Genomic DNA, 53,666 nt, shown 5'->3' on the forward strand with positions numbered 1-53,666 from the left:
CTCGATTTATTAATGCACTGTTATAAGAAGACCAATTGGTTGTACGATAGATTTTAGGTGTGGGCTTATTCATTTGAGAATTATATTGTGGAATAAGCCTTTAGAGATAGGTTTGTGCAACAAAGCCCACCAGTACTGAAAGCAGCAACGACAGAAGCTTTAGGTAAAGGTTTACCTTTAGTTGATTATTCTGAAGATCAAATGGCAGTCGAAATTGGATTAGGCAAACAATTGTCGCCAAATTTAGCAATTGCAGTCTCTGGTTTATGGGACTCAGGTGCAGGTGACCCCGCACCAACTTTAGGTCCTGTGAAGGGTTATTGGGGTGCTGGTTTGGCTGCTAAATACAATATTAGTCAAAAAATGGCTTTCAGCGTAGGTGGTCGCTATATGTGGTTTGGTGATGCGGAAGGTGAAACTTCGGATCGTCGTATTGTTGGCGAGTTTGAGGACAATACAGGCTATATCGTGGGGATGAAACTCTCTTATAAATCTAAATAATTATCTCGCTTATTACTTGCTTGAGGTTTTGCCTTCTCTCTGAAATGTTGGGAGAAGGTTTTTTTATAACAGTATTAAATTATTTGTCTAGTTGTTTGTACTATCATAGCGTTTACGGAGTTGACTTTATATTTTTCAGTATTTTGAACGAAGTAAATCTATATTAAACAATTCTTTAAAGTATTCGGTTTTTTACCATGAAGATGAAACATCGTGACTGTTTATTCAGATGTATTGCAGAGCAACATAGTGTTGAGCTTGTGCAACGGTTATCATAGAGTCAACAAAGCGTTGGAAGACATTATGAAAATCGTGGCAGATGAAAATCTCGCATTTACCGATTATTTTTTTGCCGAATTTGGTGAAGTTGAGCACAAAGCAGGGCGTACTTTAACGCATGCCGATGTTGTAGATGCCAAAGCACTGTTGGTGCGTTCCGTAACTCAAGTCAATCCAGCATTAATCAATAACACCACACTTCAATATGTGGGTAGTGCAACGATTGGTACAGACCACTTAGATATTAACGCTATTGAAAAGCAGAATATTCAATGGGCGAATGCTGCAGGTTGTAATGCACAGGCGGTGGCTGAATATGTGATTACGGCTTTGCTCCATCTCAAGCCAGCATTGCTGAATGCTGAAGAAAGTTTTACTTTAGGGATCATTGGTCTAGGAAATGTCGGTTCTCGCTTAGCTTATATGGCCAAACTATTGGGCTGGAATGTGATCGGTCATGATCCTTTTGTACAGCAAGATACGATTCAGCAGGTCAATTTAAATACCCTATTAAGCACTGCCGATGCAATTTCATTGCATGTACCTTTAACCAAAACAGGACCACATCCAACCTATCATTTATTCAACGCCGAAGCTTTCGCTGCGATGAAAGCGACAGCAATATTGATTAATTCTGCACGTGGGCCTGTGATTGAAGAGCAAGCTTTATTGGCCGACATCGAAAAAACGCAGCGCAAAGTGGTACTAGATGTCTTTGAGCATGAGCCTGTGATTTCTGAACAAGTGTTGAATGCTGTGAGTCTGGTGACACCACATATCGCAGGTTATAGCTTAGAAGGCAAAGCGCGTGGTACACAAATGATCTATGAGGCTTTCTGTAAAACTTTCCAATTTGAAGCAGATAAAAGCTTCGAGTCGCAGTTGCCTGTATGTGCTCAATATTTTGAAGGGCAAGATTTGAAATCTGCACTTCAACAGCATTTAAGGGAAATCTACCCGATTGCACGAGATGACCAAGCCTTACGTGCTTGCTTAAAAGAGGGAATGATTGACCAAAAAGCCTTTGATCATTTAAGAAAGACCTATCCATTACGCCGTGAATGGGCTGCACATGGAGGGCCGAAGGCATGAGTCAGGACGTGATCCATTATCAGCCAACCTGTGACTTAAAAGCCATGCGAGCGCGTGCGCAAATGTATAGCCAAATTCGTCAGTTTTTTGCTGAACGTGAAGTGCTTGAGGTTGAAACCCCGGTTTTATCTCAAGCTGGTGTGACCGATGTGCATTTGGCTTCGGTTCAAGCGCAGCGCCATGTACAAGGCAAACAACAAACGCATTATTTGCAGACCTCACCTGAGTTTGCCATGAAGCGTTTATTGGCCAGTGGTAGTGGGCCGATTTATCAAATCTGTAAAGTTTTCCGTGATGATGAACATGGTCGTAAACACAATAGTGAATTTACCATGCTGGAATGGTATAGACCGAATTTCAGTTTGAAGGATTTGATGTTTGAAGTGACAGATTTATTGAATGTCACATTAAAGCAGCGTTTTGGTGAGGTTCGCCCTACCATTTTGAGCTATAAGCATGCGTTTATGGATCGTTTGGATTTGAACCCACTGCAAGCCAGTTTGAAAGAGTTAAAAGACTGTTGTAATCGCGTAGGTTTAAATTTGGACTTGGGCGATGACCGACTTGGCTATATCGATTTGCTCTTTTCACATTTTGTAGAACCAAGTCTAGGTTTTGATACGCCCGTATTTCTAACCGATTTTCCACCAGAGCTAGCCTCGCTTGCCAAAACTAAAACGGATGAAGACGGTGAATTGGTTGCAGCACGTTTTGAGCTGTATATTGAAGGTTTGGAACTCGCCAATGCTTATGATGAGTTGATCGACGCAGAGGTGTTGCGTTCGCGTTTTGAAGCCGATAATGCTGAACGTGAAAAATTAGGCTTACATGTGATGCCAATTGATGAGTTTTTATTGACTGCTTTGCCTCAAATGACCGCATGTGCAGGTATTGCTTTAGGTGTGGATCGTTTGTTAATGATTGCAACAGAACACATGCAGTTGGAAAAGGTGATTACCTTTCCCGCATCCATTTCTTAAGTGAAATTAAATAAAGCGCCGATTGTGGCGCTTTATTTGAGTCGATCAAGGTTTAACTGTATTGAGCCTTCAGTTCTCCAATTGCGTGTATTCGACGTTCAATCAGCATTTCACCGATATCCGGGCCTTTAATATCCGCAGGTAGGTCTTGTGCTTTGATATTTCGCACAACATCCATCACCTTTAAAATATATGCCGACTGTGGGTATTCACGATCTTCAAGCCCTAAACGACCACGTGAGTCACATTCACAGGCCTGCACAAAGGCTTCAACCCGTTCTGGACGACGTAGTACATCTAAGCGTTGCAGTAAGCGCCATAAAGTGCCTGGTTTTAAGGTTAGAGCTTGATGACATTTCAAATGTTCTTTACAGACCGTAATTGCGAGCTGTTTCATCTGCGTTGGAACTTTTAGACGTTCACACACTTCTGTCACAGGTTTGACCCCACGTTCTTCATGCATGATATGACGCGGTAGCTCGTCCACAGGTGTCAAAGCTTTGCCTAAGTCATGCACTAAAACAGCAAAACGAACATCCAATGCGTAGTTGGCACGACATGCTTGCTGCAATGACATCATGGTATGAATACCGCAGTCAATTTCAGGGTGATACTCAGGGCGCTGTGGAATACCGTAAAGTGCCGCGATTTCTGGAAAAAGTACTTTTAAAGCACCACAGCGACGTAGCACTTCAAAGTATTCATCGGCATGATCTTCCATCAGAGCACGAGAGGTTTCTTTCCAAATGCGTTCAGGAGTTAGTGCCTCCAGTTCACCCGAGTCTGCGAGTTGCTGCATCAGTGCCAACGTTTCTTCGGCTACCGTAAATCCTAGGGTTTTATAACGTGCAGCAAATCGTGCAACACGGAGGACGCGTAGAGGGTCTTCTACGAAAGCATCAGAAACATGCCTTAAAACACGCAGCTCTAAGTCGCGCTGGCCACCATAGGGGTCATACAGTGTGCCTTCATCATCCATGGCGATGGCATTGATGGTGAGGTCGCGTCGAATTAAATCTTGTTCTAGGGTAACGGTACTGTCGGTATAAAACTCAAAGCCATGATAACCATGCCCTGACTTACGTTCGGTGCGTGCCAGCGCATATTCATCTTTGGTTTCAGGATGTAAAAAAACAGGAAAATCTTTACCTACAGGTTGGAAACCTTGGGCAAGCAGTTGTTCAGGCATTGCACCGACAACTACATAATCTTTTTCGTGATAGGGGTGACCCAGAAGCTGATCTCGGACCGCACCGCCTACTAAATAAACTTGCATGAAAAAACCTCTACTCTTACAGCCATCATGCTACAGAATAGAGGTTTTCTCAAGTCACAAGATGCGAGTACAACGACAAACAATTATTCGCCGTTTTTCTCCGCTTCTTGAATTTCAGCTACAGTTAGTGCAGTCATATTCACTAAACGACGTGTTGTGGTTGTCGGTGTCAAAATATGAACTGGCTTTGCTGCACCCAGTAGGATAGGGCCAATGGTGACATTATTACCTGACGTTGATTTCAACAGGTTAAATGAAATGTTGGCTGCATCCAAGTTCGGCATGATCAATAGGTTCGCAGAACCTTTGAAGCGTGAGTTTGAGTATGCAAAGCTACGAATGTTTTCATCCAATGCTGCATCCGCATGCATTTCACCTTCAACTTCAAGTTCTGGCGCGATTTGCGACAAAATCTCAAACACTTTACGCATTTTTTGTGCGCTTGGGTCGGTCTGGTCTGAACCGAAGCTTGAGTGAGATAGTAGCGCAACACGTGGTGTCATACCAAAACGACGCACTTCTTCAGCGGCTAAAATAGTCATTTCAGCCAGTTGTTCAGCCGTTGGATTACGGTTGATGTAAGTGTCAGCAATAAACAGGTTGCGGTCTTCAAGCATTAAAGCATTCAATGTAAAGAAAGAGTTGTGACCTTCTTTTTTACCAATGATGTTTTTAACGAAGTCTAAGTGGATATCGTAGCTTGAATACGTACCACATAGCATCCCGTCTGCTTTACCATGTTTCACTAACATCGACGCGATCAAGGTCGAACGACGACGTGCTTCACGTTGTGCATATTCAGGTGTTACACCTTTACGCTGCATAAGCGTGTAGTAGTCATCTGCAAACAATTCGTAGTCAGGATTTTTTTCTTGATCGACAATCGTGATGTTCACACCATGTTCAAGACGTAAGCCTAACTTTTTAATGTTCGCTTCAATAACCGCAGTTCGACCGACTAAAATTGGTTTTGCAAGATCTTCATCGACCGCAATTTGTACTGCACGAAGTACGCGTAGGTCTTCACCTTCAGCATAGGCAATACGTTTTGGGTCGGATTTTGCTTGAGCAAAAATAGGCTTCATCATAAATGCAGAGTTGTAGACAAACTCAGACAGACGCTGACGATAAGCAGAGAAGTCTTGAATTGGTCGATCAGCTACACCAGAGTCCATTGCTGCTTGTGCGACAGCAGGTGCAATTTCTAAAATCAGACGTTGATCGAGTGGACGTGGAATAAGGTAGTCACGACCAAAAGATGCTGATTTTTCACCATAAGATGCTGCATCTGCTTCAATGTGTGCCATACGCGCAATTGCATAGACACATGCGATTTTCATCTCTTCATTGATCGTTGTTGCACCTACATCAAGAGCACCACGGAAAATGTAAGGGAAGCAAAGTGCGTTGTTCACTTGGTTTGGATAGTCTGAACGACCTGTCGCCATGATCACGTCATCACGAACTTCATGTGCATGTTCAGGAAGAATTTCAGGATCTGGGTTAGCAAGTGCGAAGATAATCGGATCTTTCGCCATGACCTTAACCATTTCTTTGGTTAAGATACCCGCAGCAGATAAACCAAGGAACATGTCTGCGCCTGCAATCACGTCAGCCAGTTGAGTGCCTTCGATATCTTGCACATAACGTTTTTTAGACTCATCTAAGCCTTCACGTTTCGTGGTGAGCAGACCGCGAGAGTCAGCCACAACGATATTTTCTTTCTTCGCACCAATTGCACAAAGAAGATCTAAACAAGATAATGCTGCAGCACCTGCGCCTGAAGCAACAATCTTGATTTCATCAATTTTTTTGCCATTTAACTGCAAAGCGTTTAGCAAAGCAGAACCGACAATAATAGAAGTACCATGTTGGTCGTCGTGGAACACAGGAATGTTCATGCGTTCACGTAGTTTTTGCTCGATATAGAAACACTCTGGTGCCTTGATGTCCTCAAGGTTGATACCACCAAAAGTCGGTTCTAATGCAGCGACAATGTCCACGATTTTGTCAGGATCATTTTCTGCAATTTCGATGTCAAAAACGTCAACACCAGCGAATTTTTTAAACAGTACGCCTTTACCTTCCATAACAGGTTTAGACGCTAAAGGACCAATGTTACCAAGGCCAAGAACGGCTGTACCGTTACTGACCACAGCAACTAAGTTACCACGCGCTGTGTAAAGCGCCGCAGTAGACGGGTCGCGTTCAATCTCTAAACATGGTGCAGCAACACCTGGTGAATAAGCTAAAGCTAAGTCACGTTGGTTGACCAGCTGCTTGCTTGGTGTAACGCTGATTTTCCCTGGAGTTGGAAATTCGTGATAATACAAAGCTTGCTGTTTTAATGATTGATCGTCCATCTGAATCTCTTTGTAGCGTGGGTTAGCCAGCGGAGCTGGTGGTTTTTTAGTAGACAAGACCGAATATACCATTAGTTGCTGGTATATCCCAGTGATAGCTGGTGCTTTTTAAGGCAAACTTAGAGCTAAAACAGTCTGATTTATATTAAGTATGTATAAGAGGGCGTATCTAGATGATCTCTTAAGTATTGGGTAGCATCGAGCTGTGGAAGAGGTTTTGAAAATAAATAACCTTGCGCGATATCACATTCTAAGTTTTGCAGGTAACTCAGTTGTTGTTCGGTCTCAATTCCTTCCGCCACCACGGTCATACCCATGGCTTTCCCCATGGCAATCATGGCACTCACAATAGCTTCTTGTTTGCAGTGCCCAATTTTTGAAATGAAGCTTCGATCAATTTTTAAAGTATCGATTGGGAAGTCAGTGAGGTAAGACAGCGATGAATAACCTGTGCCAAAATCATCTAAAGAAATGTGAATGCCACGCGATTTGATGGTTTCAAGGAGGTTCTTCACCGCTTCTGAGTTTTCAACCAAAGTGGATTCTGTAATTTCTAATTCGAGACTACTACCACTGATTTTGTATCGATCAAGAGCCTCATCTAAGTCTTTTAAAAGCTGTCCACGTTGTAATTGTTGAGCAACCACATTGACCGAGACGCAGATATTATCAAAACCCAATTTATTCCATTCTTTGATTTGCTTTGCGGTTTGTAAAATTACAATGCGGCCAATGTCTGAAATTAAGCTGGTTTTTTCTGCCATCGGAATGAAGAGACCTGGCGGCACAATGCCTTTGCTTGGGTGGTTCCAACGTACCAACGCCTCAAAACCATAAATTTTCTGATCGTGAAAGTTGATTTTGGGTTGGTAGTAAACCACCAACTCATTGTTTTGTATCGCTAGTCTTAAATCGCGCTCTAAATAAATCCCTTCTTCTAATGCAACGGTATTACTCAGGCTGTAGAACTTGGTCGCATTTCCACCTAAACGTTTTGCTTCACTCAGTGCTTGTTCTGCACAGTTGTTTAAGTAGTCAAGTTGACGACCATGTTCAGGGTACTGCGAAATCCCCATTGAAAGCGTAATAATGTGCTCTTGACCAAAAATATCAAAAGGTAGACTAAAGGCTTTGTTAATGCGATCGATATGTTCCTGAACGGAGGGGCGAATATGAGAGACCTCATATACAATTGCAAAATCGTCACCATTTAAGTGAGCCACCATAAGGGCTTCAGCATTGGTTAAACGAAGGCGCTGGGCAACTTGGCGCAGCAGTTCATCGCCGCCATTATTGCTTAAGAATTCATTCAATGGACGGAAACGGTCAATATTGAGTCGAATAATCGCCAGTTGTTTAATGCTGTCTTGTTGAGAAACCAAATATTGATGAAGCTGATAGTTATAGTAAAAACGGTTGGGTAGGTCGGTCAGCGTATCGTAGTTTTCTAAATAGGATAAACGCTGTTCTTGCAGTTTGCGTTCGGTTAAATCGGACACGATACCAATATAATGTGTGACACGATCTTGCTCATCGGTAATAGCATTCAGATGCATCCAAATACACAGCTCTTTGCCTGATAGGAACTTTTCATTAAGTTCACCGTCGTATTCGCCTTTTTTTAGGAGCTGTCCAATGATTTGGTTATGTGTGCTGCGTTGATGCGACTTATAGTTCGCAACAATATCAAACAGATGTTTGCCATTAATTTGTGCAGCTTCAAAGCCAGCCAAACGTTCAAAGAACGGATTTACGTCGATATAACGCAGGTCTTCATCTAAGATGAAAATCCCTTGTTCAGCTTGTTCAAGTACGCTCGCTGCTAGTCGCAGACGTTCTTGGTTGCTTTTTTCATGTTGAATGTCACGTCGAATACCGACCATTTGTAACGGTTTTTGATTGATTGGATCGCGAGCAATGACACGCCCAGTGTCATGTACCCAGTACCATTTCCCGTTATTGTGTTGCACACGGTAAGTGGCTTCATAGCGGTCTGAATGACCCCGTAAATGACTTTTCATTGCAGATTTAAACGGGGCAATATCATTTGGATGAATTAGATACTGAAGCTGAAGTTGATGCTCTGTGGAATTTTTAAGTACTTTTTCTTGTTTGTGATTGGTCAGGGAAATGAGCCGATCTTTAATATTCCAATCCCAAGGACGAATACCTGAAATTTCATGGGCAAGCGATAGGTTTTCTTGCTTATTTTTTAAGTCTTTATTGATTTGATTTACATCAAAGGTTCGTTCACGTACTTTTTGCTCAAGCAATTGATTATTCAGTTGTAACTGTTGTTCAATTTCTTTGGATTTATTCACTTCGTTTTGTAGCTGTTTGCATAAATCATCGGTCCAAGAGACTTGTTTTTCAGCTTCTTTTTTGAGCTCTCGATTTTTAATTGAGAGACGAGATAAGTGCTGATTAATACGGTTGGTGGCATTGGCACAGAGCAAAATCACAATCAGAATAAAGTTCACAGCAAGGTGAAAAAGAGTGTGATTGGCATCGAAGTTGATAAATTGCGAGAGGACATAAGGGGTGATGGACGGAATAAAAACCAAACAAAAATAACTAATGCGCTGCGTTAAATAGGTAAGGCAAACGGTCTGTGTGACAATCACTAAAAGTGCAGACAAGAGTAGGGCATTTGTATAGTTAAAATTGCCAGATAGGCTGGGTAAATAGTAATAGATACAGACGACGCCTGCTGCAACCAAAAGACCAATACTTAAACAGATGCCTTGAATCCAGCGGTGTGCATGTTTGGCAGAGTGATTTTTCGGGTTGAAATACACGGTGTTCACGAGCCAAAAAATGCTGAGAATAAACTCAGAAACAAAAAACCACAGGTTAAAATAAAAAGAATCTTGAGAAAAATTATAGTGATATGCGCAGAAAATATAAAAATTTAGAATCAGTAAACTACTGATGAGGAAACGAAGATGGCTAATGGAATGCGATATTTGCGCAGTCTGCAAGTGCCGATCAAGATTTTCTGTAGAAATATCTGGCATGAATCGCGAAACCTTATTTTTTTTATGACCCAATGGCATTGTGTTGTGTCTTTTTTCAAATTTAAATACATTGTGTAAAACACAATCAATTTATATTTTGATATAAGTCAAGGGTAATATTGTTGTACATCATAATCAATATATTAACAGAACAAAAGGGTGACTCTGCTGTTTATGTGATTTAAATCACTAAATTGTAGTTGAGGATTGACAAAGCTACGACTGGTGCTGTCTCTGTACGCAATACACGCTCACCAATACACCAGTTAATAAAACCGTTCTCATTGGCTGTTGTAATTTCAGCCTCACTTAAACCACCTTCAGGCCCAATGAGTAGTGCAATGTTTGGTGTCGCATGTGCCAAAACATCGATTTTTTCTTTATTCGGGGCGAGTACAAGTCGAGTCGCAGGTAATTCGGATGCGAGCCATTTCTCTAAACTGAGTGGTGCAAGGATTTTTGGAACAATATTCATGCCGCATTGTTCACAAGCTGCGATGGCGATGCCTTGCCAGTGATCAATTTTCTTTTGATCGCGGTCATATTTCAAACGCATTTCACAGCGTTCAGACGTTAATAGTTGAATCTCCGAAACGCCTAATTCAACTGCCTTTTGAATGACATAGTCCATACGATCACCTTTACTCATGACTTGACCGAGTAAAGTTTTAAACGCAGGCGTACGATTGGTTGGGTTAAAAGCAGTGACCTGAACTAATGCTGACTTTTTAGCAACGTCACTTAAGGTCACTTCATATTCGCCGCCTTGTCCATTAAACAAAGTAGCCGTTTCACCGACTTGAGCACGCAAAACTTTTACCCAGTGGTGAAACACAGTTTCAGTCAGTTCGACAGTGTGATCAACATTGAGTTCTGCTTCCATAAAAAAACGAGGCATTCGGTTTTACTCTCAAATAGGGTGAATCTAGTTTAAATGCTTATGCTAAACCGAGGTCTAGTACAAGCTGACGGGTAGGATCAGTGGTGTTCATGGTGTAGAAGTGCAAACTCGGTGCGCCACCTGCAATCAGGCGTTCGCAAAGTTTCACAATCACTTCATGACCAAATGCTTTGATGCTGGCAGTGTCATCACCATAAGTTGCCAGTTGCTTACGAATCCAACGTGGAATCTCAGCGCCTGTACCATCTGCAAAGCGAATCAAGTTGCTGGCATTGGTAATTGGCATAATGCCTGGTGCTACAGGAATGTTCACGCCTTCTTTTTGAATGCGATCGACAAAGTAGAAGTAGGCATCTGGATTAAAGAAGAACTGAGTCAGTGCGGCATTCGCACCTGCATTGGCTTTGTCGCAAAAGCGTTGAATGTCTAGGTCAAAACTATCTGCTTGAGGGTGCATTTCTGGATAAGCGGCAACCTCAATTTTGAAATGATCGCCCGAATGTTCACGAATAAAGCGAACCAAATCCGTGGCATAAGGTAGTTCCCCTAGACCGACTTGACCTGAAGGTAAGTCACCACGCAGCGCCACAATACGGTCAATGCCTTGATCTTTATAAATGTCGAGTAATTCAGCAATACGTGCTTTGTCATCGCCAATACAAGATAAGTGCGGTGCAACAGGCGTACCTTTACCATTGAATTCAGCAATGGCAGCAAGGGTACGTTCACGGGTAGAACCACCAGCACCGTAAGTAATTGAGAAGAACTCTGGGTTTAATAACTGAAGTTCTTGGTGTACGACTTTAAGTTTTTCTGCACCAGCATCGGTTTTGGTTGGGAAAAACTCAAAAGAAATTGGAACTTTTTTGCTCATCATCAAATCCTTTTTTATAAATGCTATTTTTTGTGTTTGCTCTCATCCCATCCTTCTCCCAGAGGGAGAAGGGGATTCATTACATTGAATAGAGATAACAAGATTTCACTGCTAACATCATTCGGTAATGAAAGTCCCTCTCCTGAGCAGACTTTAAGCACTGCTTTAAAGTTCAGCGCAAGAGAGGTTTGCAACTTAGTATTTATAAGCGTCAGATTTGAACGGACCTTCAACAGCTACACCTAAGTAGTCTGCTTGTTCTTGAGTCAATTGAGTCAAGACACCACCAAAACCAGCAACCATTGCCGCAGCAACTTCTTCATCTAATTTCTTAGGAAGCAGTTCTACACGAATCGCTGCTTGTTTTTGATCTTCAGCGAGATCAGCAAATTTTTCAGCGAACAAGTGCATTTGACCTAGTACTTGGTTGGCAAAAGAACCATCCATAATACGTGATGGGTGACCCGTTGCATTACCTAGGTTAACTAAACGACCTTCAGAAAGAAGAATGAGGTAGTCGCTGTCATTTTCTGAACGATACACTTGGTGAACTTGTGGCTTCACTTCAACCCATTTGTAACCACGTAAGTAGTTGGTGTCGATTTCAGTGTCGAAGTGACCGATGTTACACACCACTGCACCTGCTTTTAATGAATCAAGCATTGCAGCGTCACATACGTGGTAGTTACCTGTTGTTGTTACGATTAGATCAGTATTTTGAAGAAGGTCAACATTGATGTCTTCTTTCTTGCCTGTTTGTACGCCATTTTTGTATGGAGATACAACTTCGTAACCGTCCATGCATGCTTGCATCGCACATATTGGGTCAACTTCAGTCACACGTACAATCATGCCTTCTTGACGAAGTGATTGTGCAGAACCTTTACCTACGTCACCGTAACCAATCACAAGTGCACGACGACCAGATAAAAGCATATCTGTACCGCGTTTGATGGCATCATTCAGTGAGTGGCGGCAACCATATTTGTTGTCATTTTTAGACTTAGTTACAGAGTCATTCACGTTGATTGCAGGAACTTTCAAAGTACCGTCACGAAGCATTTCATACAGACGTTGAACACCTGTCGTCGTTTCTTCAGTTACGCCGTGGATTTTTGCAATCACTTCAGGATATTTTTCATGAACAAGTAGGGTTAAATCACCGCCATCATCCAAAATCATGTTGGCATCCCAAGGGGTACCATTCACATTGATTTGTTGTTCTAAACACCACATGTATTCTTCTTCTGTTTCGCCTTTCCAAGCAAATACAGGAACACCAGAAGCTGCAATTGCAGCAGCAGCGTGGTCTTGAGTCGAGAAGATGTTGCATGAAGTCCAACGAACTTCTGCGCCTAATTCAACTAATGTTTCAATTAAAACAGCAGTTTGAATGGTCATGTGGATACAGCCAAGGATTTTCGCACCTGCAAGTGGTTTTGCAGCAGCATAACGCTTACGTAGGCCCATAAGTGCTGGCATTTCTGCTTCAGCAAGTTTGATTTCTTTACGGCCGTAATCAGCAAGTGAAATATCAGCAACTTTGTAATCTGTAAATGAAGCAGTAACCGCGTTCATTACGATCTCCTTAATTTAAAATAAAAATTGATCATTATGTTCGCGGATGCCGTTGTTGATTGGAACGAGTGTCTAACCGAATCGTCGAGCCTAGCGATTCCACATTTATGTACCTGTGAAAAAGTCGCAGCATCCCTCGACTAGCGAAGTATTGTACTTGGAAATTGATTCAGTTCCAACGATGTTTTGTTTATTATCAACACAATCATCTTTTTTGAATTGTGTTATGGCCTTGAATATCCCTGAATCCTTAATGAACCTTGAAGCTAATGGTGGTATTTATGCGGTATGGATGCTACTCCAGCATTTATATATCGATGCGGATATTGAACAGTTGATAGAGGTCTGCGGTTATGATGCAGAAAACGGAACGACAACCATTGGCTTGGCAGTCGGATTAAAGAAATTTGGCTTTGATGTTCAATTTTATACTGATGAAGACCCAGAGCTTCAAGCACAAGAAAAATTGAGTTATGCAGAAGCTGAGCAACTAAAGCTGCCAGTTTTAGCGGCCATCAATTACCAACAAATTCAACAGGCATTTGAGCAAAATAAATTTATCATTGTCTATTACGATACTTTAGAAGGCGTCGGAAACCATTCACTGGTTTATTCTATAGATGAGCAGGAAATCTGTTTCTTTGACAGTTTTGATGCGATGCCTGCATCTGTATTTGAGCAGCAACGTCAAGTCGAGGGCATCTGCCGACAAGTGATCGTGCTTGATCATTCAAACGCTCGCATGGAAACAGCACAATAAACATGAAAAGAAGATGTTAAATGAAAAAGATCCTCGGACTATGCGTGTTCATCTCTATGCAGATCAGCGCGAATGACAGCACGGGTTATGTGGCAACGGGCGGTGTGCAATATCTGAAAAATCCAAAAATCAGTATGCAAAGTGAAGATTTGTTTATCAGTAAAAACATCATTCGGGTGAATTACCAATTTAAAAATCTTACCGCTCAAGATATTACGGAAACTGTTTTATTTCCCTTGCCGCGTGTGGGCAGTTCGCGTGAAAGCGATTTTGCGCATACCGAACAATTGATTCAAAGCTTTAAAGTACAAGCCAATGCACAAAAGATTCAGCCAGAAACACATGTGCGTGCATTTTTACCTGCTTTAACAGCAACTGGAGACTTCAGTTCCAATGGTGACGTCGTCGATGTGACTGCAGGTTTGAAAAAATGTGGTTTTTCAGATCGAGATTTGATGCATCCGTGGTTATTGCAACAAGACTCTACGCTTAATCAGCGTTTGTATCGTTGTGAGGACAAAACGGTACAGCAGCTTTTAAAGCCCTATCAGGCGGATGATGAAATTTATTGGGAATCGCAAATTATTTATAGTTGGCAGTAGACGTTTAAGGCCAATGCGCTGACCTATGTACAACATGAGTACATGCCATTGGTCGGTGGTTCGGTCTCTTTATATCCTGAAGAGGATGAAAAAACCTATTGTATGGATCAAAACTTCAAAGCGGGTTTGAAAAAGGCCAAGTCGCAATATCCACCTTATCAAGCTTTGGGCTATATCTTAAAAACGGGTGCAAATTGGGCGAAACCTATTCAAAGTTTTAAACTGACCATTGAGCGTGACCCGAATGAGTTGGTTTCATTTTGTTGGAAGGGTCAGGTGAAAAAGATCAGTTCGACACAATTTCAAATGACAGAAAAGAATTTTGTGCCGAAGCAGGATTTAGATATTATTTTTGTGCATAAGTTTTAAGTAGTAAAAAGCCCATCAAAGGATGGGCTTTTGCTTATTCTTGCTCTGCGGCATCTGTCTTGTCGTGCCAGTATTTGGCTTTTGCTTCATCTGTATCGACACCTAGCGCATTTTCATAAATGAATGCCAAATCACGCATGGCTTGAGCCTCACCCAGTTCCGCTGCTTGTTGTACCAGTTCAATTGACTTAGCGACATCTTTTTCAACCACATCACCACGACGGTAAAAACCAGCTAACTCTAATATTGCAGTAGGGTGTTTCAGTTCAGCGGCTTGTTTTAACCAGTGATGTGCATGTCCAAAGTAGGTTTCAGCTTCGCTTGGATCTTCTTCTCGAAGTTCTTTGGCATAAAAAGCATAACCTTCACCCAGCCAATACATGGCTTCTACATGACCCAATGCTGCTGCTTTGAGCGCCCATTCTTCTGCAAGCGTAATGTCATCTTCATTTTCACTTTGCATATATAGTTCAGCGAGTTCAAATTGAGCGTCACTATTGCCTGTTGTTGCAAGGTTGACCAATTCAGCAGGAATTTTAGGAGATTTAGGCATACAAATAACCAAAGATTTAAACTGTGGATAGCCTAATGCTTTCAAGTGAAAAAGCCAATCCGAAGATTGGCTTTTAGGTTCAGATCAGGTGCAAAGTTAGGCTGAATATAAATAAGAGTAAAACTGAAACAGCGATATTCTTAATTTTTTGCTCAAAATAACTTAAGCAAAGTCCAACAAACAGTGCTGCGAAGCTAATCACGCCGATCCAATAACTGATTTCAGTGCTCCAATGTCCTTGCGTTAAGCAAATGAGCAAAGAAACAATTAACAGTAACCAACCCACAGTGGTTGCTAAGCGTGTTTGCTGAAGTGTCAGTTCTTTAGCAAAGATTTGCTTTTGGTGCTTAGACATACTGCTGGCAAGTGAAAAAAAACCTAAGGTCGCTAAAGTCCAAATGATCAGAAACCAAATCATGCTTCGGCCTCCTGAACAGCTACTTTCACTTTTTTGTTCGGCAAACCTTGATGTTTTTTAACTTTGTCATAAGCGAAATAGAAAATCACTGCCATTACCCACATGGCTAAATCAACCGATGCAATCATCCATTGGCCCTGCGCGATGCTGTTCCACAAAGCTTGACCGCCTGTCATCAAGTTGACCACTGGCAGCAGGACGAAAGCGAGTGTTGCCAATAAAAGTAAGTCTAACCATGCTTGGCGGTGGGTACGGAAAATGGCATAAATTAGCGTGAGTAACCATACGGTAAAGAAGCTACGAATTTCCCAGTTCAGGCGCATTTCTACATCTGCAGGAATGAAACGGTTGGCATAAAAATATGCCGCGCAGGCCAAAGGCAAACCAATAATGGCTGTAATATTTAAGACTTCAACCAGTCGGAAACCAAACGATTTATAGCCTTGTTTCTGCTGTTGGGGAGCACGTTTTAAACACCAAAGGATAAGACCCGTAGCCACCATGAGCGTACCTAAAATACCTGAGCAGAATAATAACCAACGCAGCGCTAAGTCGAGGCCACGCGCTTCGTGTAAGACGGTGACCACGTTATAGATGGCACTTGGAATCGATGGATTTTTGATTCGTATATTTTTATCCGTTTCGTCTTGACCCGTGACCCCATTGTAGTTGAGGGTTGCATACACATTGCGATGCGCGACACTTTCAGCACGTAAAGCACGCAATTCAATTTTGGCTTGGTCTGTATTGGGTGAAATAATGTTAATTGAAGCAATTGGATTGTCTTTCCACTGTTGTTGTACCGCTGCCATAATTGGGGCTAAGTCTGTCAGTGGAGCAGGGCGGAGTTCGGGTTTTGGATGTTCCTCACCACGACCTTCTGTATGTTCACCGCGTTGCTGTCCGCGTTCTCCACGAGCCGCTCTTTCGCCTTCGCGTGGCACATCTTCAGCCTTTTGGGGCTGCTCAATCATGCTGGCCTGTTGGTCACGTAAAAACTGTTGTCGATTTTCATACGCTTGGTTAATTCCCCAAGGCATGAACATAAACATGAGCAGTAGTAAGCCACTAAAGGTAATCATTAGATGAAAAGGCAGTGCAAAAACAGCGGTTGCATTGTGTGCATCCAGCCATGAGCGCTGACCTTTGCCTGAGCGAAAGGTAAAGAAATCTTTAAAGATTTTTTTATGGGCAATGATGCCGCTGACAATTGCGACCAACATGAACATGGTGGCAATCCCGACTAACCAACGCGTCCACAGGCGGGGTAAACCGTACAACTCAAAATGGAAACGATATAGGAATCCACCACCACGCGTATCCCGTGGTTCAATCACTTCACCAGTCGCACTGTCTAAGGTGATGCGTGTTCCACCACGACGTGCTTTCGGGTCTTCACCAACGGCACGAATAGTCACTTCAGTTGTGGTTTGGCGTGAGTTGGGTAGTTGAATATTCCAACTGCCTGCATCTGGGTGGTTTTTCTGTAAATAGTTGAGCGCGACCTGCATTTGTTGCACTTGAGACTGCGCAGGGATAGATTGATGTGTTTCGGGTTTCATCCAAGTAGAAATTTCATTTTGGAAAAAACTGAGGGTTCCAGTCACAAAAATTGCATACAGCAGCCACCCTAAAATGAGACTGGCCCATGTATGCAACCATGACATGGATTGGCGCGGTCCTTCCGCTTTTTGATCAACACGCATTGAAAAACTATCCTAAAAATTTGAGTAGGGCATACAGTGCAATACATGGCACAGCAATGCCGAGTGTTGCTTTTAAGGTTTTTTGAACCATAAAGACCCAAATAAAGGCAGCACAGTTAAGACAAAATGCAATGAGTGTGGCGCTCATGGCCGCATTCACAGGATTTGCAATAAAGACTTTAGCAATGGTTAATGCAGAGAGTGCAGCAAGGAGATAACCTCCGAGCAATGCAAGTGCAAATCGATACAACACCATCAGACGGTAGCTAAGTGGTGTGTCGACTTTCTTCTTTTTGGCAGGCTTCGGATGGACTTTTTCCGAATGAACCAAGGCATCAATTTGAGTGGTGCTATTCATGGAAGAGAGTTGGTGTATTAGTAAACAATATTGCAAATGATAACAATTATTATTTAAATAAAATAGATGGTAACTTTATTTATTTTTTCTGTAACGGTAAGTGAGTTTGGTGAACAGAAAAATTTGGATTGTAGTCGCTGCCTTTTTAAATAGATTTGATTCTTATTGTTATTTCTCTAAGGAATGGCTACACAGTGTTACCAAATCACGTTATACGCTGTTTTGATCTGCGTTAGTTTCATAGTCAATACTTGGGCGAATTTGGAGGAAAAGATGGCTGCTTTTATTAATGCCGAACAGGCAAAAATTATGTCCAACCAAGCGTATTTAGATATTGAAGTCTATAAATTACGTTTAGCTTCACTCATTGAGGAGAGTGCGAAACAGGGAAATACTGCGGTATTTACAGTTCTGCCAAAACATTTACCCCTAGAAGATATTCGTCATTTTTCAGCAGAACTGACCCAACTGGGATATCAAGTTCGTTTGGAAGTGGAAGAGTTCTATTATCGTTTAAACGTGTATTGGATTTAAAACTTCGCTTTGATGTCTGGTTTATATTGTGTGGATAAATAAAAGCCCGTAAACGGACTTTTATTTTTTAGGAGTTTCGAAAACCGATGAAAGGTTATAGTTGAATATCGGAAGCCTTAGTATTGTAAGGATTCTTTAAATCTAGTGTCTGTTCAAGCTCATGATCAAAAATATCGGTGAGCATACTATCGAAGCGTTGAGCATTGTAATGAATCAACTGATCTGCTTCTTCAGGGCTTATGAATCCTGTTTCAAGTGCATGTTGAATATGCGATTCAAAATCTAAGCCTTCAAATTGTCCTTTGGCTTCCGCTTTTTTAAACTTCGTCCATAGTGGATCAATTTTCAATGCAGCTTGGAAGGCATTTTCCATACGCCCAAAGACGTCATTGGGATCGGTATTGTAAAAAACATGCTGCTTCAGTTGTTCACGGAAAGGATTATTTTCCATGATCGCACGTCCTAATTGCGTTTTTAGCTGATCGCTTGGTTGCTGAGCAACACGACCAAAAGGGAAACAGATGAACTTGACTACACAAGCAGCGGCTCGCATAGGAAAGTTTGCGAATAGTCCATCAAATGCATCCTGAATTTGGACAAATGCTTTTTCTAAAGCCAGTTGAGCATGCTGTTGTTCAGCCTCACTACGTTGTCCTTTTTCATAAAACTTCAAAATAGCGGTTGCTATAAATAGATGGGCATGAATGTCAGCCAAACGTCCTGAAAGCATTTCTTTGCGTTTAATATCGCCTGCAAGTAAGCCTAAACACAGGTCTGCTGTTAAGGCAAAGTTTGAACTGAAACGGTTAATGGTTTTGTAAAAAGGGCGTGAGAAAGCATCTGTCTGTGCGGAAGCATCTGAAGGGCCACCGAATATGCCATAACTGAATGAACGGGCTGTTCGGTTAAAAGTATAAGCCAAATGTTTAAAAAGTAGCGTGTCGAAAGGCGCTAAAGCTGACTTTGTATCTTCTGCTTGAAGGAGTTGGAGTTCTTCATATAAATAAGGATGACAGCGCATTGAGCCTTGACCAAAGATCATTAAAGAACGGCTTAAAATATTGGCCCCTTCAACGGTAATTGAAATGGGGATGGCTTGATAATTCAATGCTAAAAAATTGCGCGGCCCCATTTGTACTGCCCGTCCGCCAACGACATCCATCCCATGATTGACAATTTTACGCATGGTTTCGGTGGCATAGTATTTGGCCATAGCTGTCATCACTGCGGGCTTGCCGCCTTCGTTTAAACCACAAGTGACCATATAGCGGAAAGCTTCGAGCATATATGTACCACTGGCAATATCACTGGTGGCTTCTTGCACGCCTTCAAAATGTCCTACAGAAATTTTAAATTGTTGGCGTACTTTGGCAAAAGCACCGACACTTAAATAAGCCATTTCAGCTGAAGCAGTGGAGAGCGCTGGCAGTGAAATCCCACGACCTACGGCTAAGCACTCCATCAGCATGCGCCAACCTTTACCTGCATTTTCCACCCCACCAATAATCCAATCGAGTGGGATAAAAACATCTTGTCCATCGACCGTGCCATTCATAAAGGGGGAACCAGGATTATGTCGCGCGCCGACTTGGACGCCGTCATGACTGGCCGGTAATAAGGCACAGGTGATGCCGTATTCAGTTTTGCTTGCATCGCCTAATAGTCCATCAGGGTCATAGAGTTTAAAAGCGAGACCAATCACAGTCGCAATAGGTGCCAGTGTAATCCAGCGTTTTGAAAAGTTCATACGTAAACCGAGTACTTCTTGGCCTTCAAACACACCATAGCAGACCACACCTGTATCAGGTATCGCACCAGCGTCTGAACCCGCCTCAGGACTGGTTAAACCAAAGCAGGGGATTTCTTCGCCTTTGGCTAGTCTTGGTAGGTAGCGTTGTTTTTGTTCCTCAGTTCCATAATGTAAAAGCAACTCACCTGGGCCTAGAGAGTTGGGCACCATACAACTGACGGCAGTGGTCAGTGAACGTGAAGAAATTTTGCTCATGATGCGGCTTTGGGCAAAGGAGCTAAAGGCACGACCTCCGTATTCTTTGGGAATAATTAAACCTAAAAAGCTTTGTTCTTTGATGTATTGCCATGCTTCAACAGGAAGATCTTTTAAGTGGTGATGAATTTCCCATTCATTGAGTAAACCACAAAGGTGTTCAACTTCATGATCTAAGAAGGATTGCTCTTCAGCAGACAGAGTTGGGTAGACATAACCATCAAATTTTTTCCAGTCAGGCGCACCCATAAATAATTCTTTTTCCCACCAACTGGTGCCTGCATCCAATGCTTCACGCTCGGTACTGCTCATACTCGGCATGGCTTTGGCTAAAGCTTTATAGGCAGGTTGAGTGATTAAAGACTTTCGTAATGGATCAATAACCACAATCAGGCTGAGAATAATTAAGGGCAGACCTAGAAGTAATGACCACGGACTGATAAAAATAGCAGCGAAGAGGGACGTAAAAATAATGATTGCAGTTGCCATTAAGCGACTGAGTTCAAAATAAAAAATAGCCCAGAGGATACAGATTAAAAACAGAATGGCGAAAATGAAACCCATTGAAACCTCCCGTTGTTTACACCGTGAGGTCAGTCATACGTTTTATAGAATTCCACGGAAAATAAGGCAAAAACGTAGACTAAAAAGGTGTAATAAAATGAATTTGATGTGATGTGTAGCATCACGATTATTTTAGACTTTGAATTAGATTAGGATGTTTATTGAACAATGACTGTGTTAGAAATGTATGAATACGTAATTGAAAAATATAAAGAACGAAGATCGTAATAAAAAAAGCCCTCATATGAGGGCTTTTAATTTTTGCGTTTTAACTGTTTAACGCCACAGTAAATTAAGCTTCAATCGTTTGAACAGCAATCTTTTTCGCAGGATCTGCTTTGCGACGTACTGCTGGTACAGGTTCACCATAGTATTGGCGGTCAGCGAAGTAGCTTGACCGAACCATCGGTGCTGCCCAAATATTTCTAAAACCCAACTTTTGACCGTGCGCAGTGTAGCGTTCAAATTCTTCTGGTGTAACGAAGCGGTCAATCGGCGCATGCTCTTTTGAAGGCTGTAAATACTGACCAATTGTTACATAGTCAACGCCGTGTGCATGCAAATCATCTAAAAGTGAAATGACTTCTTCTTCAGTTTCACCAATACCGACCATCAAACCACATTTGGTTGGAACGTCAGGGCAATATTCTTTAAACATTTTCAACAGATTTAAAGAGTGTTGGTAGTCTGAACCTGGACGCATCGCTTTGTATAAACGCGGCACAGTTTCAATGTTGTGGTTAAATACATCAGGTGGACACTCAGTCATAATGCGAAGCGCAATGTCCATACGACCACGGAAGTCAGGTACCAAAATCTCAAGTAAAGTATTCGGGCTTAATGCACGTGCTTCTTTAATACAGTCAACAAAGTGTTGTGCGCCACCGTCAAGTAAGTCATCACGGTCTACAGACGTAATCACGGCATATTTTAAACCTAAGTTTGAAATTGTTTCAGCCATGTGACGTGGTTCGTCTGCGTCAAGTGCATTTGGACGGCCATGTGCCACGTCGCAGAAAGGACAACGACGTGTACAAATGTCACCCATAATCATAAAGGTTGCAGTACCGCCACCAAAACATTCGGGGAGGTTTGGACACGCAGCTTCTTCACAAACGGTATGCAGTTTTTGTTCACGTAGGGTTGATTTAATGCGTTGCACTTCTTCGGGTGCTGCCATTTTCACGCGAATCCAATCCGGCTTGCGTGGCGTTTCAACCGTAGGAATAACTTTTACAGGTATACGCGCGACCTTTTCTGCGCCACGAAGTTTGATACCCTGCTCAGGTTTACGGTTTTCAGACATATTCAACTATTCCACTGTTTTTGACGGGGGAGATGCTAAAAATAGCAGTATTAGTATAGCGGAAATGCGAATTGATAGGGCGGAAATACTATTCATTTACTAAATGTGGTTATCACTTAATATATGTAAGCTAAATACAGCAAATTGCCTGCAATTACGTCATAATATGCCCAAGATAAGTAATAAGTTTTTGAAGAAGGAGCGTTGAATGCCACGTAAAAAAGAGGTCGTTGGTGGAACTTTCGTTAAATACGATGCGGTCGTTCTAGGTTCAGGCCCTGCGGGTGAAGGCGCGGCAATGAAACTTGCCAAATCTGGAAAGCGTGTTGCGATTGTAGATGTACGTGAGCAGCTCGGTGGTAACTGTACCCACGTGGGGACCATTCCAAGTAAAGCTTTACGTCAAACGGTATCGAGTATTATCCGTTATCGCCGTGACCCAATGTTTAAAAAAATGGGCGACTGGCGCCAGTTTACCATGAAGCAAGTGCTTCAAAATGCACATAAAGTGATTCAACAACAGGTTGATACACACTCACGTTTTTATGACCGCAATAAAATTGATATTTACCATGGTCGTGCTTACGTTCAAGACCAAAATACAGTTTTAGTATTTAGCCCTGAAGGTATTAAAGAAACGATCATGTGCAAACAAATCGTGATCGCAACGGGTAGCCGTCCATACCGTCCTGCGGCGCTTGATTTTAACCATCCACGTGTATTTGATTCGGACAAAATTTTAGACCTTGATTATTCGATTCAAAAAATCATCATTTATGGTGCAGGTGTAATTGGTTGCGAATATGCGTCTATTTTCATTGGACTAGATCATAAAGTTGACCTGATTAATACACAGCATAAATTGCTGAGTTATCTAGACGATGAAATTTCTGATGCTTTGTCTTATCACTTACGTCAACAAGGTGTCTTGATTCGCCATAATGAGCAGATTGATCATCTTGAAACCTATGATGATCACGTGGTGCTACATTTACAAAGCGGTAAGAAAATTAAAGCAGATGCTATTTTGTGGTGTAATGGTCGTTCTGGAAATACGGATGGCTTAGGCTTAGAAAATGTGGGTATTACACCAAACAGCCGTGGTCAAATTACAGTCAATGATCAATACCAAACCGAAGTGGAAAACATTTACGCTGCTGGTGATGTGATTGGTTGGCCTTCACTGGCTTCTGCTGCATATGACCAAGGTCGTTGTGCAGGTGCAAACATGAGCGGTGAAGTGGGTGTGGAACCTGTGGTTGATATTCCGACAGGAATTTATACCATTCCAGAAATTTCTTCGATTGGTAAAACTGAACAAGAGTTAACCGAAGAAAAAATTCCGTATGAAGTGGGTCAGGCTTCTTTCCGTCATTTGGCGCGTGCGCAAATTACAGGTGACACAGTGGGTGAATTGAAAATTTTATTCCACCGTGAAACTTTGGAAGTGCTGGGTGTTCATTGCTTCGGTAATAACGCATCGGAAATTATTCACATTGGTCAGGCGGTGATGAATAGTCCAAACAATACCATCAATTATTTCGTAGAAACGACGTTTAACTATCCGACGATGGCTGAAGCATATCGTGTAGCGACCTTAAATGGTATGAATCGTTTATTCTAATTTTTATAGTATTTTCAGAGGCCTGTAAGTTTAGACTTGCAGGTTTTTTTATACCTAAAATTGCTATTTTGTAAGTGTAGGCATATCTAAATGCCTAAAACTTTTTAACGATTTGTGCGGTGGTAGGTGAGTGTGACAAGTAAGGGGGGAGGGAGCAACTTTGCTTATGAGAGGCAAGTAATTTTGTGGGTGCCATGTTTCTTAGCGTAGAACATGGAAAGAATGATCCAGTGATACGGCGTAGCAGATATTTTTAGACATAAAAAAACCAACAAAGTTGGCTTTTTTGAATTAGGCTGCGACGTGAAATCAGTTACAGGATGAACTGATGTAAGAAGTAGGCAGAAATCATCATGCCTAACACAAAAAACATGCACGAATAAGCGTCAAGCTGATAACGCTTTTCTAATTGATGTTCAACATGCTGTATATTTTCTTCTTGCATAATTTTCATGGAAGTTTTTATTCCGATTTAATTATCGTTAAAATCCTATTGCATGTTTGTATTTTTAACATAAAAAATTGCTTAAATAAAGTACTAATTAAAAATAATCAGATCTCCACTATACATAATCACTTAAATATTCAAGTTTATGCTGAGTTAACCCAGAAGCCAGTAGCTACCAATAACTAACTATCTGAAAGTCATAGAACTTAAGATTTTATTATTCATCGTTAAAATAAGATAATTGAATTTAAAACTGTGGATAAAAGTTCTTTTAAATGAATTTAAAATGCCAAGAGATAATAAAATATGTGGATAAGTTTTATACAAATGAATTCAAATTAAAATAAATCGTACTGATATAAATAAAAAAGCCAACGCAACCTATACATCGATCTGGTATAGGCTGCGTTGGCTTATTTTTATAAATTATTGATTTAATGCATAAATATTGGCTTGAATCCAAATATTGCCGCGAATGTATTGTCCGATATTAAAGTTGGCGTACTCTGGATTTTTAGTGGCAATACGAATCAGTGTTGCAGCTTGGTTGTCTTCATGAATCAAGGCAACATCAAGCAGAGTGTAGTCTTGTTCCATAAATTGCATGTTGGTTTTGCCAACAATATTCCCTTGGAACCATGCTTCATCTTCCTGACCTATCTTTTCTCCATACAAATAAGCGACCATTTTTGAAAAATCGACAGTCACAGGTTCTTTGTCATCATCCGACTTTGGTTCCCATGCATCAATCTGTTCTTGCAAGTTTGCAGGAGCAATGCCATTGTTTGCTGCCAAAATATCGTTCAAGGCACGATGATGTTTAATCGATGCAGGGTCATCAACCACTAGTTGCTCGTGCTCTGCGACTGCTTCTAGTTCATATGCCCATGCATTGAGATGTGCAATATAGGTTTGGTCTTTTTGGTATTGAGCATGATTGACGCTATATAAGCTGTCATAAGCGTAGACGATGCTGTTATTGCCTAAGTTTAAACGTAAAACGGCTTGTGTGTTGGATTGACCGCGAATGATGCGTTCAACCACAGCAGACACTTTATAGGGGCTATTAAAACTTGGAAATGCAGTTTTAACGGCCTTGGGTTTATTGTCTTCAACCGCGATGACTTGAGTCAGTTGAACAGCCGCTTGACTTGGACCTTGAATGAGCCAACAACCCGTATCCATATCTTGTTCAGTCTGGCATAAACCCATCGGCATGATTGGTGCATTTAAAGCTAAACCTAACCATTTAGGGACATCTTGTGCAGGGTTATCTGTGAGTAAATTCCAATGCTCGACGTGGCTACCAAAGTTTTGGTCATCAATGGTGATTATTTCTGGACTATTTTGATTGTTCATATGCACGATTGAATGAGGTTATATATCCCTATTAAATCGAGGGTTATTTCTATATTTCAAGTCCTATATTTTATTTTTACTAGAAAATCATCAAAAAAGAGTAAAGCCTTACTTTATTTGATAGACAAAAGAACAAAGTATTTTCATCTGATACTTAAAAAGTATGAAGCGAGCTTTGTATAGGTGATTTTGAGCGGTTTTATCTATTATGCTCAAGCACTGAGTTTGTTAGACTAAGGCAGTTTCTTTTGTTTATGGATGTGCAGTGCTGCCATTTAAGCTCTGGGTCGATGCAGATGCATTGCCTAAAATTTTACGTGAAGTGATTTTACGTGCTTCAGATCGTTATCAACTTGAAGTGACCTTTGTGGCCAATCAAAATGTCGGGATTACGCCTTCCGTTCGTATTAATTCGATTCAAGTGATGAGTGGGGCGGATGCCGCGGATAAAGAAATCATCGAACGCATGAAAGAGAATGATATTGTGATGACACAAGACATTCCGCTGGCAGCACAGGTGATTGAAAAGGGTGGAATCGCAATTCACCCACGTGGTGAAATCTATACTACCGCTAATGTCAAAGCCCGCCTACATTTACGTGATTTTATGGATTCATTACGTGGAGCAGGTGTAAACACGGGTGGGCCACCACCTATTTCTGAGCGTGATAAACGCGAATTTTCTAGTTCTTTAGACCAAACCATTCAAAAGCAAAAACGCAAAACTGCCATTTAGCATCGAGCTGATTATGTCTTCTAAAGCCAATCTGATGGCAACCTATGGATTATTGGTTTTTATTTGGTCCACAACGCCTTTAGCGATTGTGTGGAGTGTGACCGATTTACATATGCTGTGGGCATTGGTATTACGTTTTTTCATTGCTTTGCCTTTGGCGATTTGTTTGTTATTGGTTTTAAAACGACAGTTCCCCACCGATAAAGTCGCTTGGCATAGTTATTTGGCTGGTTCTTTTAGCTTGATTGGTTCGCAGTTTTTTACCTATGTTGCCACCAATTATATTAGTTCAGGCATGATTGCATTGATGTTTGGCTTAGCACCGATTATGGCAGGGCTGATCGGACGTTTTTACTTTAAGAGCTATTTGAGTGCAATGCAGTGGTTTGGAATGTGTATTGCACTGCTAGGACTTGCGATAATTTGCCTTGCAGGTACAGCACAGCATGTCCATCCGTTTGGGATTGGACTGATGTTACTTAGTGTATTTTCTTATGCAGCCTCTATTTTCTGGGTGAAAAAAGTCAATGCGAATATTGAACCCGTTGCACAAGCGACAGGTTCAATTTTGGTGTCGACATTGGCGGCTATATGTATTGTGCCTTTTATTTGGCAGCATGCACCGCAGCAAATGCCCGATTTGAAAACTTGCTTGGCGCTGCTATATACGGTCGTCATGGCGTCATTGATTGCGATGTTCTGTTATTTTAAATTGGTACAGAAAATTCAACCTACGACTTTATCGCTGACTACCGTCATGACGCCGATGATTGCTCTATTTATAGGTGCGGTACTGAATCAGGAAAAACTTTCGATGATGGTGATGTTGGGTGCAGTGGTTTTACTGTCAGGTTTATTCGTTTACTTTTATAAAGATCTTCAGGCAAGTCGGAAACTTGCCCAAAAGTTAAAAAGCCAAAACTAGTCCAAGGTTCTAGCTTTAATGATCTTCGACCGTCAAAGAAATACAGTCGGCCAATTTGACACGATCTTGCGGGTGCAAGGTAATAAAGTATGCTCCCGTGCGGCACTTGCCATTTTCCTCTTCATTGCTGTACACCACTTGTGCAATCGCGGCAATATGGAAGAAGTTTTCAGGGTGGCTCAAGGTTAAGTGGATATAGGTACCATCTTGAATTTGTTTTTCGCTATAGAAACTCAAACCACTTTCAGAAAAATTCACATGTTCAGGCGTAGGTAACATGGTTTGTACAATTGTGTCGTACAAAGACCCCGTGATCAGGTTTAATTTCTGGTTAAATAGGGATAAGATTCGAGCAATTTGTTGATCTTTTTCAGATAATTGTTCTAATTCGTAGTTTAGTGCATGATCAAATTGATCTAATTCTGCGAGTAGTAGAAAATAGCGCGGTAAAACAAAATTAGGATCGTAAGGGTCATTCAGGGCAACATCATCAGAAATGATCTGATAGTTAATTCTCAAGGCCGCATCGATTCGTGACATCACACGACGTTCTGCTTGAACGTTTTGATGCTGTAAATTTTCCATAATTATGACCTCGGACTAGATGGTATGTTTAAACCAATCTCGCTGTATATAGGGTTGAGATATACTCGCGCACGGCGTAGCAACCACTTTATTTCTTTTATTGCACTGGTTTCGATGATCGGTCTGACACTGGGTGTGGCTGTACTTATTACAGTCTTATCTGTAATGAATGGTTTCGACCGAGAGCTGAAAACACGTGTACTTGGAATGATACCTCAAGCCACTGTTTCTTCAACACAAATTTTAACAGATTGGCCTGAACTTGCAAAAAAAATTGAGACAAAGGAACACGTCACAGGCGTAGCACCGTTTACTCAATTGCAGGGGATGCTTACGGCACAAGGCCAAGTGGCTGGAATTATGGTCACGGGGATCGAACCTCAATATGAAAAAAAGGTTTCGATTATCCAAGACCACATGGTTGAAGGTGGTATTGATAACTTAAAAAAAGGTGAGTTTGGTATTGTTTTAGGTAAACAAATGACCGATGCCTTAGGTTTAGGTTTAAATGATAGTGTGACTTTGGTTTTACCAGAGGCAACACCATCACCAGCGGGTGTGGTACCGCGTTTTAAACGTTTCAAAATTGTGGGCATTTTCAGCATTGGTGCTGAGGTTGATTCGATGATGGGCTACATTGCCTTGAATGATGCATCAACGTTGTTACGCCTACCTGATGGCGCGCAAGGCATTCGCTTGAAATTGGATGATATTTTTGCAGCACCTAAAGTGGCTGATGAAATTGTGATGGATCTGCCAAGCGGTTTTTATGCCTCGAATTGGACCTATACTCACGGCAATTTATTTAGTGCGATCCAAATGGAAAAAGCCATGGTGAGCTTATTGCTCTTCCTGATTGTCTTGGTGGCTGCATTTAATATTGTGTCATCCTTAGTGATGGTCGTGACCGATAAAAAATCGGATATTGCCATATTACGTACCCTTGGCGCCTCACCTGCAACCATTACCCGTATTTTTATGGTTCAGGGCACGATTATTGGTGTGATTGGTACGGTATCGGGTGCGATTCTCGGCATTGTTTTCGCTTCTGGAATTAGTGGTTTTGTGGGTTGGTTAAACAATGTGATGGGACTTCATCTGTTTGATGCCTACTTTATCAATTACTTACCATCGTATTTAAGATGGCAAGATGTATTAACCATTGTGTCACTGTCTTTAGTTTTAAGTTTCCTTGCAACAATTTATCCTGCAATGCGTGCCGCAAAAATCCAACCTGCGGAGGCATTACGTTATGAGTAAAATTGTTTTAGAAGCGCAAAATATTGAAAAGCACTTTACCGATGGTAAGTCGACTGTTGAGGTGATTAAAGGTCTCTCTCTACAAGTTAAAGCAGGCGAATTTGTCTCGATTGTGGGGTCGAGTGGTTCGGGTAAAAGTACGTTGTTGCATGTCTTGGGCGGTTTAGACCGTCCGAGTTCTGGGCAGGTTTTTTTGCAGGGTAGTCGTTTTGACAGTTTAAATGAAGCCGAGCGTGGTTATTTACGTAACCAACACTTAGGTTTTGTTTACCAGTTCCATCATCTGTTGCCTGAGTTTACGGCTTTGGAAAATGTGGCAATGCCACTGATGTTACGTCAAGGCACCAACTTTAAAGATGTACAAAAGCAAGCCGAATATTTACTTGAACGTGTAGGATTGACGCATCGTTTAACCCATAAACCGGGTGAGCTTTCGGGCGGGGAACGGCAACGTGTTGCATTAGCGCGTGCATTGGTGGCCAAGCCTGCGTTGATGATGGCAGATGAACCGACAGGCAACCTAGATCGTAAAACAGCAAGTAAAATTTTTGAGCTGCTGATGGATTTACGTCAGGAATTCAATATGGCGATGTTGATCGTGACGCATGATGAACAACTGGCTCAGTCCGCCGATTCGATTTTGCATATGCAAGATGGTCTTTGGGTCAATGACTAGGCTGAGTGCCGATAAAAATATGAGATAAAGCCACTATCTATTGAAGCCCACTTCGGTGGGCTTTATTATGGCGCCAATAAAAAAATAACTGATTAAAAGAATGAAGTTTTTATATGCTGCTGCTTGGATTGTAGGAATTGCACTGATGGGGCAGACCGTCCCCATCCTAAATCACCTTTTTTACCCAGCATTGATTTTGGTCACTGTACTTTTGCCGTTACAGCTTTTTCTCTTTAAGCACAAACACGTCCTTATTTTGCAGTTTTTATGTGGACTGATTTATTCAATGTTGTTTTTAACTGCAGGATATCATTATGCACAATCAGCTTTGCAACAGCGTCTAGCCTATAAAGAAACAAAAGTTGAAGATGCTGAAATTATTGTTTATATCGCAAAAGTTAACCAACTGGGTGCTGAGACCATTCAGCAAGAAATACAGGTCTTGAACCGACATGTGCAACCAGTGCAGTGGTTGGGTTTTCAAAAAAGGATCTCGGATGAGCAAGTGGTCTTGGAACTTGGGAAATACTACCGACTGATAGGGGAAATACGTCCTGCGCATAGTTATGCGGTGCAAGGTGTATTCGATGTTGAGCAGTGGTATCTGCAACGTAATCTCATGTCGGGTTTTAAACTCAAGCACATACACCCCTTGTCTGAGTCAGAAATTTCTGCATTAGGCTATACCCATTATTTAAGAAAACAGCAGGGTGTACTCAATAAAATTCAACTGGGTATAGAACAACAGCGCTTAAACATTCGTCATTTTATTTATAGCCAGCCTTTAAGCCATAAGGGCTTAATTCTAGCACTCCTGACTGGGGATGAAAGTTTTTTAGATAAGGAGACGACAGCACTTTTTCAACGCTTTGGCATTAGCCATTTATTAGCGATTTCTGGGCCACATGTGCTGATCTTTGCCGTGATGCTGTGTTGGCTGTTACAAAAGGTGCTGAATCGTTATTGGCCACAGATTTTTCTAAAAATCCCACGACCTTATGCATTGTTACTGCCATTTTGTTGCTGCGTATTGCTGTATTGTGCCTTTGTTGGTTTTGAAATTCCTGCACTTCGTACTTTACTCAGTTGTTTCTGTTTAAGTGTGTTGATTTGGCTCAGGCAGAAAATTTCAGCTTTGACGTTACTCTTATTGAGTGCATCACTCCTTTTACTGTTAGACCCTTTTTCAATTCTATCAGCTGCCTTTTGGCTGTCCTATGGTGCATGCTTTGTGCTTTTACGCATTTATCAAACGACTATTCGGCTGGATTTGAGTCGCCCGCAGTCTTGGCAGAAAAAACTCGTTTTTAGCTTAAAACTTTTGGTTGAGTCGCAGTGGAAAATATTTGTGGCTCTGATGCCTTTGGTGATTATTTTCTTCAAGCAAGTCTCATGGGTGAGTCCAATCAGTAACCTTGTCGCTATTCCACTGATCAGTTTACTGGTTGTACCACTGGAGGTTTTGGCAGCATTTACTTTTTATCTTTTTGAACCGCTGAGCAGCCTTTTGTTTCAGTTGGCAGATTGGGTGCTGGTATTTTTATTGGGCATACTCAATGGATTGGATGCGCTACTACCGATTAAGTTATACCCGATTGCGCTCAATACTTGGCAAGTCATTTTATTGATTGTGCTCTTAATCATTATTTTTATGCCCAAACCGAGTCTACCAAAATCATGGCTGGTGTTAGGTTTGATTCCTTTGTTGGGGTTTAGCAGCCAAAACCGTCCTTTTGAGTTGGTCGTATTGGATGTCGGTCAGGGACAAGCGGTGTATATGCAAGATGGGCAACAGCATGCCATGATTGATGTTGGTGGCTCCTATGATGAATCGAAGTTTAGCGTTGCTAAGCAGATTATTCAGCCATTTTTATCGAAGCAAGGCGTGAGCCAATTAGATCAGCTGATACTTACACATTTGGATCAAGATCATAGTGGAAGTTATGCCACATTAAAAAATGAGTTGTCGATCAATCAAGTTTACTCTAATCAGCAATTGGATGTGGCGACTACGTCAAACTTTAACTATTGCCAACAAGGTCAGATCTGGCAATGGTCTGAACAAGTGGAAATCAAAATTTTGTCACCGAAAGCCAATCAATTGGCACAAGTGCCATATCAGCAAAATGAGTTATCTTGTGTAGTCTATATACAAGTGAAGGGTGTACAGCCTTATCAGTATTTTTTGATTATGGGGGATGCAGGCTGGCAAACCGAGTTTCAATTATTACAGGATTATCCAGACTTAAAAGTTGATGTATTGGTCTTGGGTCATCATGGCAGTCGACATAGTTCAGCCTATGCGTTTTTAAAACATTATCAACCGAAATTAGCAATTGCCTCAGCAGGGTTCAATAACCGTTATGGACATCCAAGTACAGTAACGCAAACTCGTTTGAAAGCTTTAAATATCCCACTCTTAACAACAGTAGAGCAAGGCAGTATCGGTTTTATTGTGCAGCCTACAGGGATTATTGAACTGACGATACAACGTCAGACTCGACAGTGGTTGCAGTCGACTGATTCTGTTGTTCCAAACGCAATTGCTCTAAACGGGTCACAGCCTCATTAAAGGGAAGGTTATACAGTGCTCGAAGTTTAGGGTTGGCTTTAAAGCGCTTATAGGTCCAATGATAATGCTCAGGATAACGGTGGACCAAGTCCTCAATAGCTTGGTGAATGACGAAGGTGCCATCATTGGCTGTACCTTGATAAATACTTTCGCTCATTTCTTCAATGTACATATCAAAGCCATCGTCATTACGAATAGCATAGAGCAGTAAAGCCTTGGCTTTGGTTTTTTGAATCAGTTTGGCGCTCAGGTTACTTGAAGCCAAAGGAAAGCCAAAATAAGGAATCATTTCACCGCCTTGTTTTGGGGTATGATCGGGCAGAATTACGGTTGTTCCCCCTTGTTTGAGCGCCTTAAAAATTTGGCGTACCCCTGATTCATCGGTCGGCACAAGCTGAGCGCCTTCACGACTGCGCGCCTCACGAACAAATAAGTCAGCACCAGGATCTTTGACCGGTTTATACATAATAGTCATTTCAGTAAATTGGGCGACATAACTATTCATAATTTCCCAAGTCCCAAAATGAGGTACGATTAAGACTAAACCTTTCTGAGCGGCAAGCGCCTGATGTAGCAAATGTTCGCCATGTACTTTTTGGACGCGTTCAATATTTTTTTGGTTGCTTGAACCCCAGATACTAAAAAACTCAAAATAGGTGGTCAGTTCATTACGCACTGCTTGCTTCGCAATCATTTCACGTCGCTCATCACTCAGCTCAGGCAGTGCAATTTTTAAGTTGAGTCTGAGGGCGTCATTGTTTTTACTGATTTTTAAAAGATTGACTAAGCCTGCTAAACCTTTAGCAAAAAAACGTGCAAATTTAATAGGTTGTTTGCTTACAAAACGCAGTAAACGATAAGTCGAGTTTTGCTCTTGTGCTTTAGTCATTCTTTAGAGTCAATGGTGCATGTGGATAAAAACATAAAATATTATAGGCTAAAATAAACTGTTTCGACAGTTTTCTACAAATCAGTGTATATAATGAGGGCAATTTTATTCAAGTTTGGATTGTTATATGTCCGATTGGCCACCAAAACCAGAAAATGAAACGCCGAAACAACAGCCTGTACATGAACAACCGACAGGAAACGAATGGAAACTTTTAGAGAAAGCAGTTTTAGCTTCCGTCGAGGAACAACGTCGTGCACGTCGTTGGGGCATCTTTTTCAAATGTCTAACTTTCGCCTATCTTTTGTTTATTCTATTTGCCATGACCAAGAGCTGTTCGACTAGTGGTACGGATGCAACCGCATCTAAACACATAGCTGTAGTTGATATTGTTGGTACCATTGCCGCTGATGAGCAAAGCGTAAACAGTGATGACACGATTAAGTCATTAAAGAAAGCTTTTGAAAATAAACAAAGCCAAGCGGTGGTGCTCAATATTAATTCACCGGGCGGTTCTCCGGTTCAGTCGGATGAAATCTGGCAAGAAATTCAATATTTGAAAAAAGCGCATAGCGATAAAAAATTGTATGCGGTGATTGGTGATACAGGTGCATCAGGTGCTTACTATATCGCATCTGCTGCGGACGAAATCTTGGTGAATCCTTCGAGTTTAGTGGGTTCAATCGGTGTGATTATGCCGAACTATGGGGTGAATGGCCTCATGCAAAAACTAGGTGTTGAAGACCGCACTATGACCTCTGGTCAAAACAAAGCTTTATTATCAATGACACAACCCGTTAACCCTGCGCAGCGCGCACATGTTCAAGGTGTACTTGATAATGTACACGAGCATTTTATTAATGCTGTGAAACAAGGTCGTGGCAAAAAGTTAAAGTCGAACGATCCTGCACTTTTCTCAGGTCTTTTCTGGACAGGGGATCAGGCGGTCAAACTGGGTATTGCTGATCGTATTGGTAATTTACATACTTTAAAACGTGAACTAAATACCGATAAAGCGATGGATTATACGGTGGTACATAGCCCACTAGATGCTGTATTAGGCCGTTTAGGTGCATCTATGGGAGCTGGTTTTGCATCTTCACTTTCAAATCAAATGCAATCTGAACAGACCACGAAACTGCAATGAAACCTTTAATTCATTTTGCGCACGCCAATGGCGTGCCTTCTAAGGTCTATCAGAAATTATTTGATTTATTGTCAGATCAGTATGATGTGATCTATGTCCCTTTACTAGGACCAGATAAAAACTACCCGATTGATAACCATTGGAAAAGCTTAACTCAGCAAGTGATTGACAGTATTGTTCGTCAGGCACAGGGTCGTAAAGTGATTGGTTTAGGACATTCATTAGGATCAGTGCTGACGTTTCAGGCGGCGTTACAGCGTCCTGAGTTATTTCAACAAGTCATCATGATAGACCCGCCTTTGATCATGGGCAAAGCCTCGTTTGCATTACACTTTGCGAAAATGTTGAAGTTAAAAATGGTTGATACCATGTCACCAGCAGCGCTATCTTTACGGCGTCGTGACCATTGGGAAAGCCGTGAGCAAGCAGCTGAACTTTTACGTCCAAAAGGTTTTTATAAAGACTTTGATCCAGACTGCTTTCAAGCTTATATTGAATATGCTTTAACGGAAGATCGTGTCCGTGGCGGTGTTGAACTTACGATTGCAAAAATGGATGAAGTTCATATCTTCAGAACCAATCCTTCTTTATGGTGGCTACCTCAGTGCAAACCACAAGTGCCGATGCATTTAATGATTGCTAAAAAAGGTCCTTTTATTGGTCCAGGTTTTCCACAAATAGTGAAAAAGAAATTTGGCATTCCTTATCAAATCGTTGAGGGAAGCCATATGTTTCCTTTGGAGCGACCAGAAGAAACGGTTGCTCTGATTAAGGCGCTGATTCAAGAAAATGTTTAATAGTACTTTTTAGCAACCATAAAAAAACGCCTCCTTGGAGGCGTTTTCTATTTTCAAAATTTGCAAAACTGAATTGGCTCGTGCATCAAGGTGTCGCGGTAGAGAACGCCTTGGTCTGTATGCTGAATCGTTTGTGTACAAATCCACTCTACCACTTGCGGGTAGATGATATGCTCAAGCGTATGTACACGCTGGGCCAAACTATTCACACCATCATGTGAACCAACTTGCAGTACACCTTGTGCTAAAGCTTGACCTGCATCGAGTTCAGCCGTCACATAGTGCACGGTACAGCCATGCAGTTGATCGCCAGTATTCAAGACGCGCTGATGGGTATGCATACCTTTGTAATGCGGTAGAAGAGAAGGGTGAATGTTGATCATTTTCCCTTCCCAAGCACTGACAAATTTCTCACTTAAAATACGCATAAAGCCAGCAAGAACCACCAAGTCCACATCCCAATCGAGCAATTGTTGATGCATGACATCATCAAAAGCTTCACGATGAGGATACTGTTTGTGCTCAATGACCGCTGTCGCAATACCTGCATTTTCAGCACGCTGTAGCGCATAGGCTTCAGGTTTGTTGGAAATGACACCCACAATTTGCCCTGACAGATTGGCATCAATCAAGGCTTGAAGGTTTGATCCACTTCCCGAAACCAGAACAGCAATTTTAATCATATGACTTAAGCGAATACCACACGGATTTTTTCGTCTGCGCCTTCAACTGACTCAGCATTGTCTGCGATATGCCCCATAGTGAAAGCTTTTTCACCAAGGCTATTGAGTCGTTCAACTGTTTTATCCGCATCAGCTGCATCAACAACTAAGACCATGCCTACGCCACAGTTGAATGTGCGATACATTTCGAACTGTTCAACACCACCTTCACGTTGAAGAAGTTTAAACAATTCTGGCCATTCCCAAGATGCTTCATTCACAACAGCTTGAGCACCATTCGGCAATACGCGTGGTAAGTTACCTGGTAAACCACCACCAGTAATGTGCGCCATTGCGTGTACATCAACTTCTTTTAAAAGTTGAAGAATAGGCTTCACGTAAATACGTGTTGGTTCCATTGCAACATCGGCAAGTGGACGACCATCAACGATTTGCGCCAAGTCAACGTTTTTCACGTCTAAAATTTTACGAAGTAGAGAGTAACCGTTTGAGTGAGCACCACTTGATGCAACACCAATTAAAACGTCACCCGCTTTGACTTTAGAGCCATCAATAATTTTGCTTTGCTCAACTACGCCTACACAGAAACCTGCCAAGTCGTAATCTTCGCCTTCATACATGCCAGGCATTTCGGCAGTTTCACCACCAACCAATGCACAACCAGCAAGTTCACAGCCTGTACCGATACCAGTAACTACGTTTGCAGCCACATCTACATTAAGATGGCCAGTTGCATAGTAGTCAAGGAAGAATAATGGCTCAGCGCCACATACAAGAAGATCGTTTACACACATTGCAACCAAGTCTTGACCAATCGTGTCATGACGGTTCAAATTCAATGCTAAACGTAATTTTGTACCAACACCGTCCGTGCCAGATACGAGAACAGGTTCTTCATAACCTTTAGGGATTTTACAAAGTGCACCGAAGCCACCTAATCCGCCCATTACTTCAGGACGAGTAGTACGCTTCGCGACAGATTTGATACGATCGACTAACGCGTCGCCCGCTTCAATGTCGACACCTGCATCTTTGTAGCTTAAACCAGTGTTTGGGGTAGAAGTTGAGTTGCTCATAATGAAGTCTCCGCATTCGCGGGGCGATTATACCTGAATATACGAAACACATATGTTATTTCTGCGCTAAAATGTTATCTTTACTAAAATATTTTTCTCAATAACGATTAAATCTGACAAAGGCGAGATTGCATGCAAGATCGTACACTTAAACGTATTTTTATTTTGGCAGGAATCGCGCTCATACTCTGGGTGTTGTATCTACTCAAGCCTGTTGTTTTACCTTTTATTGGTGCATTTTTAGTCGCTTATCTGTTTAGTCCACTGGTCGATAAACTGCATAAAATTGGCTTACCACGTTGGTTATCTATTAGTGCTGTTTTTATCGGTATTGGCGTTGTCATTACATTGGCATTTTGGTATTTAGTTCCACTGGTATGGGAACAGTTGATGTATGCAAAGAACAGCATTCCTTCAGGTATACATTGGGCAAATTATAAATTCCTCCCTTGGTTATCTGACAGTTTTAATCTGGTCCCAATGGAATTAGATGTTGATCAGATTTCAGCCGCAATTATGGAATATGTACAGACCAACTATAGTGCAGACAGTATTCAGGCTATGATTGCCAAATTGGCTCAGTCTGGACTGAACTTCATTCAGATTGGTGGTACTGTTGTGCTGATCCCAATTATTGCATTCTATTTTTTATTAGATTGGGATCGCATGCTGGACAGTTTCCGTCGTCTTATTCCACGGCGATATGAAGAACAGACCTTAGTCATTGTTAAAGAATGTCATAGTGTACTTGGTGCATTTGTTAAAGGTCAGTTCTTGGTCATGGTGCTCTTGGGCGTGGTCTATGCAATGGGCTTACAGTTAATTGGACTTGAAGTCGGTTTGATTATTGGGATGGTGGCTGGGCTATGCAGTATCATTCCGTACTTAGGTTTTGCTGTCGGAATTATTGCTGCAGTGATTGCAAGTTTATTCCAGTTTGGTATTGATTGGATGCAACTACTCTTGGTTGGCGTGGTCTTTATGATTGGTCAGGCAGTGGAAGGCTATATATTACAACCGTTTTTGTTGGGCGATAAAATTGGCTTGTCTCCAGTTGCTGTGGTATTTGCAGTGCTGGCTGGTGCGCAATTGGGCGGTATTTTAGGAATGTTAATTGCATTGCCTGTCGCTGCTGTGATTGTGGTCTTATTAAGACATGCACGTGAGTTTTATGAAAACAGCCCAATGTATAGTACATCTACTTATGTTGTGCAAGATTCATCAGCGGGTTCAATTACGATTGAAACTGATCAGGTCGATGTTGATATTGAACTAAAAAATCAAGCGGTAAAAGCTCAGCAAGCATCTGAAAATTCAAGTAAGATTGATCAGATAGACCATAAAGAAATTTAGGATACACAAACCAGCATGCGTCAATTGCAACTAGATATTGAACCCCAACTCGATGCCCGAATCAGTGATTTTTCTGGGCCGGGATGGGGGCATGTTATCGATGCGATTCGTCAGTTACATGCGGGTTTAATGAATCGTTTTTATGTGTATGGTAGTGCAGGTTCTGGGAAAAGTCATTTACTTTCAGCAATTTGTGATTCTTATTTGGATGTGGGTAAAACAGCGATTCAGGTTTCATTACTTGAACTGTTGGATGCGCCAACAGAAGCAATTACTTCTTTAGAGCGTTTTGACCTTGTCGCTTTAGATGACATCGAAGCCATAAGCGGTGTGCCGCATTGGCAGAAAGCGGTTTTTCACCTGATCAACTACAATAACGAAGAAGGCGGCCAATTGGTGTTCTCTTCTCGTGTTGCACCGATTGAATTAAAACTTGAACTACCTGATTTACAATCTCGCCTGACGCAAGCTGTAAGTGTGAAAGTACCAAACGGAAGTTTGTATGCCGATCGTTCTACATTAGTGATGTCGGTTTTATCGCGTCGTGGGATTCATATCGATCAACAGATTATTGATTATTTACTCGCGCATGGGCCGCATCAAACCTCGGTATTATTGCAAAGTTTAGAACAACTAATTCAACTACTAAAAGGTGAGAAAACCAAACTGAGTAATGCAAATCTCAGACAAATTTATGCGCTAATTGACGAATATCGGTAAATCATAATATTACTTGAGAAATTGTCCGAGCTGTGACAGAGTACAAAAAATTGTTAGATATTGCAGGGATTTTGCAATCTAAGAATAAAAAGAAAAGATAAAATAAAAGCAAGGAGATCGTTATGCTCAAGAAGAGCATAGGTGTAGCTACGCTATTGGTGGCGAGTCATGCCTATTCGGATAATATTAAAGTGACCATCACTGACGATATTGTCAAAAATGACACGGAATGTTCACTTCGCGAAGCTATCGACTATATTAATCAAGGTATGCCTGAGGCGGGTTATTATGGTTGCGGGGGCAAAGATGCGATTTCCACCGTCATGCTTGAGAAAAATAAAACCTATTTGCTAAATACCCATCTTGCGATCAAAAAAGATTTAACACTCAGAACAAGTTATGACAGTTCTGTGGGGGAAGAAACTGTTCAGGGTTTAAGTAATGCCATCTTAAAAATGAATGGTTCTGACAACTTATTAAGGGTTGATAATGCTGAGAATGCTTTAATTCGTGTGTTAGTAAAAGAGGTTACTCTACAGGGCTGTGCGAAAGACTGCGGTGTGAATCAAGGTGGTTTAATTTATAACAATGAATATTTAGGTCTTGAATACGTCAAATTAACAGGTGGTTTTGCAGGGCAAGGGGGTGCGATTTACAATGTCGCAACCTTGCTCAAAGATGGTACTAGTCGTAGTCTAGTTGAAATTCGCTCTACTCTGGTTGAGCAAAACCAAGCGGCACAAGGTGCTATTTTGTATGGGGACGCGCCTTCTTTTCGGATTTATAATTCAGTTTTCAAAGAAAATAAAACAACAGATGCAAGCAGTGCCAATATTTACTCTGTCAATAATGCAGCTGTTAAAGAAGATACAACCTTATCCAGTTTAGCATCACGTCTGGTCAGTAGTACCTTTGTGAAAAATACAGGTTATGTCGTCAATGTTCGAGATGGCATGGCTTTGAATAACTTAACGGTGGTGGGAAACAGTAAAGGGATTTATTTCAATCCATCTACAAACTTGGCTTATCTGGCCAATAGTATCGTTTTAGGGAATGCTGAAAATACCATCACACAAAACTGTGCTGGGGATTTAAGTAAAGCAGTTCTTCAGAACAACTTAGTCACGCAAAGTGACTGTGGCAGTGGTGCGAGCTATTATCCGAATGAGTTTTGGTCTGGCGCTTTGATTGCAGGCAGTGATGTGGTGGGTGAGTGTAAAACCATGTCTGCAGATGCTGACAGTTTATTGTGTCCTTATATTGTTCCCAACCAAAAATTTTTAGGCTATATCCGTCCACGCATTTTAATGAGTCAGACGCATTGGTTAGATTCTCCAATTGTGAACAAGGGTAAAGTGGTTGTAAACACAACGGATTCTTTAATTGGCTGTGAAAATTCAGATCAACGTGGTGTGAATCGAAATACGAATAATACCTTTTGTGACCGTGGTGCAATTGAGATTGAGGTCCCAACGACCATTAGCTTAATTGGTGAAGATCTGATAGCGGGGCAAGTAGCTAAACTTTCTGTTGCAGATCTGCTTGGAGATAGTGATCTACTGTCCAAAACCGAATGTGCAAGCTTGTTCAAATCGGCTAAAGCGCCAAATGGTGAAGAGTGGCAACCCGGTTGTATGCGGGTGCAGCAGACTCAAACGGTATCGAAAGGTAAAGTGGTGATTGATGAACTAGGAAATATTACTTACACGCCAAATGGAGCATGGCATGGTGCTGATATTTTCAGGTTACAGCTGGTCACAACCACGACACGTTTTGATGAACATATTCCGTTCGTCGAAGTGAATGTACAAATTGTACAAGAACCGCAAAATCATATGGAAAGTGACAAAATTAAAACTTCTGGGGGCAGCACGGGTATTCTGAGCTTACTGGGGTTATTTGCTTTAATTTTGCTGCGTCGAAAATAAAAAGAAAAGGGCGAACATGAAACACTTTAAAAAAGGACTATTGGGTGTCATGGTGGTAGCTGCTATGACATTAATGGCTGCAGAAGATAGAACAATTCATGTCAACACATTTGATGATGAAGATAATGTGAACATGAATCAATGTTCACTCCGTGAGGCAATCAAAACAGCCAGTTTAAATAAGGCTTATGGCGGCTGTAGTGCTGGGAATACGGGTTCAGGTCAAACCGATTATATTCAGTTAGCAGCCGGGACGTATAAGCTGAGTAAGGAAATTGTTCCCGAGTCTAAAGTGGTGGTTTTTGGGAAAAGCCCTTATTTAGATCGTGAAAAAAATCCCATCACTTTTAAGTATCCAGCGCTAGGTGAGCTGACTTCACGGATTGATGCGGGTGGAAAGTCACGTTTATTTAATACCATTACCAAGACCAGTTTGACGCTAGAGAATGTCATTCTAGAAAATGGTTATTCGGCAGATGAAGGCGGTGCTTTACTGGTCGGTGGAGCATTAACCTTAAATAATGTACAAATTCTAAACTCAAAGTCGGATAAAAAAGGTGGAGCACTCTATCTCGTTGGTTCTGGTGAGCATCAGGTGACTGTAAATAATAGTGTATTACAAGGTAACCAAGCGACTGTAGGTAGTGTGCTTGCAATGCAATGTTATGCAGGGCTGTTGGATGTAAAAACGAATATAGAGTTTAGAGCGAATAGTATTATTTCAAATGGTCAGATATCGAATCTAAATACATTCGATTTTTGTGGTAACCCAAAAGTTGCTATGGCGAATAATACGATCGCAAAAAATACTGTGAATACTCTAAACGGGAGCATCTTGTATGCCGTTAATACCCGAGAGCATAATCTGAGTCTTGAAAGTAGTTTCTTATTTTCAAATAACACCATTGTAGAAAACAGTGCCGCGAGCGTTTTGGATTATGATGATTTCGGTACGAAGTCGTTGTATTACAATGTACTTGCATATAATGGAAATACATCATGCCGCTATGTCGGTTCTCAGACACTATCCGACAAATATGATGCCGGTGTGACGGCAGGTTACAATGCGTTTGATACTGCAACCAGTCAGTGTGAACTGGCAGCAAGTGCACGAATACTCGATGGTACGACAGATACCAATATTGATGTGAAAAATGTGGCTATAGGAAGTCTACTCAGTTCCTTAACTTCGCCATCAAAATATAATTTATTCCGCCCAATGTATTTTCCGAAAGTGAATAGTGGAGGAGTTGATTTACTAGATACCAACAGTAAATTGAGCTGCAATGATAGTGACCAGCGTGGTCTAGACCGTATTGTCGACGGAACATTGATGTTAGCACCTGCGGAAGCTAACAGCTGTGATATTGGATCGGTTGAGTTGCGTCGTTTAGCAGCAGCGGATATTGCTGATTTGAAAAATACCTCGCAGGCAGAACGTCTTCAGGCGTATGAGAATAATATTAAGGAATTGGAAGAATTAATCGCCGATAAAAACACCAATCCAGACTTTTTGATCGAGTTTAATGAAGAGTTAAAGCGTTATAAAGAGCTTTTAGCGGCAACCAAACTACATCAAAAATACCGAGCGATTTATGTCGATCCCTTTCAGTTTGTCTTGCAAGATGAGGCTGTGGTCAACACTGCTGATGGAACGTCGGCTTTAAAAGAAATGAACACTGAGAATTATACCATTACTGAAACTCAGGTATTAGGTGTAGGTGTTCTCAGCGCCAAAGATGGTGTGTTGGATACCTCAAAACTCAGAGCGGATCCAACTTTACGCTGTGAGTGGAAGGATGATTTAAAACAAATCATGATTTATCGCACCGATGGTAAGCCTACAACAAGCACGGAATATGTGTATTGCCAATATAGTGTAAAGAGTAAGGCTACGCAGGCAAGTTCTTCGGGGATTCTAAAAGCGGAGTTTAGCAATATACAACCTATTGCCAAAACGGATGAATACACCCTGAATTATGGTGGCACTTTAAAACTCAATGTAAATCCACTTGCAAATGATAGTGATGATGGTGATGGACCGATTAGTACAGTCGCGGCAGAACATCAGCGTCCAGCATTTCACCGTGATGCGAATGGAAAGGATCTTGCTATTCGTATTGTACGTCAGGATGCAGGCATTAATATTAAGCCAGAACGTACAGGTTCTTGTCCGGGAGAATATGAAAAATATGTATGTTATGGCGGCAATATTGAAGTCGAAGTCCGCAATAATTTCAGTCCATTCCCTTATGAAATTGAATATGTGATCTATGATGCAGAGGCTGAAGAGTCTAAATCTGCGATGATGTATTTTACGAACACCGCTAAAAATACCAATACGGAAGCGAGTGGCGGTGGTGGTGGCTCAATCAGTGGCCTTGGGGTGCTTGGATTGTTGTCATTAGCGTGGTTTAGACAACGACGAAAAATATAAATGTAGCCATAAAAAATGCCTCACATGAGGCATTTTTTATGGCTGTTTCTAAAGTATTTACATTCAACTAGGCATCTTAATGTGTAGCAGTGTTGCTATGGATGTACTTGTTGATATATTCATTTCGAATATTCACACGTTCATCTGCATCTGCTTTTTGCATGCGTACACGTAAATCACGTCGTTCTTGGGTGCTCATCTGTTGCCAAGTGTCACGCATTTTTTGCTTTTCTTGTTCAGGTAACTGAGTAAACCAGTCCATACGTTGTTGCAGGGCTGCACTTTGCGCATCGGGCAGTTCTTTAAGGGATTGGTAACGTTGAATCAACGCTCGTTGTTCTTCTTCAGACAACGACTCCCATGTTTCAGACACTTGGGTATCTGCATCTTTAGAAAAAATCCAAAAACGATCAAAACCTGCAAAACTGGTTTGTAAAAAACCTAGCGTGCAAAGTGCGAAAGCGACACGTTTAGCTGCCATGTGGAACAGTGTCCTCACCTAAAACCAATAACATTTCTAAATCTTCAACCATTTGAGGTGAAAGTTTAGGAGTCGAAACCACTTGGTTATGTGGCTTTTCATCAAGGGTTATAGAGTTCGGAAGTACGACAAAGCCAGCAATAGCCGCAGCTAAAGCAAAACCAGACATTTTCCAAAGGCCATAACGTGAGGACTTTTGATCTTGAATGTCATCAAGAACATGTTGCATCACCACGGGTTTGTTCTTGTGGTGTTGCGCGAGCCCATCAAGTTTGGAGGTTACTTGCTTTAAGAAATCATCTTTCATTCGGATGATCCTCCTAGATGTGGATTCAAATGTGCGAGAGCATTGCGTAAGCCTTGAATCGCACGGTGGTAATGAGTTTTAACGCTGCCTTCAGAGCAATTCATGATTTGCGCAGTGGTTGCAGTATCAAAACCTTCCCATGCACGTAACATAAATGCTTGCTGCTGACGAACCGGAAGACCAGCAATGGCTTCTTGAATTTCATCCGCAGTGACAGCTTGACTTAAGAAGTCTGAAGGATTCAGCGCTCTTTCATCGACCACCTCATTGACTTCAAAATCGTCATCATCAAGACTGACTTTTTTGAAGAAAGAAAACGGTTGTGCTCGACGTGCTTCTTTACGACGCCAATCCTGTAATTTATTGGTTAAAATGGTATAGAACAGGGGATACCATTCTTCCGTAGATCGATCTGAATAAGATTTGTGTAATGAAATAAAAGCTTCTTGCACCAAATCCATGGCGATACCCTGCTGGTTTTGGGTGGCAGTTTCCATCATTACTAACGCACGACCAGTCACTTCTTGCATGAAGTTTTTTAGGCGAGACTCGGCGGTACTCTTTAGAGTACTAGAATCCTGCGTTTTAGACTGTTTGGGTGCTAAATCCATAGAGATGGAAAATCCTGTCATCGGATACCCACCATTATTTCCTCGATCATGTGCCTATAACGTTGGAAATAATGGTTTGGTTGACAACACAAGTAATTATTTTTTCTAGTGTAATCTATTTTTTCTACTGAGCCGACTTTAGTTAATATAACTTAACGATTTTAAAGTCGTTGACGCACCATTTCAAAAAAGCAGATTGAACCCGCAATAGCGACATTGAGAGATTCTTGGCCACCAGGCTGTGGGATGCTTAGTGCTTGAGCATGTGCCAAAGCAAAGTCAGAAACTCCTTGGCCTTCATTGCCTAAGATCCAGACACAAGCTTGTGTTAAATCTTTTTGATATAAACTTTCGGCCTGATGTGAGCTGGTCACATACACTGGAATTTCAAAGCGTTCGAGTACATCTTCGATGGCAACGTTTTCATAGGTGTTGAGTGAGAAGTGTGCACCCATGCCTGCGCGTAATACACGTGGTGACCAGAGTGCAGCAGAACCTTTGGTACAAATAACTTGCTTAATACCCGCTGCTGCAGCAGAGCGGAGCAGTGTACCTACATTGCCTGGATCTTGAATGTTTTCCAAAATCAAGGTATCGAAGCTAAAGTCTACACTTTGGCTTGAACTTGGTAAGTCTACAACTGCCAGGAAGGGCAAAGTGGTCCCTAATGTGCTTAAGTCACGATATAGGCTTTCAGCAATGACAAAAACAGCACCCTCATATTCATCTAAAATATCGCAAATATCAGGGTGTTCGAGTGCATTTTCAGTGGTGAAAATAGAATTGAGTTTCTTCCTTTTTTCAACCCAAGCTAAGCCTAAGTGTGTCCCTTCAAGCACAGTTTGACCTTGCTTTTTACGGTAGCTACTTTGCTCTATTAAACCACGGAGATGTTTAATCTTTGGGTTGTCTTTTGATTCAAGAAAAACGATTGACATGGGAGAGACTCATGCGCATAACGCTTCAGATGGCTATGCGCATTTAAAAAAATTAGTTGTGGTAGCCGGTCACTAAATCGACTTCGTTTTTAGAGCCAATAATCACAGGGACACGTTGGTGTAGGTCAGTTGGTTCGATGTCTAAAATACGAACGCGACCCGTTGTTGATGCACCGCCAGCTTGTTCAATTAGCATACTCATAGGGTTTGCTTCATACATTAAACGTAGGCGACCTGCTTTTTTCGGATCTTTGAGGTCGTATGGATACATGAAAATCCCGCTACGGCAAAGAATACGGTGAATGTCGCCCACCATACAAGCCACCCAACGCATATTGAAGTCTTTCTCACGTGGACCTGTTTTACCTGCGAGAAGTTCTTCAATATAACGTTTTACTGGGTTTTCCCAGTGGCGTTGGTTTGATGAGTTAATGGCGTATTCTTTGGTATCTGCTGCCACTTGAATATTTTCAGAGGTGAGCAAGAATTGTTGAGTTTCTGGGTCAAAGGTAAAGAATACTGTGCCTGCACCGACTGTTAATGCCAACATGGTTGATGGGCCATAAAGCACATAACCTGCAGCAACTTGCTGGTTGCCTGCTTGCATAAAGTCTTCAGCTTGTGTCACTGCATTTTTTGCAGGCAAGATTGAGAAAATAGTACCCACACACATATTGATGTCGATGTTGCTTGAACCATCAAGAGGGTCAAATAAAACTAAATATTTGCCATTTTCTTGAGCTGGTGTGAATTCATCCAATTCTTCAGACGCTAAACCACCAACTTGTGGGTGGATTTTTAGAGCATCAATCAAATAATCATTTGAAATCACATCTAATTTTTTCTGTTCTTCACCTTGCACGTTTTCATGCTGCGCGCTACCTAAAACACCTGCTAAAGCACCTTTTTGTAAAGCTTGATCGATGGTTTGGCAAGTGGCAGCAATGGTGCTAATCACTTGTGCCAATTCAGGCGTAAGATTTCCCGTTTGTTGTTGTAAAAATTGGGACAGATTGAGATATGACATAAGGGGGAGGACTCCACTAAAACTTGAATACGTAACAAAATCAACATTGCGCTATATTTTAGTCGAGAACGAGACAAAAGAACAATTAAACTCGACTATTTGCTGCGATTTTACCCTTGCAAGTCTTGTGGAAAGTGCTATGTTGATGGAAGGAATATCAGGTAAAAATAGGAGCACAACAATGACAACGCAAAAATTTGATGCGACTCCAACGCCGAGCGAAGGGATTAACTTAGATGATATTTCAGACGATAGCGTGAAAAAAGCGTGGCAAGACTACGAAGCAAAAGCTGAGTATAAAAAGTTCAATAAACATGACATGATTGAATCTATGCAACATGCTGAAGAATCTGATGAAAATCCCAAGCCTGAACAAGTTTAAGTCATAAAAAAGCGCTCATCGAAAGGAGCGCTTTTTTTATTTCAGTTGTGATACCAGCATTATTTTAAAAGTGGTGGCACTGCTTCGTAGTTAATTTCTACGCGACGGTTTTCTTTCCATGCATTTTCGTCATGGCCTGCATTGATTGGCATTTCTTTACCGTAACTAACTGCTTCAAGCTGGTTCGGACTCACACCTGTGGTGATTAAGAAACTTTCAACCGCTTTGGCACGACGTTCACCCAATGCCATATTGTATTCACGTGTACCGCGCTCATCGGTATGACCTGTTAACGCCACACGCGAATTTGCATTTGCCATTAAGAACTGCGCATGGGCTTGTAGCGTTTGGTAATCATCATTGCTGAGGTCGCTACTGTCATAGTCAAAATGTACAACGCGTTTTGCTAAAAATGCTTTGTTGGCTTCAGTTACGCCTTTTGCCGATGCACCTGCAAGATTTTGTGCATTTAAAGCAGCATCTTCACTTAGACCTTGAGTATTGACTGTGGTCGAACCATTTGGGTTTTGGCCTGCTTCAATTGTTGCAGCAGGTTTACGGCTCGCACATCCTGTAACGACAAGAGTAGTCGCTAAGATTGGAAGGGCTAAAAGTTTGATCGATTTCATTCTTCATCTCCATGAAAATTGATGATTATTAAATGACTAGTCATTAAAAAGTTATTTGGGTGCCCAAGCAGGTTCACGGACTTCACCTTGTTCACTTGGTAAATTCATACGGAAACGTCCATCCAGTGACATGATCGACAACAAACCACGTGAACCTTCACGAGTTGCATAGACCACCATCTGCCCATTTGGTGAGAAACTTGGTGATTCATCTAAACTGGTTGGAGTTAAAATATTAGTGACGCTTGAGTTTAAATCTTGAATAGCGACTTTATAGTTACTACCACTTGGACGGTGAACCAGTGCCAGCTTTTTGCCATCGGCACTGAGCGTACCACGTGCATTGAATGCGCCACGGAAGGTCAGGCGGTTATAACTGCTATTTGCCAAGTCATAACGGTAAATTTGTGCAGAACCGCCACGGTCAGAAGTAAAGATAAATGACTTACCATCTGGTGCATAACGCGCTTCAGTATCAATGGCGCTGTCGTTGGTCATACGTTGCAGTTGACGTGTTTCCAAGTTCATTTGGTAAATTTCTGGGTTGCCATGCATAGAAGCCGTGAACAACATACTTTTCCCGTCAGGAGAGAAGCTTGGTGCACCATTTAGACCACGGAAGCTAGCAAGCTTTTCGCGAGCACCTGTGGAAAGGTCTTGGACATAAATTGCAGGGCGTTTGGTTTCAAACGAAACATAAGCAATTTTCTTGGCATCTGGTGTCCAAGCAGGCGATAAAATGGGATCGCGTGAGGTTAAAATTGTACGTGGTTGCTCACCATCAGTATCCGCGATTTGTAGTGTATAGCGTTGCTCTGGTGTGGCTGGATTACGTAGCACATAAGCAATACGACCGCTAAAGTCCCCAGGAATACCCGTTAATGCTTGATAAATGGCATCACTAATCATGTGTGCAGCAGAACGAACGCGTGATGCTGGAACAGTTAATAATTCATTTAAAAGATATTGTTGTTTTTGGACATCATACAGTTGGTAATGAACCTCGTAGCTACCATTTTCAGTGGTTTTTACTGTTCCTGTAACGACATATGGAACACCTGCTGCTTGCCAGTTGGCTGCGTTCGGATTATTCATGCTGGCCGTTGCAGGTAAATTTTTGGAAGCGCTGGTAAATTTCCCTGAGCGGTTTAAATCCGTTTCTATAATAGGATAGAGGCTACTGTCATTGCTAAAAGGTACGATTGCAATTTTAGGCGCTTCTTCAGGTGCTTTTGCAATTTCTAAATGAAGCTGAGCATGCGCTTGAGTCACTAAGACTGGGCTGAAAGCAGTTAAAATGGCTAGGCTAAGAAGGTGTTTACGCGTCATTTCCATCATTCGTTATTTACTCAAACAAACGGCTTTTATTGTGGGTTTAATTGTTCTACATAATGGCATGATTTTCTAATATTAAAAGCATGAAATTATGACTGATCTGTTATAACACTGTGAAAAATGAGTAAGAATTAAGTCGTTTAAACGTAAATGCAAAAACGGGTAGGTAGATATGTGTGATAATGGGGAGTGGCGATTTGCTTGTATTGAGTGAAATATCGACTGAAATTAAAGATATTGCACGGATTGTTATTGAAAGCTAAAACAGATTAAACGTATTTAAAATAACTCATTTGAGTACTTAAAAATACTGTGAATATGGCTGGAAAAATCCCCCTGACTGTTCAGAGGGATTTGAGTTATTTCGCAGTAAAGGATGAGGTAAAGCTTTGTGCTTGCCTGCGTGCTTCTGGATCTGAAGGCATTGGATAGGGTGCCGCAGAACGAACAGCTGCTTCAACGCTGGCTTTCATGTCAGGGTCACTGGAGCTCACGATCACAGAACGTACAGCTCCACTATCTGAAAGCGTGACACGTGCAGTCGCGGTTTTACCCGTTGAACCTGCTGGGGTATCCCAAGCACGCTTAATTTTATTTTCAAAGTCGCGCTTTGCCGTTGAAGCAATTTGCTTTGCTTCAGCTTTCTTTTGTGCGGCTTCTTCGGCAGCTTGTTTTGCAGATGAAGCACGTGCTTCTTCAGCCGCACGTTCTTTGGCTTCAGCATCGGCTTTACGTTTTGCATCAGCAGCGGCTTTGGCTTTTTCGGCATCAGCTTTGGCTTTTGCGTCAGCATTTGCCTTAGCTTTATCCGCATCAGCTTTACGTTTGGCATCAGCGTCAGCTTTGGTCTTCGCAGCATCTGCTTTAGCTTTAGCATCAGCATTTGCCTTGGCTTTATCGGCATCTGCTTTAGCTTTCGCATCAGCATTTGCCTTGGCTTTATCGGCATCTGCTTTAGCTTTCGCATCAGCGGCGGCTTTCGCTTTGTCCGCATCGGCTTTACGTTTTGCATCAGCGGCAGCCTTGGCTTTATCTGCATCTGCTTTGGCTTTTGCATCAGCCGCAACTTTAGCCTTATTGGCATCAGTAATTTGTTGCTGCTTTTTAGCGAGATCTGCTTTCTTTTGTGCCTCTAGCTTCGCTTTTTGTACTGCCTCTGCTTTTTTCAATGCTTCTAAGTTTGCTCGGCGTTTGGTGTCTGCTTCAGCTTTCGCCGCTGCATCTGCTTTGGCTTTCTCAGCATTTTTAGCTTGCTCCGCTGCACGGGCAGCAGCACGTTCTTGCTGAGCTTGTAGTTTTTCAGCTTCAGCCTTTGCACGTGCCTGAATCTGCTGCTGTAGTTCAGCTTTACGCGCTGCCGCTTCAGCAGCTTTAGCATCCGCTGCTGCCTTTTGAGCGTCGACCTTTGGCACAACGGGTGTTATAGGTGGTGCAGTTGGGATAACAGGTGCAGGCTCTACAACTGGCGGAGCAGTTTGTGTGATTTCTTTGGCTACATTTTCATGTGCTGTTTCCGTAAACTCTGTTTCTTCAAGCGTAACAGGCTTTAAGTCCTCAGGTTTGATGAGCACAGTTCTAATTTGCTTCGGTGGCTCTGGTGGTTTACTCATACCAAGATAAAGTAAGCCAACAACAGCAATCACATGGATACCAAAGGTAAATCCAAGCGCGATGGCTTTTTGTTTAAACGGTGGCTTTTTAAAATCTTTCATAAATTACTTTAATGGCTCTGTGAGTAATCCAACTTGGCTGAGACCCGCTTCTTGTAGGCTGTTCATGAGCGACATGACTTCGCCATAAGAGCGTGACTGTTCACCTTCCACAACAACGGTTAAAGTTTTATTTTCAGCCTGAGCTTGTTGCTGTGCTTCACTTAAAATAGAGGTCAATTCAGATAAAGCCAAAGGTTCAGCTGAACTGTGTGTTTTATATTTAAGGAAATAGCGACCTTCTTTATCTAAGCTGACCATTGCAGGTGCATCTTTTGATTCAATGGGGTTGCCATTGGCCTGAGGAAGATCGACATTGATGCCGCTGGTAATCATGGGTGCGGTGACCATAAAAATCACTAATAATACGAGCATGACGTCAATATATGGGACGACGTTCATCTCACTTTTTAGTGGTTTTTTAATGCGCTCGAAGCGTCCTGAACGTTGAATTGCCATTAGTCATGTTCCTTAGTTTCACCCAAAGACTGACGTTGTAATAACGCAACCATTTCTTCTGCAAATAAAGCACGATCGGAGTAAACCGTTTCGCCTTTTCCGGTGTAATGGTTAAATGCCAATACTGCCGGAATCGCTGCAAATAAACCAATCGCTGTAGCAATGAGGGCTTCAGCAATACCAGGTGCAACCGTTGCAAGGGTGACTTGATCTACGTCTGCTAAACCGATGAATGCATTCATGATGCCCCAAACGGTACCAAATAAGCCAACATACGGGGCCACAGAACCAATGCTGGCCAAAGCACCTAAGCCTTGTTCAAGTTGGCTTTGGTCACGACTTAGACCGACGCGTAAAATACGTTCTGTGCCTTCAATGGTTTGTGCTGGAGCAGCATTGCGTTTTTTTAGTTTTAAAAACTCGCCTAAACCTTGATAAAAAATATCCTCAAGGCCGACACGTTTGGAATTAAGTTGCGCATTGTTATATAGCGTATTCAGTTCAGCACCCGACCAAAAGATTTTTTGAAAATGGTCATCGTCTGCCTGTGCTTTTTTATAACTCATGTGTAACTTGGCAATCAGATACCAGCTAAACAGCGAGGCCAAAAGTAAAGCCAGCATTACCAGTTGTACGACTGGGCTTGCTTGTAATATTAGATCTGAAACTTGAAGAGATGATTCGAGTTGAGTTGCCATAGTTACTACATGTGCCAATAATTTTTTTAGTCTTGTCCTAATTCTTTTAGAATCAGTTCGCGGATTTCATCGGGAAGTCGACGTGGTTTCATTTCTGAACTGATACATGCCAATTCGACCTCACCAGATGCAAGCATGATTTCACCACGATAAATATTTTGTTGCAACACAAATGACGTAGCCTTACACGAAACAACACTTGCTGTAACAGTAATTAAATCATCCATTAAAATTGGACGTGAATATTTCACATTAATTTTGTGTACAACGAAGTTATAGTCTTTTTGATGCCAGTAATGATCTACACCAGAAGCACGTAACCACTCAGTACGGGTACGCTCCATAAAGCGAATATGATTGGCATGGTAAACAATGCCACCTGCATCAGTATCTTCAATATAGACACGAATGTTGAATTCAAATTTATTCGCCATGAGAGTATTCCGTTTTTCCAGTTGTACGAGTCGATTTAGATTGACTTGGCGCTTTTATATTTAAGGACAGGGTCTTAAAATTGATGCACGTCAAAGTACTAATGCGTCGCAGTTTAGCATTATGAGATTTCACTCCAATGGCACAAGATGTCAAATATTGTGATTCATGACTGTTGGGGGAGTTGAACGCTGTATGGCTATAAAAATATAAGGATAAGGGAATGAATGGTTATTTTAAACTGCTGCTTATTTTGGCTGTGGCATTTGCGCTGTGGACATATTGGCTTAAGCCTGAGCAAGGAAGCAGAAGTTTAGAGTTATATTCACCGATTGAAAATGTACAGCACGTTGAAGGCTACACAATTACTTCCTTAGAACCATATGCAGGAGAGTTTCGTGTGTTGGCGCGTGAAAACTATAGGATGGGCCGTGAAGCAGAGCTAAGCCCTGTGGATTTTGCTTTAGGCTGGAATGAGATGGCGAAGCCAGAGGTCTATAAGCAACTATCCATTACACAAAGTAATCGTTGGTATTATTGGCGTTATGAGAACAATCCACCCATTCCAGTAAATGACATTGCCTCGAGTAGTGCCAATACGCATTTGATCCCAGCCAATAAAGTTGTTGCACAAAAACTTGCAGATATTGATGTAGACGACATGGTTTATTTAAAAGGGCAACTGGTTGAAGTTAAATCGACTGATGGTTGGACATGGCGCAGTTCACTGAGTCGGACAGACACAGGAAATGGGGCGTGTGAGTTAATGCTGGTCGAAGAGGTGAGGGTGATGTAAATTGAACAAGATTCAGAGTAAGGCTAGTTTAAGTATCTTGCACAATTGAGATATATTCTGAATTCCGATATTCGACATGGTGAAGTATGTAAATCAGACATGTAGCTTGTTTAGTGAAGTGGAAAAGGTAAGTCCATAGTCTTTACTAACTAACATAAAAAAATAAGAGAAAGTTGTTTTATGGCAAAGAAGCTTTTAGGAATAACTCTTAGCGCATTTATATTAATAGCTTGTGACTCTAATAAAGAACTAGAAACTCAAGAGTTTATAACACCACGCGACCAATATGGCGCACGTTATAGTGTAGGCGATTTAGGAGGGAAGCCTGTTAACCTTGGTAGAGAAGCGCCTTGGGTTGAATATGACGATAATTCAGGTTTCGTAACAGGTAAGAAATATAAACGCAAGACGCGGACCTATCAATCTAAAATTCAGGCCTTTGGGTTTGATATGCGTTATACCGATGGATTGGTTTTAGTCGATTATTAGACTTCCTTCATAAATCATTTTTCAATCAATTTAATTGTTTATCTTTCACGCAATCTAAATTGTATATGCCAGCAAGTAAATTAAACCGCAGGTTTAATCTTTTACGACGATTTCTATATACA

49 protein-coding genes and 1 pseudogene are annotated in these 53,666 nt (G+C 41.6%); 21 read left to right on the plus strand and 29 right to left on the minus strand.

The window, feature by feature from the left end:
* Positions 1–114: 114 nt before the first annotated feature.
* The 3 genes from HYI04_RS11795 to epmA all read left to right on the plus strand — a co-directional run bounded on the left by HYI04_RS11795 (position 115) and on the right by epmA (position 2,852).
* Positions 115–501, plus strand: coding sequence for an aromatic hydrocarbon degradation membrane protein (locus HYI04_RS11795; protein WP_010326375.1), 387 nt, complete (start codon positions 115–117; stop codon positions 499–501).
* Between the two features lie 303 nt (positions 502–804).
* Complete coding sequence (locus HYI04_RS11800) at positions 805–1,872, plus strand: 4-phosphoerythronate dehydrogenase (protein WP_010326376.1); 1,068 nt, start codon at positions 805–807, stop codon at positions 1,870–1,872.
* Entirely contained in the window at positions 1,869–2,852 is a 984-nt protein-coding gene (gene epmA / locus HYI04_RS11805; RefSeq protein ID WP_010326377.1) for an EF-P lysine aminoacylase EpmA, read from the plus strand. The genes HYI04_RS11800 and epmA overlap by 4 nt, the downstream gene beginning before the upstream one ends.
* Before the next feature lie 52 nt (positions 2,853–2,904).
* On the opposite strand, the gene HYI04_RS11810 is transcribed toward epmA, so the two are convergent.
* From HYI04_RS11810 to ahcY, 6 genes are all read right to left on the minus strand, one after another.
* Entirely contained in the window at positions 2,905–4,128 is a 1,224-nt protein-coding gene (locus HYI04_RS11810; protein ID WP_010326378.1) for a multifunctional CCA addition/repair protein, read from the minus strand.
* Positions 4,129–4,211: 83 nt separating this feature from the next.
* Positions 4,212–6,491 carry an NADP-dependent malic enzyme gene (locus HYI04_RS11815; protein WP_010326379.1) on the minus strand — a complete coding sequence of 760 codons (2,280 nt, stop codon included), beginning with the start codon at positions 6,489–6,491 and terminating at the stop codon, positions 4,212–4,214.
* 140 nt (positions 6,492–6,631) lie between these two features.
* Positions 6,632–9,508 (minus strand): EAL domain-containing protein, encoded by a 2,877-nt coding sequence (locus tag HYI04_RS11820; RefSeq protein WP_010326380.1) that lies wholly within the window; start codon positions 9,506–9,508, stop codon positions 6,632–6,634.
* A gap of 181 nt (positions 9,509–9,689) precedes the next feature.
* Positions 9,690–10,406 (minus strand): 16S rRNA (uracil(1498)-N(3))-methyltransferase, encoded by a 717-nt coding sequence (locus HYI04_RS11825; RefSeq protein WP_010326381.1) that lies wholly within the window; start codon positions 10,404–10,406, stop codon positions 9,690–9,692.
* A 40-nt stretch (positions 10,407–10,446) separates the two neighbouring features.
* Positions 10,447–11,283, minus strand: a complete 837-nt coding sequence (gene metF / locus HYI04_RS11830; RefSeq protein WP_010326382.1) for a methylenetetrahydrofolate reductase [NAD(P)H] — start codon at positions 11,281–11,283, stop codon at positions 10,447–10,449.
* A gap of 195 nt (positions 11,284–11,478) precedes the next feature.
* On the minus strand, positions 11,479–12,861 hold the full coding sequence (gene ahcY / locus HYI04_RS11835; RefSeq protein WP_010326383.1) for an adenosylhomocysteinase: 1,383 nt from the start codon (positions 12,859–12,861) through the stop codon (positions 11,479–11,481).
* A gap of 226 nt (positions 12,862–13,087) precedes the next feature.
* Here ahcY and HYI04_RS11840 point away from each other — a divergent pair, with 226 nt between their 5' ends.
* Positions 13,088–13,621, plus strand: coding sequence for a cysteine peptidase family C39 domain-containing protein (locus HYI04_RS11840; protein ID WP_029574987.1), 534 nt, complete (start codon positions 13,088–13,090; stop codon positions 13,619–13,621).
* 20 nt (positions 13,622–13,641) lie between these two features.
* A pseudogene (locus tag HYI04_RS11845) lies at positions 13,642–14,592 on the plus strand (DUF4424 family protein).
* Between the two features lie 34 nt (positions 14,593–14,626).
* Here the strand turns inward: HYI04_RS11845 and HYI04_RS11850 are convergent.
* The 4 genes from HYI04_RS11850 to HYI04_RS11865 all read right to left on the minus strand — a co-directional run bounded on the left by HYI04_RS11850 (position 14,627) and on the right by HYI04_RS11865 (position 17,627).
* On the minus strand, positions 14,627–15,145 hold the full coding sequence (locus HYI04_RS11850) for a tetratricopeptide repeat protein (protein WP_029574988.1): 519 nt from the start codon (positions 15,143–15,145) through the stop codon (positions 14,627–14,629).
* 79 nt (positions 15,146–15,224) lie between these two features.
* The gene (locus tag HYI04_RS11855; RefSeq protein WP_010326386.1) at positions 15,225–15,563 is read right to left on the minus strand and encodes a DUF3325 domain-containing protein; all 339 of its coding nucleotides are present in this window, start codon (positions 15,561–15,563) and stop codon (positions 15,225–15,227) included.
* Positions 15,560–17,269 (minus strand): PepSY domain-containing protein, encoded by a 1,710-nt coding sequence (locus tag HYI04_RS11860; RefSeq protein WP_010326387.1) that lies wholly within the window; start codon positions 17,267–17,269, stop codon positions 15,560–15,562. Before HYI04_RS11860 ends, HYI04_RS11855 begins: the two co-directional genes overlap by 4 nt.
* A 7-nt stretch (positions 17,270–17,276) precedes the next feature.
* A complete protein-coding gene (locus HYI04_RS11865) occupies positions 17,277–17,627 on the minus strand; it encodes a hypothetical protein (RefSeq protein WP_010326388.1) in 351 nt (116 codons plus the stop codon).
* A 273-nt stretch (positions 17,628–17,900) separates the two neighbouring features.
* Here HYI04_RS11865 and HYI04_RS11870 point away from each other — a divergent pair, with 273 nt between their 5' ends.
* A complete protein-coding gene (locus HYI04_RS11870; protein WP_010326389.1) occupies positions 17,901–18,161 on the plus strand; it encodes a hypothetical protein in 261 nt (86 codons plus the stop codon).
* 94 nt (positions 18,162–18,255) lie between these two features.
* Here the strand turns inward: HYI04_RS11870 and HYI04_RS11875 are convergent, their stop codons facing one another.
* Both HYI04_RS11875 and lipA read right to left on the minus strand, forming a co-directional pair.
* Complete coding sequence (locus HYI04_RS11875; protein ID WP_010326390.1) at positions 18,256–20,730, minus strand: acyl-CoA dehydrogenase; 2,475 nt, start codon at positions 20,728–20,730, stop codon at positions 18,256–18,258.
* Between the two features lie 292 nt (positions 20,731–21,022).
* Entirely contained in the window at positions 21,023–22,036 is a 1,014-nt protein-coding gene (gene lipA, locus HYI04_RS11880; protein WP_004693928.1) for a lipoyl synthase, read from the minus strand.
* Positions 22,037–22,244: 208 nt separating this feature from the next.
* Between lipA and sthA the strand changes: the two genes are divergently transcribed.
* On the plus strand, positions 22,245–23,660 hold the full coding sequence (sthA, locus tag HYI04_RS11885) for a Si-specific NAD(P)(+) transhydrogenase (RefSeq protein ID WP_004693926.1): 1,416 nt from the start codon (positions 22,245–22,247) through the stop codon (positions 23,658–23,660).
* Positions 23,661–23,973: 313 nt separating this feature from the next.
* Here the strand turns inward: sthA and HYI04_RS11890 are convergent, their stop codons facing one another.
* Positions 23,974–24,114, minus strand: coding sequence for a hypothetical protein (locus HYI04_RS11890; protein WP_004693924.1), 141 nt, complete (start codon positions 24,112–24,114; stop codon positions 23,974–23,976).
* A gap of 420 nt (positions 24,115–24,534) precedes the next feature.
* Positions 24,535–25,467, minus strand: coding sequence for a hypothetical protein (locus HYI04_RS11895; protein ID WP_010326391.1), 933 nt, complete (start codon positions 25,465–25,467; stop codon positions 24,535–24,537).
* 265 nt (positions 25,468–25,732) lie between these two features.
* Between HYI04_RS11895 and HYI04_RS11900 the strand changes: the two genes are divergently transcribed.
* Positions 25,733–26,203: a YaiI/YqxD family protein gene (locus HYI04_RS11900; protein ID WP_004693920.1), complete on the plus strand. Its 471-nt coding sequence runs from the start codon at positions 25,733–25,735 to the stop codon at positions 26,201–26,203.
* Positions 26,204–26,216: 13 nt separating this feature from the next.
* Entirely contained in the window at positions 26,217–27,128 is a 912-nt protein-coding gene (locus HYI04_RS11905; protein ID WP_010326392.1) for a DMT family transporter, read from the plus strand.
* A gap of 15 nt (positions 27,129–27,143) precedes the next feature.
* On the opposite strand, the gene HYI04_RS11910 is transcribed toward HYI04_RS11905, so the two are convergent.
* Positions 27,144–27,713, minus strand: a complete 570-nt coding sequence (locus HYI04_RS11910) for a PilZ domain-containing protein (RefSeq protein WP_004980648.1) — start codon at positions 27,711–27,713, stop codon at positions 27,144–27,146.
* Between the two features lie 24 nt (positions 27,714–27,737).
* On the opposite strand from HYI04_RS11910, the gene HYI04_RS11915 reads away from it, so the two are divergent.
* The 3 genes from HYI04_RS11915 to HYI04_RS11925 all read left to right on the plus strand — a co-directional run bounded on the left by HYI04_RS11915 (position 27,738) and on the right by HYI04_RS11925 (position 32,221).
* Positions 27,738–28,973, plus strand: a complete 1,236-nt coding sequence (locus HYI04_RS11915) for a lipoprotein-releasing ABC transporter permease subunit (RefSeq protein ID WP_004980646.1) — start codon at positions 27,738–27,740, stop codon at positions 28,971–28,973.
* Positions 28,966–29,649, plus strand: a complete 684-nt coding sequence (lolD, locus tag HYI04_RS11920; RefSeq protein ID WP_004693913.1) for a lipoprotein-releasing ABC transporter ATP-binding protein LolD — start codon at positions 28,966–28,968, stop codon at positions 29,647–29,649. The genes HYI04_RS11915 and lolD overlap by 8 nt, the downstream gene beginning before the upstream one ends.
* Positions 29,650–29,749: 100 nt before the next feature.
* Entirely contained in the window at positions 29,750–32,221 is a 2,472-nt protein-coding gene (locus HYI04_RS11925; protein WP_010326394.1) for a DNA internalization-related competence protein ComEC/Rec2, read from the plus strand.
* On the opposite strand, the gene HYI04_RS11930 is transcribed toward HYI04_RS11925, so the two are convergent.
* Positions 32,121–33,110, minus strand: a complete 990-nt coding sequence (locus tag HYI04_RS11930; RefSeq protein WP_010326395.1) for a lysophospholipid acyltransferase family protein — start codon at positions 33,108–33,110, stop codon at positions 32,121–32,123. The genes HYI04_RS11925 and HYI04_RS11930 overlap by 101 nt on opposite strands.
* A 127-nt stretch (positions 33,111–33,237) precedes the next feature.
* On the opposite strand from HYI04_RS11930, the gene sppA reads away from it, so the two are divergent.
* Together sppA and HYI04_RS11940 are read left to right on the plus strand one after the other, a co-directional pair.
* Positions 33,238–34,257, plus strand: a complete 1,020-nt coding sequence (sppA, locus tag HYI04_RS11935; RefSeq protein WP_010326396.1) for a signal peptide peptidase SppA — start codon at positions 33,238–33,240, stop codon at positions 34,255–34,257.
* Complete coding sequence (locus HYI04_RS11940; protein ID WP_010326397.1) at positions 34,254–35,054, plus strand: alpha/beta fold hydrolase; 801 nt, start codon at positions 34,254–34,256, stop codon at positions 35,052–35,054. Before sppA ends, HYI04_RS11940 begins: the two co-directional genes overlap by 4 nt.
* Positions 35,055–35,107: 53 nt before the next feature.
* Here the strand turns inward: HYI04_RS11940 and purN are convergent, their stop codons facing one another.
* Complete coding sequence (gene purN, locus HYI04_RS11945; protein WP_010326398.1) at positions 35,108–35,737, minus strand: phosphoribosylglycinamide formyltransferase; 630 nt, start codon at positions 35,735–35,737, stop codon at positions 35,108–35,110.
* 5 nt (positions 35,738–35,742) lie between these two features.
* Positions 35,743–36,813 carry a phosphoribosylformylglycinamidine cyclo-ligase gene (gene purM / locus HYI04_RS11950; protein WP_010326399.1) on the minus strand — a complete coding sequence of 357 codons (1,071 nt, stop codon included), beginning with the start codon at positions 36,811–36,813 and terminating at the stop codon, positions 35,743–35,745.
* A gap of 132 nt (positions 36,814–36,945) precedes the next feature.
* Between purM and cxpE the strand changes: the two genes are divergently transcribed.
* The 4 genes from cxpE (at position 36,946) to HYI04_RS11970 (ending at position 43,251) form a co-directional block, all read left to right on the plus strand.
* A complete protein-coding gene (gene cxpE / locus HYI04_RS11955; RefSeq protein WP_010326400.1) occupies positions 36,946–38,166 on the plus strand; it encodes a chloramphenicol efflux transporter CxpE in 1,221 nt (406 codons plus the stop codon).
* A gap of 15 nt (positions 38,167–38,181) precedes the next feature.
* Complete coding sequence (gene hda / locus HYI04_RS11960) at positions 38,182–38,886, plus strand: DnaA regulatory inactivator Hda (RefSeq protein ID WP_010326401.1); 705 nt, start codon at positions 38,182–38,184, stop codon at positions 38,884–38,886.
* 122 nt (positions 38,887–39,008) lie between these two features.
* A complete protein-coding gene (rbtA, locus tag HYI04_RS11965; protein ID WP_010326402.1) occupies positions 39,009–40,814 on the plus strand; it encodes a rhombotarget A in 1,806 nt (601 codons plus the stop codon).
* 16 nt (positions 40,815–40,830) lie between these two features.
* Complete coding sequence (locus HYI04_RS11970; protein WP_010326403.1) at positions 40,831–43,251, plus strand: CSLREA domain-containing protein; 2,421 nt, start codon at positions 40,831–40,833, stop codon at positions 43,249–43,251.
* Between the two features lie 76 nt (positions 43,252–43,327).
* Here HYI04_RS11970 and HYI04_RS11975 read toward each other — a convergent pair whose 3' ends face one another.
* The 5 genes from HYI04_RS11975 to HYI04_RS11995 all read right to left on the minus strand — a co-directional run bounded on the left by HYI04_RS11975 (position 43,328) and on the right by HYI04_RS11995 (position 46,615).
* A complete protein-coding gene (locus tag HYI04_RS11975) occupies positions 43,328–43,732 on the minus strand; it encodes a DUF3106 domain-containing protein (protein ID WP_010326404.1) in 405 nt (134 codons plus the stop codon).
* On the minus strand, positions 43,722–44,039 hold the full coding sequence (locus HYI04_RS11980) for a hypothetical protein (RefSeq protein ID WP_010326405.1): 318 nt from the start codon (positions 44,037–44,039) through the stop codon (positions 43,722–43,724). The genes HYI04_RS11975 and HYI04_RS11980 overlap by 11 nt, the downstream gene beginning before the upstream one ends.
* A complete protein-coding gene (locus HYI04_RS11985) occupies positions 44,036–44,650 on the minus strand; it encodes an RNA polymerase sigma factor (protein WP_010326406.1) in 615 nt (204 codons plus the stop codon). Before HYI04_RS11985 ends, HYI04_RS11980 begins: the two co-directional genes overlap by 4 nt.
* Positions 44,651–44,811: 161 nt before the next feature.
* Entirely contained in the window at positions 44,812–45,588 is a 777-nt protein-coding gene (locus HYI04_RS11990) for an RNA methyltransferase (protein WP_178896196.1), read from the minus strand.
* Between the two features lie 52 nt (positions 45,589–45,640).
* Entirely contained in the window at positions 45,641–46,615 is a 975-nt protein-coding gene (locus HYI04_RS11995) for a class 1 fructose-bisphosphatase (protein ID WP_078389694.1), read from the minus strand.
* A 181-nt stretch (positions 46,616–46,796) separates the two neighbouring features.
* On the opposite strand from HYI04_RS11995, the gene HYI04_RS12000 reads away from it, so the two are divergent.
* Positions 46,797–46,997 (plus strand): NF038105 family protein, encoded by a 201-nt coding sequence (locus HYI04_RS12000; protein WP_004980614.1) that lies wholly within the window; start codon positions 46,797–46,799, stop codon positions 46,995–46,997.
* A gap of 59 nt (positions 46,998–47,056) precedes the next feature.
* Here HYI04_RS12000 and pal read toward each other — a convergent pair whose 3' ends face one another.
* The 6 genes from pal to ybgC all read right to left on the minus strand — a co-directional run bounded on the left by pal (position 47,057) and on the right by ybgC (position 52,261).
* Complete coding sequence (gene pal, locus HYI04_RS12005) at positions 47,057–47,626, minus strand: peptidoglycan-associated lipoprotein Pal (RefSeq protein ID WP_125281484.1); 570 nt, start codon at positions 47,624–47,626, stop codon at positions 47,057–47,059.
* 51 nt (positions 47,627–47,677) lie between these two features.
* Positions 47,678–48,961 carry a Tol-Pal system beta propeller repeat protein TolB gene (gene tolB / locus HYI04_RS12010; RefSeq protein WP_005399723.1) on the minus strand — a complete coding sequence of 428 codons (1,284 nt, stop codon included), beginning with the start codon at positions 48,959–48,961 and terminating at the stop codon, positions 47,678–47,680.
* Positions 48,962–49,320: 359 nt separating this feature from the next.
* On the minus strand, positions 49,321–50,673 hold the full coding sequence (gene tolA / locus HYI04_RS12015) for a cell envelope integrity protein TolA (protein WP_178896197.1): 1,353 nt from the start codon (positions 50,671–50,673) through the stop codon (positions 49,321–49,323).
* Between the two features lie 3 nt (positions 50,674–50,676).
* Positions 50,677–51,129 carry a protein TolR gene (gene tolR, locus HYI04_RS12020; RefSeq protein ID WP_004693872.1) on the minus strand — a complete coding sequence of 151 codons (453 nt, stop codon included), beginning with the start codon at positions 51,127–51,129 and terminating at the stop codon, positions 50,677–50,679.
* Entirely contained in the window at positions 51,129–51,827 is a 699-nt protein-coding gene (gene tolQ, locus HYI04_RS12025; protein WP_004693871.1) for a protein TolQ, read from the minus strand. Before tolQ ends, tolR begins: the two co-directional genes overlap by 1 nt.
* 26 nt (positions 51,828–51,853) lie before the next feature.
* Positions 51,854–52,261 carry a tol-pal system-associated acyl-CoA thioesterase gene (gene ybgC, locus HYI04_RS12030; protein ID WP_004693869.1) on the minus strand — a complete coding sequence of 136 codons (408 nt, stop codon included), beginning with the start codon at positions 52,259–52,261 and terminating at the stop codon, positions 51,854–51,856.
* A 221-nt stretch (positions 52,262–52,482) separates the two neighbouring features.
* On the opposite strand from ybgC, the gene HYI04_RS12035 reads away from it, so the two are divergent.
* Positions 52,483–53,055 (plus strand): hypothetical protein, encoded by a 573-nt coding sequence (locus tag HYI04_RS12035; protein ID WP_178896198.1) that lies wholly within the window; start codon positions 52,483–52,485, stop codon positions 53,053–53,055.
* 180 nt (positions 53,056–53,235) lie between these two features.
* A complete protein-coding gene (locus tag HYI04_RS12040) occupies positions 53,236–53,544 on the plus strand; it encodes a hypothetical protein (protein WP_178896199.1) in 309 nt (102 codons plus the stop codon).
* The last annotated feature ends 122 nt before the right edge of the window (positions 53,545–53,666 follow it).

This window comes from Acinetobacter sp. SwsAc2, assembly GCF_013391465.1.
GTDB lineage: Bacteria > Pseudomonadota > Gammaproteobacteria > Pseudomonadales > Moraxellaceae > Acinetobacter > Acinetobacter johnsonii.

Coding starts and splice junctions, on each gene's coding strand:
- epmA (WP_010326377.1), top strand. CDS start 1,869: ATGAGTCAGGACGTGATCCATTATCAGCCAACCTGTGACTTAAAAGCC.
- HYI04_RS11840 (WP_029574987.1), top strand. CDS start 13,088: ATGGCCTTGAATATCCCTGAATCCTTAATGAACCTTGAAGCTAATGGT.
- ybgC (WP_004693869.1), bottom strand. CDS start 52,261: ATGGCGAATAAATTTGAATTCAACATTCGTGTCTATATTGAAGATACT.
- HYI04_RS11910 (WP_004980648.1), bottom strand. CDS start 27,713: ATGGAAAATTTACAGCATCAAAACGTTCAAGCAGAACGTCGTGTGATG.
- HYI04_RS11985 (WP_010326406.1), bottom strand. CDS start 44,650: ATGGATTTAGCACCCAAACAGTCTAAAACGCAGGATTCTAGTACTCTA.
- tolR (WP_004693872.1), bottom strand. CDS start 51,129: ATGGCAATTCAACGTTCAGGACGCTTCGAGCGCATTAAAAAACCACTA.
- HYI04_RS11850 (WP_029574988.1), bottom strand. CDS start 15,145: ATGCCTAAATCTCCTAAAATTCCTGCTGAATTGGTCAACCTTGCAACA.
- metF (WP_010326382.1), bottom strand. CDS start 11,283: ATGAGCAAAAAAGTTCCAATTTCTTTTGAGTTTTTCCCAACCAAAACC.
- lolD (WP_004693913.1), top strand. CDS start 28,966: ATGAGTAAAATTGTTTTAGAAGCGCAAAATATTGAAAAGCACTTTACC.
- HYI04_RS11970 (WP_010326403.1), top strand. CDS start 40,831: ATGAAACACTTTAAAAAAGGACTATTGGGTGTCATGGTGGTAGCTGCT.
- HYI04_RS11810 (WP_010326378.1), bottom strand. CDS start 4,128: ATGCAAGTTTATTTAGTAGGCGGTGCGGTCCGAGATCAGCTTCTGGGT.
- HYI04_RS11895 (WP_010326391.1), bottom strand. CDS start 25,467: ATGAACAATCAAAATAGTCCAGAAATAATCACCATTGATGACCAAAAC.
- HYI04_RS12000 (WP_004980614.1), top strand. CDS start 46,797: ATGACAACGCAAAAATTTGATGCGACTCCAACGCCGAGCGAAGGGATT.
- HYI04_RS11860 (WP_010326387.1), bottom strand. CDS start 17,269: ATGCGTGTTGATCAAAAAGCGGAAGGACCGCGCCAATCCATGTCATGG.
- HYI04_RS11865 (WP_010326388.1), bottom strand. CDS start 17,627: ATGAATAGCACCACTCAAATTGATGCCTTGGTTCATTCGGAAAAAGTC.
- HYI04_RS11825 (WP_010326381.1), bottom strand. CDS start 10,406: ATGCCTCGTTTTTTTATGGAAGCAGAACTCAATGTTGATCACACTGTC.
- HYI04_RS11990 (WP_178896196.1), bottom strand. CDS start 45,588: ATGTCAATCGTTTTTCTTGAATCAAAAGACAACCCAAAGATTAAACAT.
- HYI04_RS11890 (WP_004693924.1), bottom strand. CDS start 24,114: ATGAAAATTATGCAAGAAGAAAATATACAGCATGTTGAACATCAATTA.
- HYI04_RS11925 (WP_010326394.1), top strand. CDS start 29,750: ATGAAGTTTTTATATGCTGCTGCTTGGATTGTAGGAATTGCACTGATG.
- rbtA (WP_010326402.1), top strand. CDS start 39,009: ATGCTCAAGAAGAGCATAGGTGTAGCTACGCTATTGGTGGCGAGTCAT.
- sthA (WP_004693926.1), top strand. CDS start 22,245: ATGCCACGTAAAAAAGAGGTCGTTGGTGGAACTTTCGTTAAATACGAT.
- ahcY (WP_010326383.1), bottom strand. CDS start 12,861: ATGAACGCGGTTACTGCTTCATTTACAGATTACAAAGTTGCTGATATT.
- HYI04_RS11870 (WP_010326389.1), top strand. CDS start 17,901: ATGGCTGCTTTTATTAATGCCGAACAGGCAAAAATTATGTCCAACCAA.
- purN (WP_010326398.1), bottom strand. CDS start 35,737: ATGATTAAAATTGCTGTTCTGGTTTCGGGAAGTGGATCAAACCTTCAA.
- purM (WP_010326399.1), bottom strand. CDS start 36,813: ATGAGCAACTCAACTTCTACCCCAAACACTGGTTTAAGCTACAAAGAT.
- HYI04_RS11875 (WP_010326390.1), bottom strand. CDS start 20,730: ATGGGTTTCATTTTCGCCATTCTGTTTTTAATCTGTATCCTCTGGGCT.
- HYI04_RS11815 (WP_010326379.1), bottom strand. CDS start 6,491: ATGGACGATCAATCATTAAAACAGCAAGCTTTGTATTATCACGAATTT.
- tolQ (WP_004693871.1), bottom strand. CDS start 51,827: ATGGCAACTCAACTCGAATCATCTCTTCAAGTTTCAGATCTAATATTA.
- HYI04_RS11855 (WP_010326386.1), bottom strand. CDS start 15,563: ATGATTTGGTTTCTGATCATTTGGACTTTAGCGACCTTAGGTTTTTTT.
- tolB (WP_005399723.1), bottom strand. CDS start 48,961: ATGGAAATGACGCGTAAACACCTTCTTAGCCTAGCCATTTTAACTGCT.
- cxpE (WP_010326400.1), top strand. CDS start 36,946: ATGCAAGATCGTACACTTAAACGTATTTTTATTTTGGCAGGAATCGCG.
- HYI04_RS11940 (WP_010326397.1), top strand. CDS start 34,254: ATGAAACCTTTAATTCATTTTGCGCACGCCAATGGCGTGCCTTCTAAG.
- lipA (WP_004693928.1), bottom strand. CDS start 22,036: ATGTCTGAAAACCGTAAACCTGAGCAGGGTATCAAACTTCGTGGCGCA.
- HYI04_RS11995 (WP_078389694.1), bottom strand. CDS start 46,615: ATGTCATATCTCAATCTGTCCCAATTTTTACAACAACAAACGGGAAAT.
- HYI04_RS11980 (WP_010326405.1), bottom strand. CDS start 44,039: ATGAAAGATGATTTCTTAAAGCAAGTAACCTCCAAACTTGATGGGCTC.
- HYI04_RS12040 (WP_178896199.1), top strand. CDS start 53,236: ATGGCAAAGAAGCTTTTAGGAATAACTCTTAGCGCATTTATATTAATA.
- sppA (WP_010326396.1), top strand. CDS start 33,238: ATGTCCGATTGGCCACCAAAACCAGAAAATGAAACGCCGAAACAACAG.
- HYI04_RS11915 (WP_004980646.1), top strand. CDS start 27,738: ATGTTTAAACCAATCTCGCTGTATATAGGGTTGAGATATACTCGCGCA.
- hda (WP_010326401.1), top strand. CDS start 38,182: ATGCGTCAATTGCAACTAGATATTGAACCCCAACTCGATGCCCGAATC.
- HYI04_RS11905 (WP_010326392.1), top strand. CDS start 26,217: ATGTCTTCTAAAGCCAATCTGATGGCAACCTATGGATTATTGGTTTTT.
- HYI04_RS12035 (WP_178896198.1), top strand. CDS start 52,483: ATGAATGGTTATTTTAAACTGCTGCTTATTTTGGCTGTGGCATTTGCG.
- pal (WP_125281484.1), bottom strand. CDS start 47,626: ATGAAATCGATCAAACTTTTAGCCCTTCCAATCTTAGCGACTACTCTT.
- HYI04_RS11820 (WP_010326380.1), bottom strand. CDS start 9,508: ATGCCAGATATTTCTACAGAAAATCTTGATCGGCACTTGCAGACTGCG.
- HYI04_RS11800 (WP_010326376.1), top strand. CDS start 805: ATGAAAATCGTGGCAGATGAAAATCTCGCATTTACCGATTATTTTTTT.
- tolA (WP_178896197.1), bottom strand. CDS start 50,673: ATGAAAGATTTTAAAAAGCCACCGTTTAAACAAAAAGCCATCGCGCTT.
- HYI04_RS11975 (WP_010326404.1), bottom strand. CDS start 43,732: ATGGCAGCTAAACGTGTCGCTTTCGCACTTTGCACGCTAGGTTTTTTA.
- HYI04_RS11930 (WP_010326395.1), bottom strand. CDS start 33,110: ATGACTAAAGCACAAGAGCAAAACTCGACTTATCGTTTACTGCGTTTT.